Origin of the sequence: Pseudooceanicola nanhaiensis DSM 18065, from assembly GCF_000688295.1 — a bacterium.
Taxonomy (GTDB): domain Bacteria; phylum Pseudomonadota; class Alphaproteobacteria; order Rhodobacterales; family Rhodobacteraceae; genus Pseudooceanicola; species Pseudooceanicola nanhaiensis.
Window position 1 is genome coordinate 950,482 of sequence record NZ_JHZF01000011.1, and the last position, 56,587, is coordinate 1,007,068.

Annotated in this window: 49 protein-coding genes (2 of these 49 running past the window's edge); 13 read left to right on the plus strand and 36 right to left on the minus strand. The window is 68.6% G+C overall.

The window, feature by feature from the left end:
* From purQ to argC, 3 genes are all read right to left on the minus strand, one after another.
* A protein-coding gene (purQ, locus tag Q344_RS0105555; protein WP_028285815.1) for a phosphoribosylformylglycinamidine synthase subunit PurQ crosses the window boundary here: on the minus strand, positions 1 to 500 show its 5' portion. It extends 169 nt beyond the left edge of the window; 500 of the gene's 669 nt are visible here — the first part of the coding sequence; the start codon lies at positions 498 to 500; its stop codon lies beyond the left edge, outside the window.
* 16 nt (positions 501 to 516) lie between these two features.
* Complete coding sequence (locus tag Q344_RS0105560; RefSeq protein ID WP_028285816.1) at positions 517 to 1,554, minus strand: zinc-binding dehydrogenase; 1,038 nt, start codon at positions 1,552 to 1,554, stop codon at positions 517 to 519.
* A gap of 300 nt (positions 1,555 to 1,854) precedes the next feature.
* Complete coding sequence (argC, locus tag Q344_RS0105565; RefSeq protein WP_028285817.1) at positions 1,855 to 2,775, minus strand: N-acetyl-gamma-glutamyl-phosphate reductase; 921 nt, start codon at positions 2,773 to 2,775, stop codon at positions 1,855 to 1,857.
* 149 nt (positions 2,776 to 2,924) lie between these two features.
* On the opposite strand from argC, the gene Q344_RS0105570 reads away from it, so the two are divergent.
* A complete protein-coding gene (locus Q344_RS0105570; RefSeq protein WP_051630298.1) occupies positions 2,925 to 3,551 on the plus strand; it encodes a YitT family protein in 627 nt (208 codons plus the stop codon).
* A gap of 66 nt (positions 3,552 to 3,617) precedes the next feature.
* On the opposite strand, the gene Q344_RS0105575 is transcribed toward Q344_RS0105570, so the two are convergent.
* Positions 3,618 to 4,490 carry an NAD(P)-dependent oxidoreductase gene (locus Q344_RS0105575; protein ID WP_028285819.1) on the minus strand — a complete coding sequence of 291 codons (873 nt, stop codon included), beginning with the start codon at positions 4,488 to 4,490 and terminating at the stop codon, positions 3,618 to 3,620.
* Between the two features lie 86 nt (positions 4,491 to 4,576).
* Here Q344_RS0105575 and Q344_RS0105580 point away from each other — a divergent pair, with 86 nt between their 5' ends.
* A complete protein-coding gene (locus Q344_RS0105580; RefSeq protein ID WP_028285820.1) occupies positions 4,577 to 7,045 on the plus strand; it encodes a penicillin acylase family protein in 2,469 nt (822 codons plus the stop codon).
* Positions 7,046 to 7,103: 58 nt separating this feature from the next.
* Positions 7,104 to 8,051, plus strand: coding sequence for an aldo/keto reductase (locus tag Q344_RS0105585; protein WP_028285821.1), 948 nt, complete (start codon positions 7,104 to 7,106; stop codon positions 8,049 to 8,051).
* 33 nt (positions 8,052 to 8,084) lie between these two features.
* Here the strand turns inward: Q344_RS0105585 and hflX are convergent, their stop codons facing one another.
* The 4 genes from hflX to trkA all read right to left on the minus strand — a co-directional run bounded on the left by hflX (position 8,085) and on the right by trkA (position 12,628).
* Complete coding sequence (gene hflX / locus Q344_RS0105590; protein ID WP_028285822.1) at positions 8,085 to 9,359, minus strand: GTPase HflX; 1,275 nt, start codon at positions 9,357 to 9,359, stop codon at positions 8,085 to 8,087.
* Positions 9,356 to 9,595 (minus strand): RNA chaperone Hfq, encoded by a 240-nt coding sequence (gene hfq / locus Q344_RS0105595; protein ID WP_028285823.1) that lies wholly within the window; start codon positions 9,593 to 9,595, stop codon positions 9,356 to 9,358. Before hfq ends, hflX begins: the two co-directional genes overlap by 4 nt.
* A gap of 131 nt (positions 9,596 to 9,726) precedes the next feature.
* Positions 9,727 to 11,247, minus strand: a complete 1,521-nt coding sequence (locus Q344_RS0105600; protein ID WP_028285824.1) for a TrkH family potassium uptake protein — start codon at positions 11,245 to 11,247, stop codon at positions 9,727 to 9,729.
* Positions 11,248 to 11,251: 4 nt separating this feature from the next.
* On the minus strand, positions 11,252 to 12,628 hold the full coding sequence (gene trkA, locus Q344_RS0105605) for a Trk system potassium transporter TrkA (RefSeq protein ID WP_028285825.1): 1,377 nt from the start codon (positions 12,626 to 12,628) through the stop codon (positions 11,252 to 11,254).
* A gap of 146 nt (positions 12,629 to 12,774) precedes the next feature.
* Here trkA and Q344_RS25000 point away from each other — a divergent pair, with 146 nt between their 5' ends.
* Positions 12,775 to 13,254: a hypothetical protein gene (locus Q344_RS25000; protein ID WP_051630300.1), complete on the plus strand. Its 480-nt coding sequence runs from the start codon at positions 12,775 to 12,777 to the stop codon at positions 13,252 to 13,254.
* An 888-nt stretch (positions 13,255 to 14,142) separates the two neighbouring features.
* On the opposite strand, the gene Q344_RS0105625 is transcribed toward Q344_RS25000, so the two are convergent.
* Positions 14,143 to 15,360, minus strand: a complete 1,218-nt coding sequence (locus tag Q344_RS0105625; protein ID WP_028285828.1) for a DUF2254 domain-containing protein — start codon at positions 15,358 to 15,360, stop codon at positions 14,143 to 14,145.
* A gap of 161 nt (positions 15,361 to 15,521) precedes the next feature.
* On the opposite strand from Q344_RS0105625, the gene Q344_RS0105630 reads away from it, so the two are divergent.
* Entirely contained in the window at positions 15,522 to 17,930 is a 2,409-nt protein-coding gene (locus tag Q344_RS0105630) for a GcvT family protein (RefSeq protein ID WP_028285829.1), read from the plus strand.
* 137 nt (positions 17,931 to 18,067) lie between these two features.
* Here the strand turns inward: Q344_RS0105630 and Q344_RS0105635 are convergent, their stop codons facing one another.
* From Q344_RS0105635 to recA, 3 genes are all read right to left on the minus strand, one after another.
* Positions 18,068 to 18,355, minus strand: a complete 288-nt coding sequence (locus Q344_RS0105635) for a DUF1330 domain-containing protein (protein ID WP_028285830.1) — start codon at positions 18,353 to 18,355, stop codon at positions 18,068 to 18,070.
* Between the two features lies 1 nt (position 18,356).
* Complete coding sequence (gene alaS / locus Q344_RS0105640) at positions 18,357 to 21,017, minus strand: alanine--tRNA ligase (RefSeq protein ID WP_028285831.1); 2,661 nt, start codon at positions 21,015 to 21,017, stop codon at positions 18,357 to 18,359.
* 146 nt (positions 21,018 to 21,163) lie between these two features.
* Positions 21,164 to 22,231 (minus strand): recombinase RecA, encoded by a 1,068-nt coding sequence (gene recA, locus Q344_RS0105645; protein ID WP_028285832.1) that lies wholly within the window; start codon positions 22,229 to 22,231, stop codon positions 21,164 to 21,166.
* Between the two features lie 201 nt (positions 22,232 to 22,432).
* Here recA and Q344_RS0105650 point away from each other — a divergent pair, with 201 nt between their 5' ends.
* Positions 22,433 to 23,026, plus strand: coding sequence for a hypothetical protein (locus Q344_RS0105650; RefSeq protein ID WP_028285833.1), 594 nt, complete (start codon positions 22,433 to 22,435; stop codon positions 23,024 to 23,026).
* Between the two features lie 2 nt (positions 23,027 to 23,028).
* Here the strand turns inward: Q344_RS0105650 and Q344_RS0105655 are convergent, their stop codons facing one another.
* The 3 genes from Q344_RS0105655 to Q344_RS0105665 form a co-directional block, all read right to left on the minus strand.
* Entirely contained in the window at positions 23,029 to 25,341 is a 2,313-nt protein-coding gene (locus Q344_RS0105655; protein WP_229669137.1) for a hybrid sensor histidine kinase/response regulator, read from the minus strand.
* Between the two features lie 121 nt (positions 25,342 to 25,462).
* Positions 25,463 to 26,626: an RsmB/NOP family class I SAM-dependent RNA methyltransferase gene (locus Q344_RS0105660; protein ID WP_028285835.1), complete on the minus strand. Its 1,164-nt coding sequence runs from the start codon at positions 26,624 to 26,626 to the stop codon at positions 25,463 to 25,465.
* Between the two features lie 17 nt (positions 26,627 to 26,643).
* Positions 26,644 to 27,246 (minus strand): helix-turn-helix domain-containing protein, encoded by a 603-nt coding sequence (locus Q344_RS0105665; protein WP_028285836.1) that lies wholly within the window; start codon positions 27,244 to 27,246, stop codon positions 26,644 to 26,646.
* 105 nt (positions 27,247 to 27,351) lie between these two features.
* On the opposite strand from Q344_RS0105665, the gene Q344_RS0105670 reads away from it, so the two are divergent.
* The 6 genes from Q344_RS0105670 to Q344_RS0105695 all read left to right on the plus strand — a co-directional run bounded on the left by Q344_RS0105670 (position 27,352) and on the right by Q344_RS0105695 (position 33,024).
* On the plus strand, positions 27,352 to 28,554 hold the full coding sequence (locus tag Q344_RS0105670) for a substrate-binding domain-containing protein (protein ID WP_028285837.1): 1,203 nt from the start codon (positions 27,352 to 27,354) through the stop codon (positions 28,552 to 28,554).
* A gap of 74 nt (positions 28,555 to 28,628) precedes the next feature.
* Positions 28,629 to 29,393: an ABC transporter ATP-binding protein gene (locus Q344_RS0105675; protein WP_028285838.1), complete on the plus strand. Its 765-nt coding sequence runs from the start codon at positions 28,629 to 28,631 to the stop codon at positions 29,391 to 29,393.
* The gene (locus tag Q344_RS0105680; protein ID WP_028285839.1) at positions 29,390 to 30,094 is read left to right on the plus strand and encodes an ABC transporter ATP-binding protein; all 705 of its coding nucleotides are present in this window, start codon (positions 29,390 to 29,392) and stop codon (positions 30,092 to 30,094) included. Before Q344_RS0105675 ends, Q344_RS0105680 begins: the two co-directional genes overlap by 4 nt.
* Before the next feature lie 10 nt (positions 30,095 to 30,104).
* The gene (locus Q344_RS0105685) at positions 30,105 to 31,097 is read left to right on the plus strand and encodes a branched-chain amino acid ABC transporter permease (RefSeq protein WP_028285840.1); all 993 of its coding nucleotides are present in this window, start codon (positions 30,105 to 30,107) and stop codon (positions 31,095 to 31,097) included.
* 11 nt (positions 31,098 to 31,108) lie between these two features.
* The gene (locus Q344_RS0105690; RefSeq protein WP_028285841.1) at positions 31,109 to 32,182 is read left to right on the plus strand and encodes a branched-chain amino acid ABC transporter permease; all 1,074 of its coding nucleotides are present in this window, start codon (positions 31,109 to 31,111) and stop codon (positions 32,180 to 32,182) included.
* On the plus strand, positions 32,179 to 33,024 hold the full coding sequence (locus tag Q344_RS0105695) for an alpha/beta fold hydrolase (protein ID WP_028285842.1): 846 nt from the start codon (positions 32,179 to 32,181) through the stop codon (positions 33,022 to 33,024). Before Q344_RS0105690 ends, Q344_RS0105695 begins: the two co-directional genes overlap by 4 nt.
* Here Q344_RS0105695 and Q344_RS0105700 read toward each other — a convergent pair.
* The 15 genes from Q344_RS0105700 to chvE all read right to left on the minus strand — a co-directional run bounded on the left by Q344_RS0105700 (position 33,012) and on the right by chvE (position 50,090).
* The gene (locus Q344_RS0105700) at positions 33,012 to 34,010 is read right to left on the minus strand and encodes an aldose epimerase family protein (RefSeq protein ID WP_028285843.1); all 999 of its coding nucleotides are present in this window, start codon (positions 34,008 to 34,010) and stop codon (positions 33,012 to 33,014) included. The genes Q344_RS0105695 and Q344_RS0105700 overlap by 13 nt on opposite strands.
* Positions 34,007 to 34,855: an SMP-30/gluconolactonase/LRE family protein gene (locus Q344_RS0105705; RefSeq protein WP_028285844.1), complete on the minus strand. Its 849-nt coding sequence runs from the start codon at positions 34,853 to 34,855 to the stop codon at positions 34,007 to 34,009. Before Q344_RS0105705 ends, Q344_RS0105700 begins: the two co-directional genes overlap by 4 nt.
* Positions 34,852 to 35,460, minus strand: a complete 609-nt coding sequence (locus Q344_RS0105710) for a 2-dehydro-3-deoxy-6-phosphogalactonate aldolase (RefSeq protein WP_028285845.1) — start codon at positions 35,458 to 35,460, stop codon at positions 34,852 to 34,854. The genes Q344_RS0105705 and Q344_RS0105710 overlap by 4 nt, the downstream gene beginning before the upstream one ends.
* A complete protein-coding gene (locus Q344_RS0105715; protein ID WP_028285846.1) occupies positions 35,457 to 36,356 on the minus strand; it encodes a 2-dehydro-3-deoxygalactonokinase in 900 nt (299 codons plus the stop codon). Before Q344_RS0105715 ends, Q344_RS0105710 begins: the two co-directional genes overlap by 4 nt.
* On the minus strand, positions 36,353 to 37,327 hold the full coding sequence (yjfF, locus tag Q344_RS0105720; RefSeq protein ID WP_028285847.1) for a galactofuranose ABC transporter, permease protein YjfF: 975 nt from the start codon (positions 37,325 to 37,327) through the stop codon (positions 36,353 to 36,355). The genes Q344_RS0105715 and yjfF overlap by 4 nt, the downstream gene beginning before the upstream one ends.
* Positions 37,324 to 38,343 (minus strand): ABC transporter permease, encoded by a 1,020-nt coding sequence (locus Q344_RS23170; protein WP_051630302.1) that lies wholly within the window; start codon positions 38,341 to 38,343, stop codon positions 37,324 to 37,326. The genes yjfF and Q344_RS23170 overlap by 4 nt, the downstream gene beginning before the upstream one ends.
* Positions 38,343 to 39,854, minus strand: coding sequence for a sugar ABC transporter ATP-binding protein (locus Q344_RS0105730; protein WP_028285848.1), 1,512 nt, complete (start codon positions 39,852 to 39,854; stop codon positions 38,343 to 38,345). The genes Q344_RS23170 and Q344_RS0105730 overlap by 1 nt, the downstream gene beginning before the upstream one ends.
* A gap of 63 nt (positions 39,855 to 39,917) precedes the next feature.
* Complete coding sequence (ytfQ, locus tag Q344_RS0105735) at positions 39,918 to 40,871, minus strand: galactofuranose ABC transporter, galactofuranose-binding protein YtfQ (RefSeq protein ID WP_028285849.1); 954 nt, start codon at positions 40,869 to 40,871, stop codon at positions 39,918 to 39,920.
* 96 nt (positions 40,872 to 40,967) lie between these two features.
* Entirely contained in the window at positions 40,968 to 42,485 is a 1,518-nt protein-coding gene (locus Q344_RS0105740) for an aldehyde dehydrogenase (NADP(+)) (protein ID WP_211249903.1), read from the minus strand.
* On the minus strand, positions 42,485 to 43,447 hold the full coding sequence (locus tag Q344_RS0105745) for a Gfo/Idh/MocA family protein (RefSeq protein ID WP_028285851.1): 963 nt from the start codon (positions 43,445 to 43,447) through the stop codon (positions 42,485 to 42,487). The genes Q344_RS0105740 and Q344_RS0105745 overlap by 1 nt, the downstream gene beginning before the upstream one ends.
* Entirely contained in the window at positions 43,434 to 45,176 is a 1,743-nt protein-coding gene (araD, locus tag Q344_RS0105750) for an L-arabinonate dehydratase (protein ID WP_028285852.1), read from the minus strand. The genes Q344_RS0105745 and araD overlap by 14 nt, the downstream gene beginning before the upstream one ends.
* Before the next feature lie 9 nt (positions 45,177 to 45,185).
* A complete protein-coding gene (gene araD1, locus Q344_RS23175) occupies positions 45,186 to 46,181 on the minus strand; it encodes an AraD1 family protein (RefSeq protein ID WP_036538365.1) in 996 nt (331 codons plus the stop codon).
* 4 nt (positions 46,182 to 46,185) lie between these two features.
* The gene (mmsB, locus tag Q344_RS0105760; protein ID WP_280513593.1) at positions 46,186 to 47,346 is read right to left on the minus strand and encodes a multiple monosaccharide ABC transporter permease; all 1,161 of its coding nucleotides are present in this window, start codon (positions 47,344 to 47,346) and stop codon (positions 46,186 to 46,188) included.
* A 41-nt stretch (positions 47,347 to 47,387) separates the two neighbouring features.
* Positions 47,388 to 48,914 (minus strand): multiple monosaccharide ABC transporter ATP-binding protein, encoded by a 1,527-nt coding sequence (mmsA, locus tag Q344_RS0105765; protein ID WP_036538367.1) that lies wholly within the window; start codon positions 48,912 to 48,914, stop codon positions 47,388 to 47,390.
* A gap of 105 nt (positions 48,915 to 49,019) precedes the next feature.
* Positions 49,020 to 50,090, minus strand: coding sequence for a multiple monosaccharide ABC transporter substrate-binding protein (gene chvE / locus Q344_RS0105770; RefSeq protein WP_188781488.1), 1,071 nt, complete (start codon positions 50,088 to 50,090; stop codon positions 49,020 to 49,022).
* 182 nt (positions 50,091 to 50,272) lie between these two features.
* Between chvE and Q344_RS0105775 the strand changes: the two genes are divergently transcribed.
* Positions 50,273 to 51,262 (plus strand): LysR family transcriptional regulator, encoded by a 990-nt coding sequence (locus tag Q344_RS0105775; protein ID WP_028285856.1) that lies wholly within the window; start codon positions 50,273 to 50,275, stop codon positions 51,260 to 51,262.
* A 15-nt stretch (positions 51,263 to 51,277) separates the two neighbouring features.
* Here the strand turns inward: Q344_RS0105775 and Q344_RS0105780 are convergent, their stop codons facing one another.
* The 6 genes from Q344_RS0105780 to Q344_RS0105805 form a co-directional block, all read right to left on the minus strand.
* Positions 51,278 to 51,709 carry a universal stress protein gene (locus Q344_RS0105780; protein ID WP_028285857.1) on the minus strand — a complete coding sequence of 144 codons (432 nt, stop codon included), beginning with the start codon at positions 51,707 to 51,709 and terminating at the stop codon, positions 51,278 to 51,280.
* On the minus strand, positions 51,706 to 54,318 hold the full coding sequence (locus tag Q344_RS0105785; RefSeq protein ID WP_028285858.1) for a TRAP transporter permease: 2,613 nt from the start codon (positions 54,316 to 54,318) through the stop codon (positions 51,706 to 51,708). The genes Q344_RS0105780 and Q344_RS0105785 overlap by 4 nt, the downstream gene beginning before the upstream one ends.
* A 113-nt stretch (positions 54,319 to 54,431) precedes the next feature.
* The gene (locus Q344_RS0105790) at positions 54,432 to 55,397 is read right to left on the minus strand and encodes a TAXI family TRAP transporter solute-binding subunit (protein ID WP_028285859.1); all 966 of its coding nucleotides are present in this window, start codon (positions 55,395 to 55,397) and stop codon (positions 54,432 to 54,434) included.
* 288 nt (positions 55,398 to 55,685) lie between these two features.
* On the minus strand, positions 55,686 to 56,066 hold the full coding sequence (locus Q344_RS0105795; protein ID WP_028285860.1) for a Na+/H+ antiporter subunit G: 381 nt from the start codon (positions 56,064 to 56,066) through the stop codon (positions 55,686 to 55,688).
* Positions 56,067 to 56,081: 15 nt separating this feature from the next.
* Positions 56,082 to 56,351 carry a K+/H+ antiporter subunit F gene (locus Q344_RS0105800; RefSeq protein WP_028285861.1) on the minus strand — a complete coding sequence of 90 codons (270 nt, stop codon included), beginning with the start codon at positions 56,349 to 56,351 and terminating at the stop codon, positions 56,082 to 56,084.
* Positions 56,348 to 56,587: the 3' end of a Na+/H+ antiporter subunit E gene (locus Q344_RS0105805; protein ID WP_028285862.1), read on the minus strand. It continues 252 nt past the right edge of the window; 240 of the gene's 492 nt are visible here — the last part of the coding sequence; the start codon falls outside the window, past its right edge; its stop codon occupies positions 56,348 to 56,350. The genes Q344_RS0105800 and Q344_RS0105805 overlap by 4 nt, the downstream gene beginning before the upstream one ends.

Here is a 56,587-nt window from a genome sequence, read left to right on the forward strand (position 1 = left end):
TATGTGAAGGCGATGCGGTCCTCGGCCTCGAGCTGCCTCAGCAGTTCGTCGTCCGCCCGGTAGTTGCCGTCGTGATGCGCAATCGGAATCGCCAGTTCGGTCCCCGCGTTCCAGCCCTGCGTGAAGACGCTGTCCGAGGTCCGGACGGTCAGCGGCACGGTGCGGCAGATGTACTTGAGGTTCGCGTTGCGCAGCAGCGCGCCCGGCAGCAGCCGCGTCTCGGTCAGGATCTGGAAGCCGTTGCAGACGCCGAGCGCGTAGCCGCCGCGCTCGACATGTTTCTTCAGCTCGGCGCAGATCGGCGAATTCGCCGCGATCGCCCCGCAGCGCAGGTAATCGCCGTAGGAGAAGCCGCCCGGCACGCCGACGATGTCGATGCCCTCGGGCAGCGCCGTGTCCTTGTGCCAGACCATGGAGACCTCGGCCCCCGCGTTCTCGAAGGCGACCTTGAGGTCGCGGTCGCAATTCGATCCGGGGAAGACGAGGACGGCGGCTTTCATGGGGCGGCTCCTGTGCCTAGCGCGTGAAGTCCGTGATGACCGCCACACCCGGGGGTGTCGGGCCGTTGAAGGCCGCGAGCTCCTTGCCGGTGTCGGACAGCGGAATCTCGCGGGCGATGAGCGGGCTCATATCCACCTTTCCCGACGTGATCAATCCGAGCAGCGACGGATAGCGCCACGCGGGCATCCCGCGGGTGCCGTAGAGCGCGATGTTGCCCTGATAGACGGCGGACATGTTCACGTTCATATGAGCGGTGTGTCCGACCGGCATGCCGACCTGCACGTGGCGGCCCAGCGGACGGAGGCACTCGATCGAGGCGTTCACCGTCTGCTCGATCCCGAGCGCCTCGACGCTGACATGGGCGCCGCCGCCGGTGATCTCCTTGATCTGCGCCGCGACGTCGCCGTCCTTCGCATTGACCGCGGCGTCGATGCCGAGGCCCTTCGCATGCTCGAGCTTCTCCTGCACCACGTCGACGACCACGACATGCGCCCCGAGCGCCCGGCCCAGGAGCGCCGCGGAGAGGCCGATGCCGCCGGTGCCGTGGACAGCCAGCCATTCGCCGCCCTGCAGGGCCGCCCGCCCCGTCAGCGCGTGCCACGAGGTCGTGACCCGGCAGCCGAGGCCCGCGGCGAGCGTGGGCGACATGCCCTCGGGCAGGCGTGCGAGGTTGTGGTCGCGCGGGACGGCCACGTATTCGGCGAAGGCGCCGGGCTGGATGAAGCCGGGCAGCTTCTGGTCGAGGCAGGTGTTCTGCGCGCCCATCTGGCATTGCGGGCAGGACCCGCAGGCGAGGATGAAGGGCGCGACCAGCACGTCGCCGACCTTCCACGTGGCCGAGGGCCCGGCCTCGACCACCTCGCCGCAATATTCGTGGCCCCCGATCTGGCCCGGCTTCACGCGGGGATGCTCGCCGGTCCAGCCGTGCCAGTCCGAGCGGCAGACGCCGCAGGCCAGCACCTTCAGGACGACGCCGTCCTCGGGGCATGCGGGATGGGCCACGTCCTCGATGGACAGGTCCTCGTTATAGGCACGCAGAACGGCGGCTCTCATGTGGGTACTCCTCCGATAGTTCGGGGACAGGGAGGCAGAGCGCGGCGCGGAATGCAAGCGGGATGAACAGAGGCGCGCTTCCCGAGGACGGAACAGGCCCGAAGGGCGCCGGACAAGCGCCGGCCGCTCCGTGTCGTGCGGAGCGCGGCCATGTCACGATGGATCGAGAGGCTCCCGGGCCGGCGGGCGCCATCCCACGGCCCGGCGCCGGCCCGGCCCGGGCCCATCGGCGAGGTCGAACGGCGCGAGCAACCCGCCCCGCAGGTGCAGGCCGGTCACACGCCCGGCCCGCACCGCCGATCATTCCAGCCCGGCGCCCTCGTCGGCCCCGAGCATCAGGTTCATGTTCTGCACCGCCGCGCCCGAGGCCCCCTTGCCGAGGTTGTCGAGCACCGCCATCAGCACCACGGCCCCGGTCTCCGGATTGCCATGGACCGACAGCTCCATCCGGTTCGTGCCGTTCAGCCGCTGCGGCATCACGCGCGGCTCGTTCTCCGAGGCCGCCACGACCGAGACGAAGCGCTCGCCCGCGTAGGCCGCGCGCAGCGCCGCCTCGGCCTTCGCCATGCCTTCGGCCCCGAGGCCCGGAAGATGGACCGCCACCGCCATGCCCTGGGCATACTGGCCGACCGACGGCACGAAGACCGGCGCCTTCGTCAGCAGGCCGTATTCGGTCATCTCCGGCAGGTGCTTGTGGCCCTGCGCCGCGCCATAGAGGAACGAGCCTGCGGCCTCGCCGCTCTCGAATTCGGCGATCATCGCCTTGCCACCGCCGGAATAGCCCGACACGCCCGAGATCGCGGGCCCCGAGGCCGGGTCGATCAGCCCTGCCCCGACCAGCGGCCGGACCAGCGCGATCGCGCAGGTCGACCAGCAGCCGGGGTTCGAGACATAGGCGGCCGAGGCCACCTTCTCGCGCTGGCCCTCGGCCATCTCGGGGAAGCCGAAGACCCATTCCGGGTTCACCCGGTGCGCGGTCGAGGCGTCGATCAGCCTTGCCTCGCCGGGCGCGAGCGCCGCCACCAGCTCCTTCGCCGCCGCATCCGGCAGGCAGAGGATCGAGACATCGGCCTCGCGCGCGGCATCGGCCCGGGCGGAGACCTCCTTGCGTCGGCTTTCATCGAGGCTCACGAGCGTGATGTCCGGACGGGCCTCGAGCCGCTCCCGAATCTGGAGACCGGTGGTCCCCACTTCGCCGTCGATGAAAACTTTCCAGGTCATTCCCTTGATCCTCGCTTGGTCAGCCGTGACAAACACCGATCCGTCCGGCGCGTCAACCTGCCCAAGCCGTGGGCAGCGCGCATCGGCGCCGCCGCGTCACCCGGTCTGCCCCCTTGCCGTGCCCGGCCGCCGCGCGGATGCTCCGGCCCATGCCAGCGCTCATGCCCATTCCCGAGGACCTCAAGGTCCCGCACACCGCGATCGAGGACGTCCAGGGACTCTCGATCGGTCTTCTCACCGCCTCGGTCGGCCTGACCTTCCTGACCCACCTCGGATTCCTCACCGGCCAGACGGCGGGGCTCGCGCTGATCATCTCCTACCTCAGCGGCTGGTCCTTCGGCATCGTCTTCACGCTGGTGAACCTGCCGTTCTATGCCTTCGCGTGGAAACGGCTGGGCGCGGAGTTCACGCTGAAATCCGTCTTCTGCGTGATCGCCCTGTCGCTGCTGGTCGACTGGATGCCCTCGGCCATGGCCTTCTCCTACCTCGATCCGCTGCTCGGAACGGCGATCTTCGGGGTGCTGACCGGGTTCGGGCTGCTCGGGGTGTTCCGGCACAAGGGCTCGCTCGGCGGGCTGGGCGTGATCGCGCTGATGATCCAGGACCGGACCGGGTTCCGGGCGGGATACGTGCAGCTGATCGTGGACGCCATGCTGTTTGCCGTGGCCTATGTCCTGTTCGACGGGCGGGTGGTGCTCTATTCGCTCTTCGGCGCGGTGATCCTGAACGGCGTGATCGCCTTCAACCACCGCCGGGACCGCTACATCGCGGATTGAGGCCATGTCGCGCGTGCGGCCGGCGGGCCCGAGCCCGCCCTGCCGCGAGGCGCGCGCGGATGCGCCCTAGCCCAGTTCGGTCAGCCGCTTGATCAGCGCAGAGGTGTCCCAGCGTCCGCCGCCCAGTTTCTGTACGTCCTTGTAGAACTGGTCGACAAGGGCGGTCACCGGCAGGCTCGCCCCGATCTCGTCCCCCGTGTCGAGGCAGATGCCGAGATCCTTGCGCATCCAGTCCACCGCGAAGCCGTGATCGAAGTCGTCCGCCAGCATGGTCTTGTAGCGGTTCTGCATCTGCCAGGACCCGGCGGCCCCCTGCGAGATCACCTCGACCACCTTCTCGCCGTCGAGCCCGGCCTTCTGCGCGAAATGCAGGGCCTCGGACAGCCCCTGCACCAGCCCCGCGATGGCGATCTGGTTGCACATCTTGGTCATCTGGCCCGCGCCGCTGTCGCCCAGGCGGCGGCAGATCTTGGCATAGGCGTCGATCACCGGGGCGGCCGCGTCGAAATCGGCCGCGTCGCCGCCGCACATCACCGAGAGCGCGCCGTTCTCGGCTCCCGCCTGCCCGCCCGAGATCGGCGCGTCGACATAGCCGAACCCGGCCTCCCTGGCGGCAGCGTAGAGCTCGGCCGTGACCCGGGCCGAAACGGTCGTGTGATCGACGAGAATCGCGCCCGGCTTCATCCCGGCGAAGGCGCCGTCCGCGCCGAGGCAGACGCTGCGCAGATCGTCGTCGTTGCCGACGCAGGTCATCACGAAATCGGCACCTTCCGCGGCCTCCCGCGGGGTCGGTCTCGCGGCGCCGCCGTGTTCCTTCGTCCAGGCCTCGGCCTTGGCGGCGGTGCGATTATAGACGGTTACGTCGTGGCCCGCGGCGGCCAGATGGCCCGCCATCGGATACCCCATGACGCCCAAACCTATGAATGCGACCTTTGCCATGACTTTTCCCCTCTTCCTTCATGTCCTAGAAGGCATGGCGGCCAGAGGCCGGAATGGCAAGGGTCGAGACGGACGAGGGGCACCGGATGGGAACGGTATTTCGCTGGCTGATGCGGATCGCGGGCGGCATGGTCTTGCTGATCGTGCTGGCGGTCGTGGGGGTCTATTACCTCGCCTCGCGCTCGCTGCCCGAATACGACAAGACGCGCGCGGTCGAGGGGCTCTCGGCCGGGGTCGAGATCGTCCGCGACAACGCGAACGTGCCGCATATCTTCGGCGAGACCGACGAGGACGTCTTCTTCGCGCTCGGCTATGCCCATGCCCAGGACCGGATGTGGCAGATGATCACCCTGCGCCGCACCGCGCAGGGGCGCCTGTCCGAGGTCTTCGGCCTGCGCACCGTCGGCATCGACAAGCTGATGCGGCGGCTCGACATCTACACGCTCGCCCGCCGGTCGGCAGAGGCGCAGGACGCGCAGACCACCGCCGCGCTCAAGGCCTATTCGGCCGGCGTGAACGCACGGCTGGCCGAGGTGAACGAGGGCGCGCTCGGGCGCGGGGCGCCCGAGATGTTCCTGTTCGAAAGCGCGGTCGCGCCCTGGCAGCCGGCGGATTCGCTTGCGGTGGTGAAGCTGATGGCGCTCCAGCTCTCGGGTCACCTGGGCACCGAGGTGGAGCGCGCGCGCGTCTCGCTCGCCCTGCCGGACGAGAATATGATCGAGGACATCCTGCCCGACACCCCCGGCAAGGGCATCGCCGCCCTGCCCGCCTATGCCGCGCTCTTCCCCGAGGCCGCGCTGAACTACGCCGCGGCCGCGCCCGAGCGTGACCCGCTGTCGCCCGTCATGCCGGTCGACCTCGCCGGCGCCTCCAACGCCTTCGCCGCGGCCGCGACCCGCTCCGCCTCGGGCGGCACGCTGCTGGCCAACGATCCGCACCTCGGGCTGTCCGCGCCCTCGATCTGGTATCTCGCCCGGCTCGAGCTTTCGACCGGCGGCGTCATCGGGGGCACGATCCCGGGGATGCCCGTCGTGCTCGTCGGGCGCAGCGCGAACCTCGGCTGGGGGCTGACCTCGTCCTACATGGACGATCAGGACGTGCATATCGAGCAGCTGAACCCCGACAACCCCGAGGAATACAAGACCGCCGACGGCTGGAAGACCTTCGAGACCCGGGATTCCATCGTCACCGTGAAGGACGAACGCTCCGTCACCCTGCGCCTGCGCTGGACCGACAACGGCCCGGTCCTGTCGGGCAGCGACTACAGGCTCGCCGACATCACGCCGCCGGGCCATGTCGCCTCGGTTTCCTGGACCGCGCTCTCGGACACGGACACCTCGCTTCAGGCGGGGCTCAAGCTGATGCGCGCGCCCGACCGGGCGGCGGCGGTGGCGGCGATGGAGGACTACGTCGCGCCATCGCAGAATCTGATGCTCGTGGATGCGGACGGCATCGCGATGAAGACCATCGGCGCGATGCCGCGCCGCGCGGCGGAGCACGAGACGCAGGGCCGGATGCCCTCGCGCGGGTGGATGCCGCAGAACCAGTGGCAGGGCATGCTGCCCTATTCCGCCAACCCCGAGTTCATCGACCCGACGGGCGGGCTGCTGGCGAACACCAACAACAAGCTGCTCGACCGCCCCTTCCCGCTGCATGTCTCCTTCGACTGGGGCGACACCCAGCGGATCCACCGCCTGCAACGGCTGATGAACACCCGGCAGGTGCACACCCGCGACAGCTTCATCGAGGCGCAGCTCGACACGGTGTCCTACACCGCCCGCTCGCTCCTGCCGCTGATCGGGGCGGACCTGTGGTTCACCGGAGAGGCAGCGCCCGAGGGCACGCCCGAACGGCTGCGCCAGCGGGCGCTGCAGCTGCTGGCCGAATGGAACGGCGAGATGAACGAGCACCTGCCCGAGCCGCTGATCTACGACGCCTGGCTGAGAGCGCTCCAGACGCGGCTGATCCAGGACGACCTCGGCCCGCTGACGCGCGATTTCCCGCATGTGGACCCGATCTTCATCGAACGCGTCTACCGCGACATCGACGGCGCGTCCGAATGGTGCGACATCCGACAGTCCGGCCCGATCGAGACCTGCACCGACATCGCGCGCATGGCACTCGACGACGCGCTGATCTGGATCTCGGAAACCTACGGCACCGCGCTGGAATCCCTCCGCTGGGGCGACGCGCACCAGGCGGCGCAGGACCATCAGGCGCTCGGCCAGGTGCCGATCCTGCGGTATTTCGTCAACATCCGCCAATCGACCAGCGGCGGGGACAACACGCTGATGCGGGGGGCCACGAAGGGCGGGCTCGGGGGGGATGCCTTCCTGAACGTGCACGCGGCGGGCTACCGCGGCGTCTACGATTTCGCCGATCCGGATTCGTCCGTGTTCATCATCTCGACCGGCCAGTCGGGCCATCCGCTCTCGCGCCATTACGACGATCTCGCCCAGCTCTGGCGGCGGGGCGAGTATATCCCGATGTCGCTCGATGCCGATCTGGCGCGGGCCGCGGCGGTCGGTGTCACGCATCTGGTCCCGAAACCCTGAGGCTTGGGTTTTCCGATCCAGGCGTTAGGGTCGGCGCGAAACCAGAAAGGGTGCGCGCATGACCACGAAACGCCTGGGCCGGACCGGCCTCTCGATCTCGCCCGTCGTCTTCGGCTGCAACGTCTTCGGCTGGACCGTGGACGAGGCCGCCTCCCACGACCTGCTCGACCGGATGGTCGAGCGCGGGATCACCACGCTCGACACCGCGGATGTCTATTCCCGCTGGGTGCCCGGCCACACGGGCGGCGAGAGCGAGACGATCATCGGCTCATGGCTCGCGAAGGACCCCGCACGGCGCGAGAAGGTGCAGATCATCACCAAGGTCGGCGCGCCGATGCCCGATGCGGGCGAAGGGCTCTCCGCGGCATGGATCGCCGAAGAGGTCGAGAACTCGCTGCGGCGGCTCCGGACCGACCGGATCGACCTCTATTTCTCGCACCGGCCCGATCCGAAGACCCCGCACGAAGAGACGCTGGGCGCCTATGCGAAGCTCATGGAGGCCGGGAAGGTCGGGGCCATCGGCGCGTCCAACTTCGACGCGGCGCTGATGGAGGCGGCCGAGAAGGCGGCCTCGGGCGGTCTGCCCGCCTACGGCGCGCAGCAGCCGGAATACAACCTCTACAACCGCGACAGCTTCGAGGGGCCGCTGGCGGAATTCTGCATCACGCACGACGTGGGCGTGATCCCCTATTTCTCGCTGGCCGCCGGGTTCCTGACCGGCAAGTACCGCGACGAGAGCGACCTGAAGGGTCCGCGCGGGGAGCGCAGCATCGCGAAATACATGGATGACAGGGGCCGCGCGATCCTGGCCGCGATGGATGAGGTCGCGGAGGAGACCGGCGCCGCCCATGCCGAGATCGCGCTGGCATGGATGATGCGGAAGCCGGGGATCACCGCGCCGATCGCCTCGGCCACCTCGGAAAGGCAGCTCGACAGTCTGGTGAACGCGATGGCGCTCGACCTGTCGGAGGCGCAGATGGCCAGGCTGGACGCTGCCGGACGCTGAGCGCGGCGGGCGGGGTCGCCCCCGCCCCACGCCTCACAACCGCCGGAACCGCGCTTCCTGCACCGGGGTCCAGAGCACGCGGAGGTGCTGGCCGGTCTCGGTCTGCGCCTCCTCCTGCACCACGTTCTGCTCGTAGAGCCACGCCCGCTTGCGCCCGTCGGCGAAGCCCAGGTCGAGCTCGGCCTCGAAGCGCATGCCGGAGAGGCGGTCGGTGATCAGCGCCAGAAGCCGGTCCAGCCCCTCCCCCGTGACGGCCGAGATCGCGAGCGTGTCCTCCTCGCGCTCGGCGCGGCCTTCGAGCACGGCGCGTTTCTCGGGGTCCACCAGGTCGATCTTGTTCCAGATCTCCAGCACCGGGACCTCTTCGTCCAGACCGAGGTCCTGGAGGATGTCGTTGACGTCCTGCGCCTGTTCCTCGGTCTCGGGGTGCGCGATGTCGCGGACGTGGAGGACCAGATCGGCCTCCAGCACCTCTTCGAGCGTCGCGCGGAAGGCGGCGACGAGCTGTGTCGGCAGGTCCGAGATGAAGCCCACCGTGTCCGACAGGATGATCTCGGGCCCCTCCTCGAGCTCCACCCGCCGCATCGTCGGGTCGAGCGTCGCGAAGAGCATGTCCTTGGCCAGCACCGAGGCACCCGTCAGCCGGTTGAAGAGCGTCGATTTCCCCGCGTTGGTATAGCCCACGAGCGCGACGATCGGGAACGGAACCTTGGCGCGCGCCGCGCGGTGCAGCTCGCGCGTCTTCACGACCCGTTCGAGCTGCCGGCGCAGGCGCACGAGCTGTTCGTCGATGGCGCGGCGGTCGGCCTCGATCTGGGTCTCGCCGGGGCCGCCGACGAAGCCGAGCCCGCCCCGCTGGCGTTCGAGGTGGGTCCAGGCGCGTACCAGCCGGGTCCGCTGGTAGGACAGCGCCGCCATCTCGACCTGCAGCACGCCTTCACGGGTGCGGGCGCGGTCCGAGAAGATCTCGAGGATCACCCCGGTCCGGTCGAGCAGCTTCACGCCCCACTTCTTTTCAAGGTTGCGCTGCTGGACCGGCGTGACGGGACCATCGACGAGGACCAGCTCGACCTCGGCGGCATCGAGGCGCGCCTTCACCTCCTCGATCTTGCCGGAGCCGAGCAGCGTTGCGGGAACGGGTTTGGCAAGGCGCACGATCTCCGAACCCACGACCTCGAGACCGGGCAGCGCGACGGCGAGCGATTCCGCTTCCGCCAGCGCGTATTCGGCCGCGTGACGCCGCTCTTCACGGGTCAGGTCGGGGTGGATGATCCAGGCGCGGGTGCTGGCCTGATCCTCGGAGCTCAAGACTCGCCTTCGCCCTCGTAGAGGCTGATCGGCTGCGACGGCATGATGGTCGAGATCGCATGCTTGTAGACAAGCTGCGACTGGCCATCGCGGCGCAGCAGAACGCAGAAGTTATCGAACCAGGTTATGACGCCTTGCAGCTTGACGCCGTTGATCAGGAAAATCGTAACCGGAACCTTGGTCTTGCGAACATGATTCAGGAACGCGTCCTGAAGATTCTGTCGGTCTGATGCCATAGGGTGAAATGCCTTTATTCTTGCTCTTGCCGTGTGACGGCGGTCCCTCGTACGGTCAAGTATGAATCGGCGCGCGGCGACTTTCCAGCAGAAATCCCGCCGCTTGATGAATGCGTCCTGCTTTTTTCGACTCAGTCCCGCCAGAGATCCGGGTTGAGCAGCGCGATGATCGCGACCAGTTCCAGACGCCCCAGCACCATCACCGCGCAGAACACCCCCTTCGAGGCCGCGCTGATCGAGGCGAGGTCGATCGGCGTCTCGGCCCCGATCCGCACCAGCGGCCCCGTGGTGGTGAGCGCCGAGATGCTCATGACCATGGAATTCTCGAAGCTCGATCCGAGCAGCGCGAAGAGCGCCGTCGCCGCGGCCAGCGTCATGGCGAAGAGCATGAAGAAGATCCACGCCTGAAACGCCCCGTGGCGCCGCATCCGCCGGTTGATCGACCCGGCCCCGCTGATCGAATGCGGGTGCACCAGCCGCTCGAGCTCGCGCACCCCGGCGAGATAGAGCGCGAAGACCCGGAGCAGCTTCACCCCGCCCGCCGTGGTCGCGACGCCGCCGCCCACCATGGCGAGGCCCAGCAGGATCAGCCCGGGCGTGCCGAGGCCCGACCAGTAGCGCGCGGTTTCCCATTCCGCGCTCTCGAACCCGGTGGTGGTGAGGAAGGACAGCACGGTAAAGAACCCGCCCCAGAGCGCCAGAAGCGCCAGCCTGAGACCCTCGGTCACGTCGCCCTCGAAGGCGGCGACCCAGTGGCGCACGAACATCAGCACCGGGACCGAGGCCACCAGCGCGAGGCCCATCCGGAACTCGGGGTCGCGCCAGATCGCCTGCCGGGCGACGGTCGTGTCGGTGGCGAAGGTCATCCGCGACAGCGCGAAGAAGAGGAACAGGAAGATCACCATCTCGCCGCCGATCCCCGAGGCCGCATTCTGCACCCCGCCGACCGGAGAGATGCCGCTCGTCGACATGGTGGACATCGCGTGGCAGAAGGCCGTCAGGGGGCGGTCGCCGCCGATCAGCAGGAACATCCAGAGCGCGCCCGTCAGGCCCACGTAGATCGGCGTCAGCCGGAAGGCGATCGCCATCGCCCTGCGCACCACGCCCGCCCGTTCGAACCGGTCGAGCCGGGTGCGGGCGTCGCGTTCGGAGACGGCCGAGGTCACCTCGAACCCGCCGAGCGACAGGGGCGCCAGCACCGCGGCTGCGGCGATCCAGATCACCAGACCGCCCATCCACGCGACCTGTGCCCGCCAGAGGTGCAGCGTGTCCGAGAGCTGTTCGGTCGGATAGAGCGTCGCGCCGGTGGTCGTGAAGCTCGAGACCATCTCGAAATAGGCGTCGAGGAAGCTGGTCTCGGGGATCGCCTCGTGGAACGGGATGGCAAGCGCCAGCGGCAGCAGCACGAAGGCCGCGAGCAGCGCCTGCAGCGCGCCCAGATCCTCCTTGTGGTGGCGCCGCTTGCGGTTGCCGCCACGGGCCACGGCCACCAGCACGGTCAGGAACAGCGCCAGCAGGCCGGTATAGAAGAAGGGCCGCGCCACCGCGTGGTTGTTCTGCGCGAGCGCATGGCCCGCGGGCAGCATCATCGACAGCGCCATCACGCCGGACAGCAGCAGGAAGATCGGCTGGTCTTTGAGACGCTGGCGCATGGGCTCAGAAATAGTCGATCGACACCTGCAGCAGGCGCTCGACCTCCGGTACATCGGCGGCAAGGGCGAAGATGACGATCACGTCGCCCTCCTCGATCCGGGTGGAGCCCGTGGGCTTGACCACCTTCTCGCCCTTCAGGATCGCGCCGATCAGCACGCCCTCGGGGAAATCGGTGTCGCGGATCGAGCGGCCCGAGATCGGCGAGGTCGACAGGACCTCGGCCTCGATCACCTCGGCCTCGGCGTCGCCGATGGAATAGACGCCGCGGACCCGGCCGTGGCGGATGTGGCGCAGGATCGAGCTGACCGTGGTCGAGCGCGGGTTGATGTAGGCGTCGATCCCGAGCGGACCGAGCAGCGGCGTCAGCGTTGGGTCGTTGATCAGCGCGATGGCCATCGGGCAGCCCTGGCTCTTGGCGCGCACGCTCGCCAGCAGGTTGGTCTTGTCGTCGTCGGTGACCGCGAGGATCGCGTCGGCCCGGCCGACCCCCGCCTCGGCCAGCAGCGCGGAATCGAGCCCGTCGCCGTTCAGCACGATGGTGCGTTCGAGCGCATCCGCGGCGCGTTCGGCGTTGCCGCGGTCCTTCTCGATCACCTTCGCGCGGATCCGGCGCGCCTTTTCCTCGAGCGCCTTGGCCACCGCCAGCCCGACGTTCCCGCCGCCCACGATCACCACCCGCTCCTGGCGCTTGGAGGACTTGCCGAAGACCTCGAGCGTGCGGGGCACGTCGCCGGTTTCGACGAAGACGTAGCAGGCATCGCCCGGAAAGAGCTGGTCGTCCGGCTCGGGCGCGAAGAGCCGGCCGTCGCGTCGGATGCCGACGACGACGGCGCGGAGCGTCGAGAAGAGATCGGTGAGCTGCCGCAGCGGCGTGTTCACCACCGGGCAATCCTCGTCGATCGTCAGGCCGAGAAGCTGGGCGCGCCCGTTCAGGAAGCTCTCGGTATCGAAGGCGGCGGGCGCGGAGAGGCGCTGGAGCGCCGCTTCGGCCACCTCGCGTTCCGGGCTGATCACCACGTCGATCGGCATGTGGTCGCGCCGGTAGAGGTCGGAATAGATCGCGTCGAGATAGGACTTGGCGCGCAGCCGCGCGATCTTGCGCGGGATCGAGAAGACCGAGTGGGCGACCTGGCAGGTCACCATGTTGACCTCGTCCGAATGGGTCGCCGCGATGATCATGTCGGCATCGCGCGCGCCCGCCCGCTCGAGGATGTCGGGATAGGAGGCGAAGCCCGCGATGCCCTGCACGTCGAGCGTGTCGGTCGCCCGCGCCACCAGATCGGGGTTGTTGTCGACGACGGTTACGTCGTTGTTTTCACCGGAAAGATGCCGGGCGATCTGCCAACCGACCTGGCCTGCGCCGCAGATGATGACTTTCATCAGCCGTCCTGTGGATGCCTCGCGAGCCGGGCCGCCGCATTGGGGACGCGGCCCATGAGACACCGTGCATGACAGATGGTCCGGTGGCGGTCAATTCATTTGTCACGCGGCGCCGGCGTGCCATATCTGGGGGGATGGAGGGACCAATGCACATGCGACTCAAGGCGGCTGCCGCCCTCGCCCTGCTCATCGCGGGCTGTTCGGAAACGATCTATTATCAGGCCGGCGCGACCACCGCCTCCGCCCGCGCCGACGAGGTCGCCTGCGGCCGCATCGCCCTCGCCCAGGCCCCGGTGGCGCGCGAGCGCGAGATCATCCCGGGCGAATACGTCCCCGGACCCGTGATCTGCGACGCGAACAACAATTGCCGCAGGACCCCGGGCCGGCGTCTGCCGCCGCGGGTGATCGTGCGCGACGTGAACGAGGAGCTGCGGCGGCTGATCGGGCGCCAGTGCATGGCCGAACGCGGCTATGAGCGGGTGAGCCTGCCCTATTGCTCGGAGGCGGTCGCGGCGCAGGTGACGCCCGCGGTGACCCGCAGGATGCCCGCGCTCACGACCGGGCGGGCCTGCATCATCAAGCGCGGCGTGGACAGCTACCAGATCGTGCAGCTGAGCGGGGGCTGATCCAGCGGCGCGCCGCTCCGCGGCGCAAGCGATTTTCGGTGTCGGAGGGGGGCTTTGCCCCCCCCTTCCGCGGCCCTGGGCCGCGGAATTCACCCCCCAGGATATTTTCGGCAAGAGGAAGACCGCAAGCGGGTCAGGCCCGGAGATGGGTCGAAGGGCGGCGCGTGGGGGATGCGGGCCGCCTGCGTGCGGCCGGGGATCATGACCTCCACCCTGTCACCGCGGGCGGCGGTCTTCACGAAGGCCAGGGCGAGGGGTGTTTCGACCTGTCAGACATGGGTGCCGGAGGTGACGCGGCCGCTGCCCTTTCCGTCCCGGAAGATCGGCGCGCCTCGGGTGGCGTCGGCCGTGTCGGGCGCGACCGGGAGGAGGACGCGGCGTTCCCGGGGGGGCGTTCCGCATGACAGGGGCGGCGTCGCGGTCGAGGAAGAGCTTGTCGAGCCTCACGAGACGGGCGAGCCCGCCCTCCTGTGGGCGGTATTCCGGCGCATAGTCGCGGGACCGGGAGCCGGCGCGCGTCTCGGGGCGGAGCGACATGAGGGTGTGGCTGCCGCCTTCGGGTTCGTACATGGCGGTCGGCCTCGTCCCGGGTGATTTCGTCGAAGTTCATGCCGTGGAGCTTCGCCTTCGCGGCCTGGAGCCTGAGATGGGGCGCGCGGGTCCCGGTTTGCGCGAGGGAGAGCGCGCCCGGCTGGAACACCCCGCGGCCCTGCCCCGTCCCGGCCTCGCGCGCGCGGCAGAGCTGCATTGTCCGATGCGGGATCCGGCCCGATGACCTCGCCGCCGATCGTGACCGCCTGGCGCTCGGAGGTCAGGGCCACCCTCGCGCGGAACGGCCCCGGACGGATGGCCCGGGGCCGACACGCAGCGGTCAATGAGCGCCCGGTCTCAGTCGTGCAGCACACGCTTGATGTCGTTCACGTCCATGCCCTCCTGGGCGATCGCCTCGGCCTCGGCGCGGATGCGGAGCGCCGCGGCGGAGAGCGCCGGATCCGGATGCCCGGCGATCGCGGCCAGGGAGCGGCGCAGCGCCCGGTGCACCTCGTAGAACCCCGCGCTGTCGCGGGCCAACGGCACGAAGGTGCGCTCGAGGCATTCGCCCACGTCGAACGGTTCGACGAAGATCCGGTCGTAGCGCAGCTCCTCCCCGCCATGGACCTCTCCGAAGGACAGGATGATCCGCGACATCCGGCCGATCACGTCGATGCAGGTGCCGGGGTCGTTGATCCCGGGAGACATCGCGCGGCTGCCGATCTCGGAGAGACAGAGCAGCCCGAATTCCGGATCCTGCGCGTAATTCCTGAGCGACCCGATGGAGATGTTGTTGCGGATCCTGCCCGCCAGGTCCTCGTCGTCGCTGTCGGTCACGGCAAGAACCTCGCCCCGGTGGATGAAGTCGCCGACATGCTGCGTGATCCAGATGCGGGCATCGGCCTCTTCCGCCGCCTTCTGCAGCCGGTCCTGGTAGATCTGCTGAAGATAGCCGCTGTCATCGGCCACGACCCGGGTCCCGCCGCGCGGCACATCCGCCAGCGGCTCCGCCCCGAGAGTGGGCCAGCCGGCGCGCAGCCGCCAGGCCTCGGTCGTGCGCTGCTCGATCCGCCCGCCGGTCTCGATCAGCGAGCCGAACATCTCCAGGTGGCTGATCCAGCGGATGATCGCGGCGACGACCAGCAGCGCGACGAGGATCGTCATGCCGAAGAGGACCAGCAGCTCCTCGCCGGCGAAGACCTCGGTCTCGCGCAGGATGATGGCGACGAGGGCATAGACATAGGCCCCCATGAAGGTCGCGAGAACGTTGTGCGTCGTGGTGTCCTGCAGCAGGATCTGATGCGCGCGCGGCGTCCAGAGGCTCGAGACCGAGCGGTGCGTCGCGGCCATGACGGTCAGCGAGAAGGTCGTCACCGTCAGCATCGAGGTCGCGAGGATCTGCAGGATGCTGTCCACCGCCTCGGCGCCGACCTTGTAGCTGATCCCGTCCGGGATGAACGCGCTGAAGACCTTGGCGAGCGCGATCGCCAGCACCGCCAGCATGGCGATGAGAAGCACCCGCACCACGAGGATGCGGGAGAAATCGTGAAGCTTGCGGAGCAGCGTCGGGATCATGAGCGGTCCATTCCTTGCGGGTCATCAACCACATAGCAGATTGCCTCTCCCGGTCCACTGCGGCGCGGCGCGTTCCATCGGCGACATCTCCTGTCGCATTCCGGCTGGCATCCGCGCCCCGCAGACGACAGGCTGACGGCGATGACATGAGGGAGCGCGCCATGAAAACCACCACCCGCGTCGCGGTCATCGGCGGCGGCGTCGTCGGCTGTTCGGTTCTCTACCACCTGACCAGGCTCGGCTGGTCGGACGTGATGCTGCTGGAGCGCTCCGAGCTGACGAGCGGCTCCACCTGGCACGCGGCGGGCGGGTTTCACACGCTCAACGGCGACACCAACATGGCGGCGCTGCAGGGCTACACGATCCGGCTCTACAAGGAGCTGGAGGAGATCACCGGCATGTCCTGCGGGCTGCACCACGTGGGCGGCGTGACGCTCGCGGACACGCAGGACCGCTTCGACATGATGCTGGCGGAGCGGGCGAAGCACCGGCACATGGGGCTCGACACCCGGATCGTCACCCCCGAGGAGATCCGCGAGATCGCGCCCGTGACCAACATCGCGGGCCTCATCGGCGGGCTCTACGACCCTCTCGACGGCCATCTCGACCCGTCGGGGACCACCCATGCCTACGCGAAGGCCGCCCGGATGCAGGGCGCCACGATCGAGACGCAGTGCATGGTGCGGGAGACGAACCCGCGCCCCGACGGCACCTGGGACGTCGTCACCGACAAGGGCACGATCCATGCCGAGCACGTGGTGAACGCGGCCGGTCTCTGGGCCCGGGAGGTGGCGGCGATGGCGGGCGTCTACCTGCCGCTCCACCCGATGGAGCACCATTACATCGTCACCGACGACATCCCGGCGATCCACGAGCGCGCGACCGAGCATCCCCACGTGATGGACCCCGCCGGCGAAAGCTACCTGAGGCAGGAGGGCCGCGGCCTCTGCATCGGCTTCTACGAGCAGCGGGCGAAGCCCTGGGCCGTCGACGGCACGCCCTGGGATTTCGGGCACGAGCTGCTGCCCGACGACCTCGACAAGATCTCCGACTCGATCGAATTCGCCTACCGCCGCTTCCCCGTGCTCGCCGAGGCGGGCGTGAAGACCGTCATCCACGGCCCCTTCACCTTCGCCCCCGACGGCAATCCGCTGGTCGGCCCGGTCCCGGGGCTCCGGAACTACTGGTCCGCCTGCGCCGTCATGGCAGGCTTCTCCCAGGGCGGCGGCGTCGGCTTGATGCTGGCGCAGTGGATGACGCAGGGCGAATGCGAGCGCGACACGGCGAGTTTCGACGTCGCCCGCTTCGGCACCTGGACCACGCCGGGCTACACGAGGCCCAAGGTCATCGAAAATTACCAGACCCGCTTCTCGGTCGCCTATCCGAACGAGGAGAAGCCCGCCGCGCGGCCCTTCCGCACCACGCCGATGTACGACATCCTCGATGCCCTGGGCGCGGTCTGGGGCCAGCAATACGGGCTCGAGGTGCCGAATTACTTCGCGACCGGCGACGAGCCGCGCTACGAGACGCCCTCGTTCCGGCGCTCGAACGCGCATCAAGCCACCGCGCGCGAGGTTCGCGCCGTCCGCGAGGCCGTCGGCATCAACGAGATCCAGAACTTCGGGAAATACCTCGTGACCGGCCCCCGGGCGCGGGACTGGCTCGACCGCATCATGGCGGGACGAATCCCGAAACCGGGCCGCATCTCCCTCACCCCGATGCTGTCGGAGGCGGGCCGCATCATCGGCGATTTCACCGTGACCTGCCTCGGCGACGAGCTCTTCCGCCTCACCGCCAGCTACGCCGCCCAAGCCTACCACATGCGCTGGTTCGAAGAGCACCTCGAGGACGGCGTCACGCTCACCAACATCTCGGATCTCTCGACCGGCTTCCAGATCGCGGGCCCCAGGGCGCGCGAGGTCCTCGCCGCCTGCACCCGCGACGAGGTCGCCGCGATGCGCTTCCTCGACGCCCGCCGCATGACCATCGGCATGGCGGAGTGCATCGTCCAGCGCGTCAGCTACACCGGCGATCTCGGCTACGAGATCTACTGCGACGCGATGAGCCAGCGCAGCCTCTGGAACACGCTCTGGCAGGCCGGGCAGCCGCACGGCATGAAACCCTTCGGCATGCGCGCGATGATGTCGCTCCGGCTCGACCGGCTCTTCGGCTCCTGGCTCCGGGAATATTCCCCCGATTACACCCCGGCCGAGACCGGGCTCGACCGCTTCATCCACTGGCACAAGCCCGCCCCCTTCATCGGCCGCGCCGCCGCCGAGGCCGCACGCGACCAGGGCCCCGCCCGCCGCCTTGCCGCCTTCGAGGTCGCGGCGACCGACACCGACGTGCACGGCTACGAACCGATCTGGCGCGATGGCGCGGTCGTCGGCTTCTGCACTTCCGGCGGCTATTCCCACCACCTCGGCACATCCATCGCCTTCGGCTTCGTCCCGACGGCGGCCGACATCCCTGGCCTCGAGGTCGAGATCGAGATCCTCGGCGAGCGCCGCCCCGCCCGCCGCATCGACACCCCGCCCTGGGACCCGGACGGCATCCGCCTCCGCGGCTGACGCAGGGCCCGCTTTCCTCTGGTCACGTATCCTGGGGGGTGAATTTCGCGTCCGCCCGGACGCGAAAGAGGGGGGCAAAGCCCCCCTCGAACCGGATCAGATCGCGTGCGCGGGCCAGGGGCCCGCGCTCCGCCGGATCACTCGGTCGTCTCGACGATCACCAGCTCCCGCTCGGAGGCACCCTTCGCATGGCTGAGCGCCTCCTGGTACTCGGGCGAATGGTAGCAGGCCTCGGCCGCCTCGACGCTCGGGAACTTCGCGACGACATTCCGCGGCCGGTCCTTCCCCTCGAGCTGCACGTAACGCGCTGCGCGGGCGATGAAATACCCGCCGTGCTTGTCGATCGCGGGACCGGCGAGCCTGGCGTAACGGCCATAGGCCTCCTCGTCGGTCACGCTGACATGGGCAATCCAGAGTGCGGGCATCTCAACCTCCGATCACGGCCTTGGCCGCGTTGATGGCCGCATCGGCATTGGCGGCGTCGCGCCCCCCGCCCTGCGCCATGTCCGGGCGGCCGCCGCCGCCCTTGCCGCCGAGCTCGGGCACCGCCGCGCGGACCAGATCCACCGCCGAGAGCGTCGCCGTCAGGTCGGGCGTCACGCCCGCGGCCACCGCCGCCTTGCCGTCCGTATCCGCGATCAGCAGCACCGCGCCCGAGCCGATCCGCGCCTTCATCTCGTCGATGAGCGCGGGCAGGTCCTTGCCCGAGACCCCGGAGAGAACCTGCGCGAGGAACTTCACGCCGTTCACCTCCTCGGCCTCGGGCGCCTTGGCACCCTGCCCGCTGCCGCCCGCCATCGCCAGTTCGCGGCGAAGTTGCGCGACCTCGTTCGCGAGCGCCCGGCGTTCGTCGACCAGCGCCTTCACCCGGTCCACGACACCCGCGCCGCCGACCTTCAAAAGCCCCTCGATCTCCGCCAGCGCCACGTCGCGCCCCCTGAGTTCCGAGAGCGCCGCCTGGCCCGTCAGCGCCTCGATCCGGCGGACGCCGGCCGACGACGCCGTCTCTGAGGTCAGGGCGAAGGCCCCGATATCCCCGGTCCGGGCGACGTGCGTGCCGCCGCAAAGCTCGATCGAATAGGTGTCGCCGCCCTGCCCCTTGCCGGTCTGGGCCTTGCCCATCGACACGACACGGACCTCGTCGCCGTATTTCTCGCCGAAGAGCGCCTGCGCGCCCAACCCTCGGGCGTCGTCGGGGGTCATGATCCGGGTCTCGACGGCGGTGTTCTGGCGGATGAAGCGGTTCACGTCCTCTTCGATCCGCGCGATTTCCTCCCGGCTCAGCGCCTTGCCGTGGCTGAAATCGAACCGCAGCCGGTCCGGCGCGTTCAGCGAGCCGCGCTGCGCCACGTGATCGCCGAGCGCCTCGCGCAGCGCCTCGTGCAGCAGGTGCGTGGCCGAGTGGTTGGCCCGGATCAGCGAGCGGCGGTCGTGATCGACCGTCAGCCGTGCGGCCTGCCCGCGGGAGAGCGTGCCCTCCTCGACCTCGGCGAAGTGGATGAACACGCCTGCGGCCTTCTTCGTGTCGGTGACGCGCGCGCGCCCCGTCTCGGTCTCGATCACGCCGGTATCGCCGACCTGGCCGCCGGCCTCGCCGTAGAACGGCGTCTGGTTCACCACGATCTGGAACGCCTCGCCCGGGCCCTGGCTGTCGGCCTCGGACCCGTCCTTCACCAGCGCGAGGATCTGCCCCTCGGCGGCTTCGGTGTCGTAGCCCAGGAACTCCGTCGCGCCGTGCTTCTCGGCCAGGTCGTACCAGATGGTGCTGTCGGCGGCCTCGCCCGACCCTGCCCAGGCAGCGCGCGCCTTGGCCTTCTGCTCGGCCATGGCGGCGTCGAAGCCCTCGGTGTCGACCGCCCGGCCCTGTTCGCGCAGCGCATCCTGCGTCAGGTCCAGCGGGAAGCCGTAGGTGTCATAGAGCTTGAAGGCCGCAGCCCCCGGCAGGTCGCCCCCCTCGGGGAGCTTGCCCAGTTCCTCGTCGAGCAGCTTCAGCCCGCGGTCGAGGGTCTGGCGGAAGCGGGTCTCCTCCAGCTTCAGCGTCTCCTCGATCATCGGCTGCGCCTGGCGCAGCTCCGGGTAGGCCTCGCCCATCTGGCGGACCAGCTCCGGCACCAGCCGGTGCATCAGCGGATCCTGCGCGCCCAGAAGATGCGCGTGGCGCATCGCGCGGCGCATGATCCGGCGCAGCACGTAGCCGCGCCCGTCGTTCGAGGGCATCACCCCGTCGGCGATCAGGAACGACGTCGAGCGCAGGTGATCCGCGATCACCCGGTGGTGGGTCTTGCCCGGCCCGTCCGGATCGGACGAGGTCGCATGGGCCGAGGCCTCGATCAGCGCCCGCATCAGGTCGGTCGCGTAATTGTCGTTGGTGCCCTGCAGCAGCGCCGCGACCCGTTCGATCCCCATGCCGGTGTCGATCGACTGCATGTCGAGCGCCCGCATCGAGCCGTCCTCGAACTGCTCGTTCTGCATGAAGACGACGTTCCAGATCTCGATGAACCGGTCCCCGTCCTCCTCGGGGCTTCCCGGAGGGCCGCCCCAGAACTTCTCGCCATGGTCGAAGAAGATCTCGGTGCAGGGGCCGCAGGGGCCGGTCGGACCCATCTGCCAGAAGTTGTCCGAGGTCGCGATGCGGATGATCCGGTCCTCGGGCACGCCGATCTTGCGCCAGATCTCGAAGGCCTCGTCATCCGTGTGATAGACCGTGGTGTAGAGCCGGTCCTTCGGGATGCCGAACTCCTTCGTCACCAGCTCCCATGCAAAGGGGATCGCTTCGGATTTGAAGTAATCGCCGAAGCTGAAATTCCCCAGCATTTCGAAGAAGGTATGGTGCCGCGCGGTGTAGCCGACATTGTCGAGGTCATTGTGCTTGCCGCCCGCCCGCACGCATTTCTGCGCCGAGGTCGCCCGGACGTAATCGCGCTTCTCCACCCCGGTGAAGCAGTTCTTGAACTGCACCATGCCGGAATTGGTGAACATCAGCGTCGGGTCGTTCCGGGGGACCAGCGGGCTGGATGGCACGACCGTGTGGCCCTGCTTTTCGAAGTAGCTCAGGAAGGTCGAACGGATGTCGTTCAGCGTCTGCATATCGGGCCCCTGCACTCGCGGCGTAGCTTTGGCCCGATGTAGCGACGCGGGGGCGCGGTGTCCACAGCCAGTGGCGGCCCGCCGAAATGCGAAAAAGGCGGCCCCGGGGCCGCCCTTTCCTGTCCGTCACGGCCCGGGCGGAGGCGTCACTCGTCGACGACGGCGCCGTCCTCTTCGGAGCCGTTGAAGTCGAGCCCGTGGCTGGCGCGGATCTTGTCCTCGATCTCCATCGCCATGGCGGAATTCTCGCGCAGGAAGGTCTTCGCGTTCTCGCGCCCCTGCCCGATCCGCTCGTCGCCGTAGGAGAACCACGACCCCGACTTGTCGACCACGCCGGCCTTGACCCCGAGATCGAGCAACTCGCCCATCTTGGAGATCCCCTCGCCGTACATGATGTCGAACTCGACCTGCTTGAAGGGCGGTGCGACCTTGTTCTTCACCACCTTCACGCGGGTCGTGTTGCCGACCACCTCGTCGCGGTCCTTGATCGACCCGATGCGGCGGATGTCGAGCCGGACGGAGGAGTAGAACTTCAGCGCGTTGCCGCCCGTCGTGGTCTCGGGCGAGCCGAACATGACGCCGATCTTCATCCGGATCTGGTTGATGAAGATGACCATGCAGTTCGACCGCGCGATCGAGCCGGTCAGCTTGCGCATCGCCTGGGACATCAGGCGGGCATGCACGCCGACCGAGCTGTCGCCCATGTCGCCCTCGAGCTCGCTCTTCGGCGTCAGCGCCGCGACCGAGTCGACCACGACCATCGAGACCGCACCCGAGCGCACCAGCGTGTCGGTGATCTCGAGCGCCTGCTCGCCGGTGTCGGGCTGGGAGATCAGCAGCTCGTCCAGATCGACGCCCAGCTTGCGGGCATAGAGCGGGTCGAGCGCGTGTTCCGCGTCGACGAAGGCGCAGACGCCACCCTTCTTCTGCTCCTCGGCCACGCAATGCAGCGTCAGCGTCGTCTTGCCCGAGCTTTCCGGGCCGTAGATCTCGATGATGCGGCCCTTCGGGAGCCCGCCGATGCCGAGAGCGATATCAAGGCCCAGCGAGCCGGTCGAGGTCGACTCGATATCCTTGATCGGGTTGTCCCCGCCCAGCTTCATGATCGAGCCCTTGCCGAACTGCCGCTCGATCTGGGCCAGCGCCGAATCCAGCGCCTTCTGCTTGTTGGGGTCGCGTTTGCTGTCCATAGAAAGAAGGTCTGCCGTTGCCATGTTTGACTTCCTTGTTTCACACCCGATGCCGACAGGCAATCGCACGGGCTTTCTGCCGATGTTCGCCTCTTGTTCCGGAACATTTAGGACCAAAAAGAGAACATTACAATAATTTTCTTCCCAAGCGCAGTGTTGACGAACAGGGTTAAGGAGTAGTTTACGTATCCCTGCAACGCGCCTGCGACGGGGGATGCAGCGAAAATGCTCGTGTTTTCAAAGGCCCGGCTGGTCATTCTCTCGGTGCCCAAGACCGGGACGACGGCGATCGAATCCGCCCTCGGGCCGCGCGCCGATATCTGGGTGCAGAATCCGCCCGAGCTGAAACATGCGCCCGTCTTCCGCTACAACCGGTTCTTTCGGCCGATGCTCGAGAAATTCGTGGCCCCCGATCTCGAGGTGATTGCCGTCATGCGCGAACCGGTCTCGTGGCTGGGCTCGTGGTGGCGGTATCGCCAGCGGGCCGAGCTGGACGGGCGCGCGAATTCCACCGCGGGGATCGGGTTCGACGCCTTCGTCGACGCCTATTGCCGGGGCGAGCGGCCCGCCTTCGCCGATGTCGGCAGCCAGTCGAAGTTCCTCGAGCCGGCAGGCAACGGCACCCGCGTCACGCGCCTCTTCCGCTACGAGGACCAGGGGGCGCTGCTGGACTTTCTCGAACAGCGCCTCGGGACCGGCATCGCGCTCGGGCGCGAGAACGTCTCGCCGGCGATGGAGGTTCGTCTCTCTCCGGAGGTCGAAGAGAAATACCGCCGGAAATGCGCGGCGGAGTTCGACCTCTACGCCTCGATTCCCTGAGCTCAGTGCATCTGGCGCCGGACCGTGTCGGTGAGCTCGGTCAGCGAGAAGGGTTTGGGCAGGAAGACGGAGTTCGGGATGCCCGCCTGGCCCTCCGCAAATGCCTCCTCGGCATAGCCTGAGACGAAGACGACGCCCGTATCGGGGCGGGTCTCGAGCGCCTTGCGCACCCAGCTCGGCCCGTCCATGCCGGGCATGATCACGTCGGTGACGAAGATGTCGACCTTGAGCTCTGCGTCCTCCAGCGTCTGCAGCGCGGCCTCGGCGCTCTCGGCCTCTAGCACCGTGTAGCCGCGCATGCGCAGCGCCTGGCTGGCGAAGGCGCGGACCGGCGCCTCGTCCTCCACCAGCAGCACGACGCCCTGCGCGAAATGGCCCTTCGCGCGGTCCGACGGGGCGGGCGCGGGCGCCGGGGCGGCAGGGCGCGGCAGTTCGAGCACCGGGAAGAGCAGCGTGAAGCAGCTGCCCTTGTCGACCTCGCTGTCGACGAAGATGTAGCCGCCGGTCTGCTTGACGATGCCGTAGGCGGTGGACAGGCCGAGGCCTGTCCCCTCCCCGACCCGCTTGGTGGTGAAGAAGGGCTCGAAGACCTTCGGCAGCTTGTCGGCCGAGATCCCCTTGCCGGTGTCGATCACCTTGACCGAGACATATTCGCCGGCCGGCACCTCGGCCCGGTCGCGGCGGAGCGCCTCGCTCAGGCGCAGGGTCTCGGTCTCGACCCGGATCTCGCCGCCCTCGGGCATCGCGTCGCGGGCGTTGACGACGAGGTTCATGATCACCTGTTCCAGCTGCCGCTTGTCGGCCCGGATCGGGCGCAGCAGCGGGTCGTGACTGACGCTGAGCGTGGTCTTCTCGCCCACGAGGCGGTTCAGCAGATGGGTGAGATCGCTCAGCGTGTCGCGCAGGTCGAGCTCCTCGGGGCGCAGGGTCTGCTTGCGCGAGAAGGCCAGAAGCTGCCCCACGAGCGAGGCGGCGCGGTTGGCGTTCTGGTTGATCTGGATGAGTTCGGAATAATCCGGATCGCCGGGATCGTGCCGCAGCAAAAGCAGGTCGCAATGACCCGAGATCGCCGTGAGCAGGTTGTTGAAATCATGCGCCACGCCCCCCGCGAGCTGGCCGATGGCCTGCATCTTCTGGCTCTGGACGAACTGCGCCTCGAGCGTCTTGAGCTCGGTCGCGTCGCTGAGCACCGCGAGCAGCCGCGGCGCGCCGTCGAGCATCGCCGTCTTCAGCGTCACCTGCACGAAGACCTCGCGGTCCGGCACGCCGAGGCGGAGGAATTCCGAATGCACCGGCTCCCGCCCGCTTGCGGCCTCGGCCAGCCAGTCGGCGACGGAGCGGCCGAGCCCCTCCAGCAGGGCCGAGAGCGGCGTGCCGGGATGGCATTCGGGCCCAAGCAGGTCCTGCGCGGGGGCGTTGGCCGAGTCGATCAGGCCGTCCTTGCCGAGAAGCAGCAGCGGCACCGGGAGCGTCTCGAGCAGCTGCGGGGCGTCCCTCGGCGCCTCGACCGCGGGCGCCGGGCTCTGTTCCGGCAGCAGCATCAGTTCGCGGCGGCCGCCGCGGTCCCCGATCTCGACCACGCGGACGGGCCTCCGCCCCTCGGCGGTGACCATCTCGTGAATCTCGCCGGGGCGCAGCGGGAGCGTGTCGAAGAGCGCGGCCAGCGCCTTGGGACGGTCCCCGACAAGCTGGCGCGCGGCCTGGTTCATGAAGAGGATCGAGTTCGACCGCCCGACGGTCAGCAGGGCGAAGTCGGTGCCCGGCGGGACGCCGCCCGGCGTGACGATCTCGACGAAGCGCCAGAGCAGCAGGTCGCCCTCGGTCCGGTGCGCGCTCAGCCGCGAGGGGCCGCGCGGGGTGACGATGTCCTCGTGCGCGGTGCCGGACACCTGCGCCCGGCTGGCCATGCGGCGGAAGACCCCGGCGGGATTCGCCATCAGCCCTTCGAACAGCGGCGTCAGCCCGCCCGGACCGCAAGGACCGAACCGGTCGACGGCGGCGGGGTTGCCATGCAGGACCTCCCCGTCGGTCGCGGTCACGAAACAGGGGGCCGGATCGTTGGCGACGACCGAGGCGACCGAGGCGACGGACATCCCGCTGAGAAGCCGGTGGCGGGCGAGCAGGATCCGCAGCGCGGCATAGGCGATCAGCACCGCAAGCGCCGCGGTGGCGAGCACCTGAACGGGCACCTCCCGGCGGAGGAGGACCGCCGCGGCCAGCAGCGTCACGGACACCACGGGCAGCACGGCGAGCGCCGGCGCAAGCGACAGCGAGAGCCGCGTCAGAGACTTGTCAGACCCCGTTGTCCCGGTCACGTCCATCGCCCCCCAGAATCCCTCTCCCCGAACCATCGCGACGCGCGCATTGGGCCGGAAAAGAATTAAGCGCCGATTAATCGGCCTTTCCGATGCCCGCCGAAGTATCGGCGGCGGCCGTTCAGCCGGTCAAGTGGGCGATGAAGAAGCCATCGCCGCCATCCTGCGGCCCGAAGCGGCGCTGGAAGGTGCAGCGCCAGTCGGGATGCGCGGCGAGAAAGGCCGCGACCCGGTCCTCGTTCTCCGCCCGCAGGAAGGAACAGGTGGCATAGGCCAGCGTGCCGCCCGGGGCCACGAGCGCGGCCGCCGCGTCGAGGATCCCGGTCTGCACATCCCCGAGCGCGGCGAGGCGGCCCGGCGTCAGCGCCCACTTGCCCTCGGGATCGCGCCGCCACGACCCGCTGCCGGAACAGGGCGCGTCGCACAGGACGAGGTCGTAGGGCGCGTGACGGGCGAGGCTGCCGGTGCCGAGCAGCTCGACCCTTACACCCGCGCGCCTCGCCCGCGCGGGCAGATCGGCCATCCGCCCCGGGTCGGCATCGTGGCAGTGGAAGGTGGCCTCTGCCCGGCCCGCCATCGCCAGCGTCTTGCCGCCGCCGCCACAGCAGTAATCGAGCACTTTCATCCCCTTGGAGATCGGAAGTGATGCGGTGACAGCCTGGCTGGCGCCGTCCTGCAGCTCCACGAGCCCGTCGCGATAGGCAGCGCTCTGGGCGACCTTCCGGGCACCCTCGGTGACGATCAGCGCGCCGTCCGCGATGGCGTGCGGCACTGCGGATATGCCATCCGAGGACAGCGCCGCAAGCGCCTGATCCTGCGTGGTTTTCCGGAAGTTCACCCGCAGGAACACGGGCGCGCGGTCGCGGAGCGCCAGCGCTGTCTCTTCCCATGCGGGGCCGAGCGCCTCCCCGAACGGCGCGACCAGCCAGTCCGGCAGGTCGCAGCGCTCACCGTCGCCGTCGGGCTCTCGCCACGCGGCGCGTTCGTCATCGCTCGGCGGCGCGGGCGCATGGCCCTGCCCGGTGAAGACCGCCTCCGGCGCCGTGCCCGCCTCGCGCAGCAGGCCGATCATCAGAGCGCGCCCGGTCTCGCCCCCGCCCCGGGCCGCGGCCGAGCGCTTCCGGCGCAGCGCGCCGTAGACGAGGTCGCGCACGGCGTTGCGGTCGCCGGATCCGGCGAAGCGGCTGGCGCGGGACCAGTTGAGGAGCGCGCGGGTGGCGGGCTGCCCGTCGAGGCAGGCGTCGAGCACCTCCGCGGCGGCGGCGATTCGGGCTTCGGGTGTCATGCGGCCTCCCTACCCCGTCAGCCGCGCCCGCGCGAGACCACGTGGTCGCTGCCGATGCCGCCGAGCGAATGGAACAGCCCGCCGGTGTTGCTGACCCCGAACTTCTTCAGGAGCTTGGCGCGGTAGACCTCCACCGTCCGGTAGGAGATGTCGAGCTTCTGGGCGATCTCCTTCGAGGTCAGCCCGTCCGAGAGGTGCGAGATGATCTCGCGCTCGCGCCGGGTGAGGGGCACATAGGGACGCGTCTCGGACAGGTCGGCGAAGCTCCAGACGGCGCGCATCAGCGGGTCCTCAGGGGTGAAGGAATGGCCCCGGACGCGGCACCAGAAGAGCGTGCCGTCCTTGCGCGCCATGATCCTTTCGTCCCAGTAGGTGTTCGTCTCGCGCAGCTGTTTCACCCCGCGGTCGCGGATGTTCGAGAACTCCTCGTCCGAGGGGTAGAGCATCGAGAAGACCTGATCCTTGAGCTCGCCCTCCGCATAGCCGAACATCTCGGCGAAGGCGCGGTTGCAATCGCGGATCACCCGGTTCTCGGTGATGACCAGGCCGACGGGCGCGAAGGCATAGGCGAGCTCTGAGAACTCCCCTCTTCGATACGCCTCGTCGATACGTGTTTCCACTATCTTGCTCCGAAATCCCTAAACCGCGACGCTTCGATCAGAAGTCAAGCAGCGGAGTTTTCCAAGCGCAACGTCGCGAAAACCCCGCGGAAATGGGAGGACACCATGAATACCCTCAAGCGATTCGTCGCGCCCCTCGTGCTCGGTCTCGGCCTGGCGACGGGGGCCGCGGCGCAGGACCCGATCAAGATCGCGCTCATCCACGGGCTGAGCGGCTCCAGCTTCGAGGCCTTCTCGAAACAGGCGCAGACCGGCTTCGAGATGGGCATCGAATACGCCACCGACGGCACGAACGAGATCAACGGCCGCCCGGTCGAGCTGATCATCAAGGACACGCAGTTCAAGCCCGACGTGGCACGCGCCGTGCTGGCCGAGGCCTATGGCGACGACGAGGTGCTGCTGGCCGTAGGCGCGACCTCCTCGGGTGTGACGGTGGGGATGCTGCCGATCGCCGAGGAATACGAGAAGATCCTGATCGTCGAACCCGCGGTCGCCGACAGCCTGACCGGCCCGGACAGCAACCGCTACGTGTTCAAGACCTCGCGCAACTCCTCGATGGACATGCAGGCGCAGGCGCTCGCGCTCCAGCCCGACGAGACGCTGCACGTGGCGACCCTGGCCGAGGATTACGCCTTCGGCCGCGACGGGATCACCGCGTTCAAGTCGGCGCTCGAGGGCACCGGCGCCGAGGTCGTGACCGAGGAATACGTGCCCCAGGGCACCACCGACTTCACCGCCTATGCCGAGCGCATGTTCAACGCGCTGAAGGACCTCGACGGGCGCAAGGTCATCCTGATCTACATCGCGGGCGGCGGCGACGCGCCCGGCAAGATCCAGGCGATGGACCCCTCGCGCTACGGGATCGAGATCTCGATGGGCGGGCACATCCTGCCGGTGCTGCCGACCTACAAGCGGTTCCCGGGCATGGAAGGCGCGGTCTATTACTACTACGAGGCCTTCGACAACGACATCAACAAGTGGCTGGTGGACGAGCACATGAAGCGCTTCGACACCCCGCCGGACTTCTTCACCGCCGGTGGCATGTCGGCCGCGCTCGCCGTGGCCAAGGCGCTGAAGGAAGCGCCCGACTACGAGACCGAGACGCTGATCTCGACCATGGAGGGCATGTCCTGGGAGACGCCCAAGGGCACCATGACCTTCCGCCCCGAGGATCACCAGGCGCTGCAGGACATGCTGCACTTCAAGATCCGCGTGGATGAAGGCGTCGACTGGGCGATCCCCGAGAAGGTCCGCATCATCCCCGCCGACGAGATGGACATCCCGCTCGGCCGCAACAACCAGGAATGATCCTGTCCTCCCGGGCCCGCTGCGGTCGGCCCGGGAGCCCCCTTCCCCTCAGACGTCCAGAGTATCCGAACGCCATGAGCGAGCCTTCCCTCGTCACGCGCGACCTGACGATCCGCTTCGGCGGGCATGTCGCGGTGAACAATGTCTCCTGCGCCTTCCGTCCCGGAGAGCTGACCGTGATCGTCGGCCCGAACGGCGCCGGCAAGACGACCTATTTCAACCTGATGTCCGGCCAGCTGCCCGCCAGCTCGGGCCAGGTGCTGAAGGACGGGGTCGACATCACGCGGATGTCCCCCTCGGCCCGCGCCCAGCGGGGCATCGGGCGGGCCTTCCAGCTGACCAACCTCTTCCCGCAGCTCTCGGTGCTGGAGAACATCCGCCTCGCCGTGCAGGCCCGCTCGGGCGACGGCTGGCGGATGCTGCGGCCCGTGGGTCATTTCCGGCGGCTGACCGAGAAGGCCGAGCGATACCTCGAGGAGACGCGTCTCACGAAGGTCGCGCACCAGCCCGCCGCCAACCTGCCGCATGGCGACCAGCGCAAGCTCGAGGTCGCGCTGCTGATGGCGATGGAGCCCGACATCTACATGTTCGACGAACCGACGGCCGGCATGAGCCTCGACCATGCCCCCGACGTGCTGGAGCTGATCGCCGGGATCAAGGCGGACACGTCGAAGACCGTGCTGCTGGTCGAGCACAAGATGGACGTGGTCCGCGCGCTCGCCGACCGGATCATCGTGCTGCACAACGGCGAGCTTCTGGCCGATGGCGAGCCGGCCGAGGTCATGGGCAGCCGGATCGTCCGCGACGTCTATCTCGGCACTTCGGAGGGCGTGGCATGAGCCTTCTCTCCGTTCAGGACATGAAGACCGACATCGGACAATATGCCGTCCTGCACGGCGTCAGCTTCGAGGTCCCCGAGGGCGGCGTCTTCGTCCTGCTGGGCCGCAACGGGGCGGGCAAGACGACGACGCTGCGCTCGATCATGGGGCTCTGGACCCCCTCGCCCGGATCCGTGGTGTTCAACGGGCAGGACATCACCCGGATGCACACCGCCGACATCGCGCGGAAGGGCATCGCCTATGTCCCCGAGAACATGGGCATCTTCGGCACGCTGACGGTGGACGAGAACCTGATCCTCGCCACGGAATCGGGCAGGTTCGACAAGGCCCGCCTCGCCCGGATCCACGAGCTGTTCCCGGCGCTCGAACGCTTCCGCGACAAGCAGGCGTGGTCGCTCTCGGGCGGGCAGAAGCAGATGCTCTCGGTCGCCCGCGCGATCATCGAACCGCGCGCGCTGATCCTGATCGACGAACCGACCAAGGGGCTCGCCCCCTCGATCGTGGGCGCCATGGCCGAGGCCTTCCGCGAGATCGCCCAGACCACCACGATCCTGCTGGTCGAACAGAACTTCAATTTCGCCCGGAGCCTCGGGCGCGACATGGCCGTGATCGACGACGGCCGGGTCGTGCACGCGGGCTCGATGGAGGCATTCGCCGCCGACACCGCGCTTCAGGACAAGCACCTGGGCCTGTCGGCGTGAGGAGAGACGCATGAGCACCCTTACCACCACACTGGGCCGCATCGGGGGCGTGAACCTGCTGCCCTTCGCGGTCGCCGCCGTGGCCTTCCTGCTGATCGGCGCGCCCTCGTCCTGGGTGACGCTGACCATCGCGGGGCTCGCCATGGGGATGATGCTGTTCCTGATGGCCTCGGGGCTCAGCCTCGTCTTCGGGCTGATGGACGTCCTGAACTTCGGCCATTCCGCCTTCGTCAGCTTCGGGGCCTTCGTCTCGGCCACCGTGCTTGCCGGCCTCGGCGGCTGGCTGGCGGCGGACAGCTGGGCGCTGAACGCGCTGGCGCTGGCGGCGGCCTACCTCGCCGCGATCTCCTTCGGCCTCGTCGCGGGCTGGTTCTTCGAGACGGTCATCATCCGGCCCGTCTACCGCGACCACCTGCGCCAGATCCTGATCACCATCGGCGCGATGATCGTGGCCGAGCAGACGATCCTCGCCTTCTGGGGCGGCACGCCCTTCTCGGTCGGCCGCCCGCATTTCCTCGAAGGCTCGTGGATCATCGGCGACGTCTCGATCGAGATCTACCGCGCCTTCGCCTTCGCGCTCGGCGCGGCGGTCTTCGTGATGCTCTACCTCGTGCTCAACCGCACCCGGATCGGGCTGCTGATCCGCGCCGGCGTCGAGAACCGCGAGATGGTCGAGGCGCTCGGTTTCCGGGTCGACCGGCTGTTCATCGGCGTCTTCATGCTGGGCTCGGCGCTGGCGGCCCTGGGAGGCGCCATGTGGGCGGGCTACGAGACCCTCATCACACCCCATCTCGGCAGCGAGTTGATGATCGTCGTCTTCATCGTGGTCATCATCGGCGGCCTCGGCTCCATCGAGGGCACGCTTCTTGGTGCGATCCTCGTCGGCCTGATGGCGAATTACGTGGGCTTCCTCGCCCCGAAACTGGCGCTCGCGTCGAACATGATCCTGATGGTCGCGATCCTGCTCTGGCGGCCGAACGGCCTGCGCCCGGCGGTGAAGTGATGGAGAGCACGATGTCCAACAAGTCCACCACCGGCGCCCTCGCCATCAAGGGGATCGTGGCGCTGATCGGCGCGCTCCTGCTCTTCGCGCCGTTCCTCTTCCAGGACGTCCGCTCGCTCGAGGTCGCGGCCCGCATCTGCATCTTCATCGTGCTGGTGGCGAGTTTCGACCTCCTGATCGGCTACACCGGGATCGTCTCCTTCGCGCACACGATGTTCTTCGGTTTCGGCGCCTACGGGGCGGCGATCCTGCTCAAGGAGATGGGTCCCGGCTGGACGCCGGTGATCCTCGGCGGTCTGGCGGGCGTCGCGGTCTCCCTCGTCTTCGCGGTGGCGATCGGGCTCCTGTCGCTCAGGGTGAAGGCGATCTTCTTCGCCATGATCACGCTGGCGGCGGCATCGGTCGTGCTCGTCCTCGCCTCGCAGCTGTCGCAGTTCACCGGCGGCGAGGACGGGATCACCTATCGCGCGCCGGACCTCTTCAAGCCGGCGACGAAGATCTTCACCGATGCCGACGGCAAGGTCCTGTCGCTCTGGGGCGTGAAGTTCAACGGCAAGCTCGCGGCCTATTACTTCGTCTTCGCCTGCTCGCTCGTGCTCTTCCTGCTGATGCTCCGCTTCGTCGCCTCGCCGCTTGGTACCGTGCTGAAGGCCATCCGCGAGAACGAGGCGCGGGCCGAGGCCATCGGCTACAAGGTCGTCGCCTACCGGACCTTCATCTTCTGCCTTTCGGCCACCATCGCCTCGCTCGCGGGCACGGTCTACGCGGTCTGGCTGAAATACACCGGGCCCGACACGTCCCTGTCGTTTGCCATCATGATCGACATCCTGCTGATGGTCGTGATCGGCGGCATGGGCACGATGTGGGGCGCTGTGATCGGCGCGGTGCTGATGGTCGTCGCGCAATACTACCTGCGCGACCTGATGGGCGTCGCCTCGGAGGCGCTGACCGGCGTGCCGCTCCTGCCCGAACTGCTGGCGCCGGACCGCTGGCTCTTCTGGCTGGGGCTGATCTTCATCCTGCTGGTCTATTTCTTCCCCAAGGGGATCGCGGGCACCGCGATGGAGAAAGGAGCCCGCGCATGACCGCGCCGCGCTTCTCCCTCGTGCCCGTCATGGACCACGAACTGCACGTCACCGAATGGGGCGAGCGGACCGGCAGACCGCTTGTGATGTGGCACGGGCTGGCCCGCACCGGGCGCGATTTCGACGAGCTGGCGGCGGCGCTTTCGGACGAATATTTCGTGATCTGCCCCGACACCATCGGGCGGGGGCTCTCCAGCTGGTCGATGAACCCCGAAGCCGAATATTCGGTCGAATACTACGCCGGGATCGCCGCGGACCTGCTGGACCATTACGGCTTCGGAAGCGTCGGCTGGCTTGGCACCTCGATGGGCGGAATGATCGGGATGCGCCTCGCCTCCGGCCCGCATGCGGACCGGCTCGCCTGCCTGCTGATCAACGACATCGGCCCCGAGATCCCCGACGAGGCGATCCGCCGGATCGTCACCTACGTGAGCGAGCTGCCCGATTTCACCACGCTCAGCGAGGCCGAGAGCTGGCTCCGCGCCGTCTACCGCCCCTTCGGCGAGGCCGGCGAGGCGTTCTGGCGGCGCATGGCGCGGACCTCGGTCCGGCGGCGGGCGGACGGGAGGCTGACGCTGCATTACGACCCGCGGATCACCGTGCAGTTCACCGCCTCGCGCGACGAGCTGACCACCTGGGACCGCTTCGCCCGGATCACCACGCCGACGCATGTCTTCCGCGGGACGGACAGCGACGTGCTGCCGGCCGAAACCGCGCAGCTGATGGCGACCCGCGGGCCGCGGCCCGAGATCACCGAATTCCCCTTCGGCCATGCGCCCACCCTGTCACGGCCGCAGGACATCGCGCTGGTGCGAAAGCTCCTGGCCCGCTACTGGCCCTGAGCCGCACCGAAGCGATAGGCCACCCGGTGCCGGTAGGTCTGGCCGGGCTTCAGCAGCCAGTCCGGGAAGCGCGAATGATTGGGCGCGTCGGGCCAGACCTGCGTCTCGAGCGCGAGCCCCGCGTGCGGACCGTATTGCCGGCCCTCCAGCCCCTCGATCCGCGGAATGAGCGCGCCGTCATAGACCTGCAGCCCGGGCTCGGTCGTGTCGACCTCCATGCCCAGGCCCCCGGTCCCGCGCAGCAGCGCCACGGGCCGAAGCTCGGTCCGGCTGCGCCAGAGGCAGAAATTGTGGTCATAGCCGTGCCGGCCGATCTCGCGCGGGTCGCGGAAATCGAAGGGCGTGCCCTTCACCAGCGCCTCCTCGCCCGTCGGGATCTGTGCGTCGTCGACCGGAAGGTAATGATCCGCCGCGATCTGGAGGCTGTGCCCCCGCACGTCATCCGACCCGTCGAGGTTGAAATACCCGTGATGCGCGAAGCTGCAGGGCGTGGGCTTGTCCGTCGTGGCGGTGATGTCGAAGCTCAGCGCCCCGTCGCCGGGCAAGGCACAGACGACCTGAACCTGGAGGTTGCCCGGAAAGCCCATGTGCCCGTCGGGCATCTCGAGCGTCAGCGTGGCGCTCGTGTCCGAGAAGGCGGCGATCGTCCAGATCATCCGGCCGCTGCCCTCGGTGCCGCCGTGAAGCGTCGTGCGGCCCGCCTCGTTCAGGTCGGCCTGTCCGTCGCGCCCGTCGATCCGGAACCGGCCGCCCGCGATGCGGTTGGCGAAACGCCCCACGATGGCGCCGAAATGGATCAGCGGGCCTTCGTAATCCGCGATCCGGTCCGAACCCAGCACCAGCGGGTGTGCCACACCCTCCATCCGCAGGTCCTGCAGGATGGCGCCGTAGGTCAGCAGGCGCGCGGTCAGCCCGCCGCCCCGGAGCGTCACGCATTCGACCTTGCGACCGTCCGACAGCGTGCCGAACGGCTCGATCCGGCTCATGCGATGACCCTGTGCTCGGCCTGCCCGGTGACGCCCGGATCGACCGCGTAGGTGATGCCCTGCGCCGTGTCGGGCGCCTCGATCCCCTGGCAGGCGGTGGTGACGATCATCTCGTCCAGCCCGGCACCGCCGAAACAGGGGCAGGAGGCATGGCGTCCGCCCACCTCGATCGCGCGGTCGAAACGGCCGTCGGGCAGGTAGCGCGCGACGCGGGCGGCCCCCCATTGCGCGCTCCAGAGCCCGCCCTCGCTGTCGACGACCGACCCGTCCGGGTTCAGCCCCTTCTCGCGCAGATCGACGAAGACCTCGGCCGGGCCCTCGGGCCAGCCTTCGGAATCGAGCGGCAGGACCCAGATCCGCTGCCGCCGCGTGTCGGCGTAGTAGCCGCTGCGCCCGTCGGGCGAGAAGCAGATCGAATTGGGGATCGTCACCTCGGGCACCAGCCGCTCGACCGAGCCCTTGTGGAAGCGGTAGATCGCCCCCGCGCGGCTCTCGGCCGACTTGCCCATGGTGCCGATCCAGAAGCCGCCCATCGGATCGGCGCGGCCATCGTTCGAGCGGGTGACGTCGTTCTCGGCCTCGAGCGCCACGATCGGCTCGTGCCCGCCCGAGCCGATGTCGAATCGGCGCAGCCCGGTCTCGGTCGCGATCATCAAGGTGTCGCGGTCGATCCAGCCCGCGGCCGAGGCCATTTCGGGCAGGTCCCACTCCAGCGCCTCGTCCTGCGTCCGCGACAGAAGGCGCCGGCCGGTGATGTCGAACCAGAAATACTGCTGACGGTCCGGGTGCCACAGCGGCCCCTCGCCCAGCTGGCAGACCCTTGCATCGAAAGTGACGTAGCTCATCCGCGGCAGACCTCGTCATAATGCGCCACGATCGCGGCGGCGCGCGTGGCCACCGTAGCGGCATCGTCGCCCGGGCGGTAGAGGGCGGATCCGATGCCCAGCCCCGTCGCGCCTGCGGCATGCCAGGCGGCAAAGGTTTCGGGCCCCGTCCCGCCGACCGCGAAGCACCGCGTCTCCGGCGGCAGCACCGCCCGGATCGCGCGCAGCCCTTCGGGGCCGATCACCGCGCCGGGGAAGATCTTGAGCCCGTCCGCCCCCGCGCGCAGGGCCGTGAAGCATTCGGTCGGCGTCATCACCCCGGGAAAGGACATGAGGCCGCGCGCCCTGGTCTCGGCGATCACCGACGGGTTGCAATCGGGCGAGACGATCAGCGTGGCGCCGGTCTCCGCCACCTGCCGGACCTCCTCGGGGCTGAGCACGGTGCCCGCGCCGATCTGCGCGCGGTCTCCGAAACGGCGGACCATGGCCCCGATGCTGCGCAGCGGGTCGGGCGAATTCAGCGGCACCTCGATCCGGTCGATCCCGGCCCCGATCAGCGCCTCTGCCACCGCGAGCGCGTCCCCGGGCGGCAGCCCGCGGAGGATGGCGATGATCGGCCGGCTCATGCCGCCGCCTCCAGTGCCGCCCGCGCGGCGCGGAGGCCGCGGAGCGTGATCTCTCCGGCCGGGACCATGCCGACCACTGCGCCCTGCCCGCGGAGCGCGCCCGCATAGAGCGCGGCCAGCGGGTCGTCTCCGATCACCGCGAGCCGTCTCTCGCCCCAGAGCGTCCGGGTCGCGGCCAGCTCGGCCCCGATCAGCAGGCCCGAGAGCCGCGCCCAGGCGACATCGCCCGGCAGATCGGAGAGCAGCGCCTCGGCCCGGAGCGGGAAGAGCGCGAGCGGCAGCGCCTCGGGATGGGCGATCGCCTCGGCCAGACCGCGGGCGAACGCCGCCTCGTTCCAGCCCGCGCTGATCGAATGGCGCAGCAGCGAGCGTTCGGTGAGCAGCGCGAAGATCTCGCCGGTCATGGTGGTGCGGAAATGCGCGACCCGGCCCTCCGTCACGCGGACCCATTTGCAATGGGTGCCCGGCAGGCAGAGCACGCCGTCGAAGCCCGGATCGGTGGCGAGGAAGCCCGCGATCTGGGTCTCCTCCCCGCGCATCACGTCGGCGGGGGCGGATTGGCAGAGGCCGGGCAGGATGTGGACCTGCAGGCGCCGGTCCGCGGTCTCGACCGCGACCGCATGCGTGCCCGCGGGCGCGCAGGGGATCGGAAGATACGCCGCCTCGCGCCAGCCGGTCCGGGCGCCGGCCATGCCGCAGACCAGCACCGGCAGGCGCGCCGTCCCCGGCAGCAGGTCGCCCAGCAGGTCGAGCAGGACGCCCTCGTACTCCGTGCTCTCGAGCGCGCCCATGCCGCGGGGCGATCGCCGCTCGGCCAGCACCGCGCCGTTCCCGTCGAGCGCCCAGAGCCGCATGTTGGACGTGCCCCAGTCGACCGCGATCCAGGCAGGCCTCACGCGAGCCCCCCGGAGAACCGCGCCGAGGTCAGCCGCAGGAGGCCCTTCTGGAGCACGATGAACAGAAGCAGCAGCCCGCCGATGACGATCTTGGTCCACCAGCTCGACAGCGTGCCGTCGAAGACGATGTAGGTCTGGATCAGCCCCATGGTCATAACGCCGATGAAGGTGCCGAAGACGAAGCCCGAGCCGCCCGTCAGCAGCGTCCCCCCGATGACCACCGCGGCGATGGCCGTCAGCTCCGTCCCCACGGTGGCGAGCGGGTAGCCCGAGCCGGTGTAGACCGAGAAGACGATGCCCGAGAGCCCGGCCATGAAGCCCGAGAAGGCGTAGATGCCGACCGTGGTCCGCCCGACCTGCACGCCCATCAGACGCGCCGTGTTCTCTCCGCCGCCGAGCGCGTAGACACTGGCGCCGAAGCGGGTCCGGTGGGCGATGACCATGCCGACGGCGAAGCTCAGCAGCATGACCATCCCGATCAGCGTCAGCCGCCCCTTGCCGGGCATCAGGTAATAGGCCTTGCGCAGCATCTCGTAGAACGGATCGTCGATCGGCACCGAGTCGATCGTCAGCATGTAGGCCGCGCCGCGCGCGAGGAACATGCCGGCCAGCGTCACGATGAAGGGCGGCATGGCGAGGCCGTGGATCAGCCCGCCCATGGCCGCGCCGAAGGCGGTGGTGACGATCAGCAGCAGCACGAAGACAACCGGCGCGGGCAGCCCGGTGTCACGCAGCATCACCGCGATGAAGACCCCCGAGAAGGCGATGACGGAGCCCACCGACAGGTCGATCCCGCCGGACAGGATCACGACGGTCATCCCGACCGCGACGATCCCGAGATAGGCGTTGTCGGTCAGCAGGTTCCCCAGAACCCGGGTCGAGAGCATGTAGGGGAACTGGATGTAGCAGATCACGCAGGCCACGAGAAAGATCGCGATGGTCGCGTAGAGCGGCAGCAGCCGGGGGTTCATCGGGCGTGCTCCTTGGTCGTGGCGGGCGGCGGACCCTCGCGGACGGAGCGGCGCCAGAAATACCACTCGGTCGCGAGCCGGGGCGATTGCAGGACGAGGATGATCACCACGAGCCCCGCCTTGATCACGAGGTTGTATTCCGAGGGGAAGCCCGCCAGCAGGATCCCCGTGTCGATGGTCTGGATGATGAGCGCGCCCAGAAGCGCCGCGGCGATGGAGAAGCGCCCCCCGAGCAGGGAGTTCCCCCCGATCACCACCGCGAGGATCGCGTCGAGCTCGAGCCAGAGGCCCGCGTTGTTCGCATCTGCCCCCCGGATGTCGGCCGCCGTGATGATCCCCGCGAGCGCGGCGCAGAGGCCCGAGGCCATGTAGACCGCGATCAGGAGAACCAGCGCGTTGACCCCGGCGAGCGCCGAGGCGCGGCGATTGATCCCGATGGCCTCGACCAGCAGCCCGAGCGCGGTGCGGCGCATGAGCTGGGCCATGACGACGCCGGTGACGATCCAGATGACGGCCGGCACCGGCATCCCGAACAGCGTGCCCGAGCCGAACCAGGCGAAGCCCGGGTCGGTGAAGGTCAGGATGCGGCCCTCGGTGATGAGCTGCGCGATGCCGCGCCCGGCGGTCATCAGGATCAGCGTCGCGACGATCGGCTGGATGCCGATCACCGCCACCAGCACCCCGTTCCAGAGCCCGGCGAGCAGTCCCGCGCCGATGGCGAGCGCCACCGCCGCCCAGAGGCCCATGCCCCCCGCGATGGCCCAGGCCGCGACAGCCCCGCAGATCGCGATCACCGTGCCGACCGAGAGGTCGATCCCCCGTGTCGCGATCACCAGCGTCATGCCGATGGCGAGCAGCGCGACCGGGGCGGAGCGTTTCAGGATGTCGATCACGGGGCCCACGAGGCGGCCCCCGGACATCGAGATGTCGAGGAAGCCCGGGAAGAACAGCGTCACCAGCAGGCAGACGGCCAGCAGCGTCACGATCTGCGGCGCGAGGCGGCGGAGGGTCTGCATCAGGCGGCCTCCCCGTCCTTGCGCGCGTGCTGCGCGATGGCGTGCACGATGGTCTCGGTGGAGATCCCCGCCCCGGTCAGCTCGGCCACGTGGCGCCGGTCGCGGACCACGATGACCCGGTCGGAGACGGCGATCAGCTCGTCGAGCTCGGACGAGATCAGCAGGACCGACATGCCCTCGTCGGTGAGCTGGTGGATCAGCCGCAGGATCTCGGCATGCGCGCCGACGTCGATCCCGCGCGTGGGTTCGTCGAGGATCAGGAAGCGCGGGTTCATCGCCAGCCAGCGCGCCAGCACCACCTTCTGCTGGTTGCCGCCCGACAGGTCGCCGACCGCCTTCTCCGCGTCGGACGTCCGGATATCCAGCCGCTCGATATACATCTCGGCCAGCCGCTGCTGCTCGGCCCGCGGGATGGGCCGCGCCCAGCCCCGGCGCGCCTGAAGCGCCAGCGCGATGTTCTCCCGGACCGAGAGGTCGGCGACGATCCCGTCCGTCTTCCGGTCCTCAGGCGCGAAGCCGAAGCCCGCCCGGATCGCGGCCCGGGGGCTGTCGAGCGTCAAGGGGCCCTCCTGGTCCCGCGCCGTCCCGGCGGTCGCGGCGCGCAGGCCGAAGAGCAGCTCCGCGCTTTCCGTCCGGCCCGAGCCGAGCAGCCCCGCGAGGCCCACGACCTCACCCTGTCCGACCTCCAGATCGAAGCCCTCGATCACGCCGCGCCGCGCCATGCCCTCGAAGTGCAGCATCGGGGGGCGCCGGGCCTCCACGTGGCCCGCGTTCCGCGCCTCCACCTCGTCCTCGAGCGCATGGCCCAGCATGTGCTCGATCAGCCGCACGCGGTCGAGCGCGGCGATATCCTCGGTCACGATGTGGCGTCCGTTGCGCAGCACCGTCACCCGGTCGGACAGGTCGAACACCTGGTCGAGGAAATGCGACACGAAGACGATCCCCAGCCCCTGCGCCCTGAGCCCGCGCACCACGTCGAAGAGCATCTCGACCTCGCGGGCATCGAGGCTCGCGGTCGGCTCGTCGAGGATCAGCACCTTGCCCGACAGCGCGACCGCGCGGGCAATCGCCACGATCTGCTGGATCGCGACGGAATAGGTCCCGAGGTCGCGGCTGACGTCGATGTCGAGCCCGTAGCCGTCGAGCATCCCCTCGGCCATCGCCTTCATCCCGCGCGAGGACACGAGGCCGAAGCGCCGGGGCTCGCGCCCGAAGCAGAGGTTCTGCGCGACCGTCAGGTTCGGCAGGAGGTTCACCTCCTGGTAGACGGTCCCGATCCCGAGCTCCTGCGCCTCGCCGGTCGAACGGGGCGCGACAACCGCGCCGTCCAGCGTGATCTCTCCCGCATCCGGGCGATAGGCGCCTGTCAGGCACTTGATGAGGGTGGATTTGCCAGCGCCGTTCTCGCCCAAGAGCGCGTGGACCTCGCCCGCGGCGAGATCGAAGCGCACGTCGTCGAGCGCCAGCGTGCCGGGGAAGGTCTTGGTCAGGGACCGGATGGTCAGAAGCATCGCATCGCCTCGGAAAGGATCAGGCCGGGAAGGGGCACGCCCCTCCCCGGCCCTGTCACGGCCTCAGTAGCCGAGGTCCTTGCGGCTCTCGTACTCGCCCGCCGGATCGTCCTCCGGCGTGTAGAGCTTCGATTCCGTCTGGATGAACTTCTCGGGCATCGTGCCGTCCTTCCAGTAGGCGTCGAGCGCGTCGAAGGCCGGGCCCGCCATGTTGGGCGTCAGCTCCACCGTCGCGTTGGCCTCGCCGTCCGCCATCGCCTTGAAGATGTCCGGCACCGCGTCGATCGACACGATGAGGATGTCCTCGCCCGGCTTCAGCCCCGCTTCCTTGATCGCCTGGATCGCGCCGACGGCCATGTCGTCGTTATGGGCGTAGAGCGCGCAGATGTCCTTGCCGCCGTTCTCGGCCTGCAGGAAGCTCTCCATCACCTCCTTGCCCTGCGCCCGGGTGAAGTCCCCGGTCTGCGAGCGCACGATCTCGATGTTGTCGTGGCCCGCGATGCCCTCCTCGAAGCCGGTCTTGCGGTCGATGGCGGGGGACGACCCGGTGGTGCCCTGAAGCTCGACCACGCGGCATTCCGCGTCGCCCACCTCGTTCACCAGCCATTCGCCGGCGACCTTGCCCTCGTGCACGAGGTCGGAGCCGACCGCGGTGAGGTAGAGGTCATCGGAGGAATCCACCCGCCGGTCGAGCAGGACGACGGGGATCTCCGCCTCCTTCGCCTCTTCCAGCACGCTGTCCCAGCCGGTCGCCACGACCGGCGCCAGCAGGATCGCATCCACACCCTGCGCGATGAAGGACCGGATCGCGGCGATCTGGTTCTCCTGCTTCTGCTGCGCGTCCGAGAACTTGAGGTCGATGCCCCGTTCCTCGGCCTGCTGCTTGGTGAGCGTCGTCTCCGCCGCACGCCAGCCCGATTCCGAGCCGATCTGCGAGAAGCCCACCGTCTGGGCCTGGGCCGCGAGGCCGATGAAGGTCATGGCCACGGTCGAGGCCAGCAATGTCTTGAGTTTCACGGTCTTTCCTCCCTTGGGGTTGATCGGCCCGCTCTCCTTTCGGGCCTCCCGCCCCGGCCTCTGCCGGGGACGGGTCTTCTGCTCGGCCTTTCCCGCCTACTCCCTCAGATCCTCCGGCAGGAGCGCGGGGTCGATGTTCTGGAAGCTCACCGGCCGCAGGAAGCGGCGGATCGCGAGGGTTCCGACGCTGGTCGCGCCGAAATTCGTCGTGGCCGGGAACGGGCCGCCATGGACCATCGCGTCGGCCACCTCCACGCCCGTGGGGAAGCCGTTGGCGAGGATGCGCCCCGCCTTCCGTTCCAGCACCGGCATCAGCGCCTGCGCGGCCGGGATGTCGCCCTTGTCCATCTGGAGCGTCGCCGTCAGCTGCCCCTCCAGCGCCTCGGCGATGGCGAGGCGTTCGTCCTCGTCCTTCGCGCGGATCAGGATGCCCGCCGGGCCGAAGACCTCGTCCGCCAGTTCCCGGTGGCCGAGCCAGGCCTCGGCGGTGGTCTCGAAGACCGCCGGAGAGCCGTGGCGCGCCTGCGCCTCGGGGCCGCGCATGACCTCCTTCAGCGCGTTGCTCTTCGCGAGTTTCTCGACCCCCGCGTTGTAGCCCTTGGCCACGCCCTCGTTCAGCATGACCTCGGCCTTCGCGGCCGAGAGCGCCTCGGCCGCCGTCTTCGCGAAGGCATCGGCGCCCGCGCCGTCCGGCAGGACGACGATCCCGGGATTGGTGCAGAACTGGCCCACGCCCATGGTGAGCGACCCCGCCCAGCCCTTGGCGATCTCCTCGCCGCGGGCCGCCATCGCCTCGGGCAGCACGAAGACCGGGTTGATCGCGCCGAGCTCGCCGAAGAACGGGATCGGCTCGGGCCGTGCGCAGGCGAGGTCGAAGAGCGCCTTGCCGCCCCGGAACGACCCGGTGAAGCCGACCGCGCGGATCAGCGGGTGCCGGACCAGCGCCTCGCCCGCCGCGTTGGTGTTCGACTGGATCAGGGCGAAGGTGCCGGCGGGCATCCCGCAGGCCGCGATGGCCGCGCGGATGGCGTCGGCGACGATCTCCCCGGTGCCGGGGTGGCCCGGGTGGCCCTTGACGACGACCGGGCAGCCCGCCGCGAGCGCCGAGGCGGTGTCGCCCCCGGCGGTCGAGAAGGCGAGCGGGAAGTTCGAGGCGCCGAAGACGCCCACGGGGCCGATCGGGCGCTGGATCATCCGGAGGTCGGGCCGTGGCAGAGGCTCGCGGTCCGGCAGCGCCCTGTCATGGCGCCGGTCGAGGTAGTCGCCCTTGCGGATGTGCTCCGCGAAGAGCCGGAGCTGGCCGGTCGTCCGCCCCCGCTCGCCCTCGAGCCGCGCGGCCGGCAGGCCGGTCTCGGCGGAGCCGATCTCGGTCAGCTGCGCGCCGCGGGCCTCGATCTCGTCGGCGATGGTCTCGAGGAACCGCGCGCGCTCTTCGCGGGAGGTCCAGCCATAGGTCCGGAACGCCGCTTCCGCGGCCTTCGCGGCACGGTCGATCTCGGCCGCGCCGCCGGAGCAGACCGTGAAGCCCTCGCCGGTGGTTGGATCGGAGGTGAAGCTCCCGCCGCCCGGGGTCCATTGGCCGTCGATCAGGTGCTGTCCGGTAAGCTCGGTCATCATGTCTCCTTCAGTGTCGGGTCGGTGAAGGGCGCCACGTCCACGCGGCGGCCCAGCATGAAGGCGTCGGCGACGAGGGTCAGGGGCCGGGTATCCACCTCGGATTGCCCTGCCGCGAGGAGCCGCGCCATCTCGCTGTAAAGTCTCGGGTATTCGCCGTGGATGCCGGGCTGGTCGCCCCAGCCCTCGCCCTGCCGGTCGCCGGGCACCTCGAGCACGGCGCCGCCCTGGGTCAGGGTCAGCATGCCGCCGTCCGTCTCGATGGCCATGGTCCAGAACGGATCGCCCTCGTAGAGGAAATCGAGATCGGCCGTGGCGGTCAGGCCGTGCGGCCCGGCGAAGGACACATCGGCGGCAATCGGGGTCTCGCAGTTCGACGGAAAGCGCAGTTCGGCGCCCGTGACGTGGATCGGCACGGGCAGGATCTCGGTCAGGATCGAGAAGGCGTTGATCGCCGGGTCGAAGACGCCGAGGCCGCCCGCCTCCCAGATCCAGACCTGTCCCGGATGCCAGACGCGGACGTCCTCCTTCCAGTCGATCCGGACGCTCTGAACGCGCTTGTCGGCAAGCCAGGCCCTGGCGCCCGCCACCCCGTCCGCATGCCGGGAGTGCCATGTGGCGTAGAGGGTCAGGCCCTTCTCCCCGGCCAGCGCGCGCAGATCCTCGACCTCCGACAGGGACGCCCCCGGGGGTTTTTCCAGCATCACGTGCCGTCCCGCCTCGAGCGCCGCGCGGGCCCCCTCATAGCGGACCTGCGGCGGGGTGCAGAACGAGATCACGCCGATCCCGGGCCGCGCCTCCAGCAGCGCGTCGAGCGTGTCGAAATTCTCCACCCTCTCGACCCCGCCGGAACGGGAGACGGTGGCGGCCAGGCGGAACTGCCCGCCCTCGGCGATGGCCGGGAGGTGCTGGTCGCGGGCGATCTTGCCGACGCCGACGATGGCGATGTCAGTGAGAGTCACGTCCGACCTCCGATCCGCGGCAGCCCTTGAGGAAATCGAAATCCGCCCCCGTATGGGCGCCCTCGACATGGTCGAAGAACATCCGGGCATAGCCGTTCAGCGGGCGCTCCACCTGGGGCTTCCAGGCGGCGAGCCGCTCCTTCAGCTCGGCCTCGGAAATGTCGAGATGCAGCCTCCGCGCCGCCACGTCGACCTCGATCATGTCGCCGTTCCGGACGACCGCCAGGGGCCCCCCCGCGGCGGCTTCGGGCGAGGTGTGCAGGATCACGGTGCCATAGGCGGTGCCCGACATGCGGGCATCCGAGATGCGGATCATGTCGGTGATGCCCTTCTTCAGCACCTTGGGAGGCAGCCCCATGTTCCCGACCTCGGCCATCCCGGGATAGCCCTTCGGCCCGCAGTTCTTCAGCACCATCACGCAGGTCTCGTCGATGTCGAGCGCGTCGTCGTTGATCTTCGCCTTGTAGTCGTCGATGTCCTCGAAGACGACCGCACGGCCCCTGTGCTTCATCAGGTGCGGGCTCGCGGCAGAGGGTTTCAGCACGGCCCCGTCAGGCGCGAGGTTGCCCTTCAGCACCGCGATGCCGCCCGATTGCGTCAGGGCCTTCCCGACGGGCAGGATGACATCCTCGTTCCAGTTGCGGGCGTCGCGGACCTCTTCCCAGATGCCCTGGCCGGAGACGGTCAGAGCCTCGCGGTGGAGCATCCCCGCTTCACCCAGACGTTTAAGAACGACAGGCAAGCCACCGGCATAGAAGAATTCCTCCATCAGGTACTGGCCCGAGGGCATCAGGTTCACGATGGTCGGCACCTCGCGGCCGAGCCGATCCCAATCGTCGAGCGTCAGGTCGATCCCGACCCGGCCCGCAAGCGCGAGGATATGGATCACCGCGTTGGTCGATCCGCCGATGGCGCCGTTGCAGCGGATGGCGTTCTCGAAAGCCTCTTTCGTAAGGATATCAGAGGGTTTCAGATCGTCCTTCACCATCTGCACGATGCGCCGACCCGAGAGCTGTGCCATCACCCGCCGCCGCGCGTCGACCGCCGGGATCGCCGCGTTGCCCGACAGGGCCATGCCCAGGGCCTCCGCCATCGACGCCATGGTCGAGGCGGTGCCCATCGTGTTGCAGGTGCCGGAGGAGCGGCTCATCGCCTGCTCGGCCTCCAGGAAATCCTCCTGCGTCATCTTCCCGGCCTTGATGTCCTCGGACATCTGCCAGAGCGCGGTGCCGGATCCGACCCGCTCGCCGCGGAACCAGCCGTTCAGCATCGGCCCGCCGGTGACCACGATCGAGGGGATGTCGGTCGAGGCCGCGCCCATCATCAGCGACGGCGTGGTCTTGTCGCAGCCGACGAGCAGCACCGCGCCGTCGATCGGCTGGCCGCGCATCTGCTCCTCGACCGCGAGGGCGGCGAGGTTGCGGAACATCATCGCCGAGGGGCGGAAGGTGTTCTCGGACGCCGAGAAGACCGGCACCTCGACCGGGAAGCCGCCGGCCTCCCATATGCCCGCCTTCACCTTCTCGGCCAGGTCGCGCAGGTGGCCGTTGCAGGGCGTCAGCTCGGACCAGGTGTTCATGATCCCGATCACGGGGCGCCCGTCGAACAGATCGTGCGGGTAGCCCTGGTTCTTCAGCCAGCCCCGGTGGTAGATGTTGTCGCGCGAGGTGCCGCCGTACCATTCCTGGGAGCGGAGCCTTCTCGGCCAGTCTGCCTTCTTGAACGTCATGTCTGCCTCTCAGAGCGCCCGGATCTCGGTCCGCGCCAGCGCCGCGGGCGGCGCGGCCCGGCTGAGCGGGTTGCGCAGCGGGAGGCCGAAGTCGGACGCCTCGATTTCGAAGATGTCCCCGTCCGCGCAGGACAGCCCCTCGGCGAAGGAGAGCGTCGCGGTGCCGAACATGTGGACATGCACGTCGCCGGGCTGGCGGAAGAGCGGGTACTTGAAGTGGTGGTGTTCGAGGTTGGCGATGGAATGGCTCATGTTTGCCTCGCCCGAAAGGAACGGCTTCTCGAAGAGCACCTCGTTGCCGCGCCGCACGCGGGAGGTGCCCCGGATGTCCTGCGGAAGGTCGCCGACCAGCATCTCGGGGCCGACCGACGCAGGCCGCAGCTTGGAATGGGCGAGGTAGAGGTAGTTCTTCTTCTCCATCACGTGGTCGGAGAATTCGTTGGCCAGCGCGAAGCCCAGCCGGAAGGGCGTGCCGTCCGGGCCGATCACGTAGAGACCCGCGATCTCGGGCTCCTCGCCGCCGTCATCCGCGAATTCGGGCGACGCGAGGGCCGAGCCGGGCGCCACCAGCGCCGTGCCGTTGCCCTTGTAGAACCATTCGGGCTGCACGCCCGGCGCCCCGTTCGCGGGCTTGCCGCCCTCGACGCCCATGCGGAACATCTTCATCGAATCCGTCTCGTTCTCGGCCTTGGCCCCCGCATGCATCGAGGCGCGGGTGGCGGCGGAGCCGAGATGCGTGAGCCCGGTGCCGGTCAGATGCAGATGCGCCGGGTCCGGGTGCAGGACGGGCGGCAGGAGGCTGCCCTCCGCATAGAGCCGCTCCATGTCGACCGCGCCGTTCAGCCCCAGACGGGCGATCCGGTCGCGGAGCCCCTGCCCCTCGGACGCGCAGTCCATGGCGAGGTCGTAGAGCGTCTTGTCGGTGCGGACCTCGAAGGCCTCGGTCCCGTCGCGGGCGACCACCTGGATCCGGCCGTCGGGCTTTCGGTATTGCGAGAGAAGCATGATCTCAGCCCTTCTTCTTGTTCATCACGTCGAAGATCACCGCGGCCAGCAGCACCAGCCCCTTGATGACCTGCTGCCAGTCGATCCCGATCCCGAGGATCGACATCCCGTTGTTCATCACCCCCATGATGAAGGCGCCGATCACGGCCCCGACCACGGTGCCCACCCCGCCGGACATCGACGCGCCGCCGATGAAGACCGCCGCGATCACGTCGAGCTCGAAGGCGATCCCGGCCTTGGGGGTCGCGGTGTTGAGGCGGGCGGCGAAGACGAGGCCCGCGAGCGCCGCCAGCATCCCCATGTTGGCGAAGGTCAGGAAGGTCAGCCGCTGCGAGTTGATCCCCGAGAGCGACGCCGCCTTCTCGTTTCCGCCGATCGCGTAGATGCGGCGGCCGAAAGTGGTCCGGCTGGTGACGAAGGAATAGACCGCGATCAGCAGCGCCATGACGATGAAGACGTTGGGCAGCCCGCGGAAATCGGCCATCAGCCAGGACATGTAGACCAGCGCCGCGAAGATCAGCGCGTTCTTCACCGCGAAGAAGGCGAAGGGTTCGTCATTGATGCCGCGCGTCTGTTCCTGCCTGCGGGTGCGTATGGCGAGGCCGAGGATCAGGCTCGCGACGGCGATGCCGATCAGGAGGGAGAAGAGGTTCATCTCGGCCCCGCCGAGGAGGTCCGGCACGAAGCCCGAGGAGATCAGGCGGAACTGCGCGGGGAACGGGCCGACGGACTGGCCCTCGAGCAGCCAGAGGGTGAGGCCCTTGAAGACCAGCATCCCGGCCAGCGTCACGATGAAGGAGGGGATCCGGAAATAGGCGATCCAGAAGCCCTGCGCCGCCCCGATCACCGCGCCGACGCCAAGGCAGATCACGCCCGCGAGCAGCCACGGCACGCCCCAGTTGACGATCATGACGGCCGCGAGCGCGCCGACGAAGCCCAGCACCGAACCGACCGAGAGGTCGATGTGCCCGCAGACGATCACCATCAGCATCCCGATCGCCATGATCACGATGTAGGAGTTCTGCAGGATCAGGTTCGTCAGGTTCACCGGCTTCAGGAGGATCCCGCCCGTCGCCACCTGGAAGAACAGCATGATCGCGATGAGCGCGAAGAGGATGCCGTATTCCCGGAGGTGCGTCTTCAGGAAGGCGAAGCTCGCGCCCATGGTGGAGGGGCTGGTCTCGGCGTGGGGTGATGTCGTCTCGGTCATGCGGCCTGTCCGGTCTTGATGATGGTGGACATGATCCGTTCCTGGCTCGCCTCGGCCGTCGGCATCTCGCCCACGAAGCGGCCCTCGTTCATCACGTAGAGCCGGTCGGTGATGCCGAGGAGTTCCGGCATTTCCGACGAGATGACGATGATCGCCTTGCCGCTCGCGGCGAGGTCACGGATCACGGTGTAGATTTCGAATTTCGCGCCCACGTCGATGCCGCGGGTCGGCTCGTCGAGGATCAGGATGTCGGGATCGGCAAAGAGCCATTTCGACAGGACGACCTTCTGCTGGTTCCCGCCCGAGAGGTTCACGACCTCCTGCTCGATGGAGCTCGACTTGATGTTGAGCCGGTCGCGGTAGGTCTCGGCGACCTCGGCCTCGCGGTGGCTGTCCACGACGCCGTTCCGGGCCACCGCCTCGAGCTTGGCAAGCGGGATGTTCCGCCGGATCGTCTGGTCGAGGACGAGCCCGAAGGTCTTGCGGTCCTCGGTGGCGTAGGCGAGCCCTGCGTTCACCGCCCGACGCACGGTGGAGAGGTCGGCGGGCTGGCCGCCGATCAGCGCCTCGCCCGAGATGTCGCGGCCGTAGCTGCGGCCGAAGAGGCTCATGGCAAGCTCGGTGCGGCCGGCACCCATGAGGCCCGCGATGCCCAGCACCTCGCCCTTGCGGACGTGGAAGCTGACGTTGTCGACGACCTTGCGCTCGGGATGCAGGGGGTGGTGGACGGTCCAGTTGCGGACCTCCATCACCGTCTCGCCGATCCGGGGCGCGCGGGGCGGATAGCGGTCCTCCAGCGACCGGCCCACCATGTCGCGGATGATGTCGTCCTCGGAAATGCCGCCCTCGCAATCGAGCCGGGAGACCGTCGAGCCGTCGCGCAGAACCGTAATCGTGTCCGCCACGCGGCTGATTTCATTCAGTTTGTGCGAGATGAGGATCGAGGTGATCCCCTTCGCCTTGAACTCCAGGAGCAGGTCGAGGAGCTTCTGGCTGTCGGTTTCGTTCAGGGACGAGGTGGGCTCGTCCAGGATCAGCAGCCGCACGTTCTTGCTGAGCGCCTTGGCGATCTCCACCAGCTGCTGCTTGCCGAGGCCGAGGTCGTCCACGATGGTCTCGGGCCGTTCGTGCAGCCCGACCCGCTCCAGCAGGTCCTTCGCGCGGTGGTTCGTCTCGTGCCAGTCGATCACCCCGCCGCGGGCGCGTTCGTTGCCGAGGAAGATGTTCTCTCCGACCGAGAGCAGCGGCACGAGGGCCAGCTCCTGGTGGATGATGATGATCCCGTCGCGTTCGCTGTCGCGGATGGAATGAAAGGCCTTCACCGCGCCGTCGAACAGGATGTCGCCCTCGTAGCTTCCGTGCGGGTAGACCCCGGAGAGCACCTTCATCAGGGTCGATTTTCCGGCCCCGTTCTCTCCGACGAGGGCGTGTATCTCGCCTTCTTCGACCGAGAGGTTCACGTTGTCGAGCGCCTTCACCCCGGGAAATTCCTTGGTGATCCCGCGCATTTCGAGGATGGGCATGGCGGCCTTTCGGGTCTTCAGGGGCCCCCGTCCGGCCGAAGCCGGCCGGGGGCGGTCTGGGGCGCGCGGGAGGAGACCGCGCATCCCCGGGAGAAACGGTTGCCGTTACTCGATCTCGTCCTTGGTGTAGTAGCCGCTGTCGACCAGCACCTCTTCCCAGTTGGCCTCGGTCACGGGGACCGGCTCCAGCAGGTAGGAGGGCACGACCTTGACGCCGTTGTCGTAGGTCTCGGTGTCGTTGATCGGCGGCTCGCCACCTTCCAGCACGGCGTTGACCATGTCGACGGTCACGCGGGCCAGCTCGCGGGTGTCCTTGAAGATCGTCGAATACTGCTCGCCGCGCAGGATCGCCTTGACCGAGGGGATCTCGGCGTCCTGGCCCGAGACGATCGGCATCTTCATGTCGCCCGAGCCGTAGCCGACGCCCGTCAGCGAGGAGATGATCCCGATCGACAGCCCGTCATAGGGCGAGAGCACACCGTGCACCTGGTTGTCGCCGGTGTAGTTCGCGGACAGGAGGTTATCCATCCGCGCCTGCGCCACCGAGCCGTCCCAGCGGAGCGTGCCGACCGTGTCCATGCCTGTCTGGCCGGAGGGGATCTGGATGTCGCCGCTGTCGATCAGCGGCTGAAGCACCGACATCGCGCCATCGTAGAAGAAATAGGCGTTGTTGTCGTCCGGCGAGCCGCCGAAGAGCTCCACGTTCCAGGGCTTCTGGTCGGGGAAGCGTTCCTTCAGCCCGTCCACCAGCGTCGTCGCCTGCTGCACGCCCACCTTGAAGTTGTCGAAGGTCGCGTAGTAATCGACGTGCTCGCTGTCGCGGATCAGGCGGTCATAGGCCACCACCTCGATACCGGCGGCATCGGCATTGGCCAGCGCCGAGGTCAGCGTGGTGCCGTCGATGGCGGCGATCACCAGCACGTTGACGCCCTTGGTGATCATGTTCTCGATCTGGGCAAGCTGGTTCGGGATGTCGTCCTCGGCATATTGCAGGTCGGTGGCGTAGCCCGCCTCCTCGAACTGCTTCACCATGTTGTCGCCGTCCGCGATCCAGCGGGCGGAGCTCTTCGTCGGCATCGCGATGCCCACGGTCCCCTTGTCCTGGGCCGCGGCCATGCCGGCCGAAAGGGCAACGACCGCCGTCGTCGCCAGAGCGCGCTTGAATAGGTTCATCATGTCCTCCCTCGCGTCTTCCGGACCCGCGGGGCGGGCCACCGGACGCTGTTCCCTATGAAGCCGACCCGTCCAGACCGTATGGTCTCTCCCTTCGGGCGCGACTTTCGCTAGCGTTTTGCCCTGCCCTCGCATACCAATCAAATCAGTAATGAAGCGCGCAACATACCAATCGGAGCATATCAATGACCTCCAGCGTGTCCGGCGTCAGCCGGGATCACCTGATCCGGCAGGGCCTGCGCTTTTCGCAGCTCCGCCTCCTCGTGGCGCTGGAGGAAAGCGGCCAGATGTCGGGCGCGGCGGCGCAGCTCTCGATCACGCAGCCCGCGGCCTCGCGCCTGATGGCCGAGATGGAGCGTATGGTCGGCGCGCCCCTCTACACCCGCCACGCCCGCGGCGTGAGCCTGACCGAGACGGGCCAGCTTGTCGCGCGCAACGCCCGGTCGATCCTGCACCAGCTTGACCATACGCAGGCGTCGGTCATCGAGATGACGCGCGGCGCGCGCGGGCTGGTGCGGATCGGCGCGGTGACGGGGCCGGCGCTCGAGATCGTCCTGCCGGTGATCCGCGACCTGCGCGTGACCTATCCCGAGATCGAGATCACGGTGAACGTCGACACCTCGGACAAGCTGGCCGAGGAGCTTCTGGCGCAGGATCTCGACTTCTACATCGGCCGCCTGCCCGACGGGGTGGACGCCCGCGCCTTCCACATGCGCCGCATCGGGCCCGAACCCGTGGTGCTGATCGTCCGCCCGGATCATCCGCTGGCGCGGCGCGAGAGGATCGCGCTGGAGGATTGCCTGATCTACGACTGGGTGATGCAGCCGCCGGGCGGTCTGCAGCGGCGGACGGTCGAGACCTACCTGCTGGAAAACGGCTATGCCGTACCCAGGCGTATCCTCGGCACCTCGTCGCTGCTGCTGACGCTGGCGATCATCTCGGACACCAATGCGGTGGCCCCGATGGCGCGCTCGGTCGGAGAGTTCTACGCGGCGAAGGCCGCGCTCGGGGGCAACATCCGGCTGCTCGACGTGGCGCCCGACATGGCCGTCTCGCCCTATTCGCTGGTGCGGCGCGAGGCGGGCACGCTCTCGCCCCCTGCCGCGCGGGTCTTCGGTATGGTCGAACAGGCGATCCTGGACCGGGTGCCCGAAGGCGCGGCGCCGGCCGGATAGCTGCCGCCTGCCCGATCAGCGGACGACGTAGACGGAGGTCCGCGAATGGCGCACGACCCGCGCGGCGTTCGGGCCGAGCAGGTAGTCGCTGAGGTCGGGCCGGTGCGCGCCCAGCACGATCAGGTCGGCGCCGTCCTTGTCGGCCGCCATGAGGATCTCGTGATAGACCGCGCCCATGGCGACGACGTGCCGGACCTTCGCGTTCATCTCGGCCCCGAGAGCGGCTTCGCCGAAGAGGGTCAGCAGTTCCTTCGCCTTGGCGATCGACTTGGCCGAATGGCCCTCCTCGAAATAGCCGCCGACGACGCTCTTGCCGTAATCCGGCAGCACCGTGATCAGGTCGAGCTGGGCATCGTCCAGCCGGGCGAGCGCGGCGGCGCGTTCCAGGACATGGGTTTCCTCGTCCAGCCGGTTGACGTCGACCGCGCAGAGGATGGTCTCGATCATGCCGGTTCTCCTTCGGCTGAGGGCGTCTCCGCCCGGCGGTACTGAAGCAGCGCGATCAGCCCCAGAAGCAGGAGCGCCGGGATGAAGATCAGCTCCTTCGGCATCTGGTCGGCGGGCGCGCGGACGGCGGTGATCTCGACCGGTTCGTCGCCGTAGAAGTCGAAGCTGGCCAGCCGCTCCGAGACCGGGCTGCCGAACATCGGTTCATCCAGGATCATCCGGTCGCCCTCGGGCATCAGCATCAGCCCGAGCGCGTCCAGACGCTCCGCCGCATCCGCGCCCTCGGGCACCGTCAGGGCGAGCGTCAGGTCCTTCTGCTCCAGCGTGTCGAAATCGGGCCCGGTGATGATGACGCGCAGGGTGCCGCCCGCCGGCGCCTCGGCCAGCGCCTCCTCGAACTGCGCCGGGGCGTAGTCGTTGTAGGGCGGCTCGATCATGTCCATGAAGAAGCCCGGCCGGAAGAGCGCGAAGGCCACCACCAGAAGCGCCACCGTCTCCCAGATGCGGGAGCGGGTCAGGAACCAGCCCATCGTCGCCGCGGTGAAGACGAGGATGCCGACGGTCGAGACGATGAAGACGAGGATCCCTTGGGTCCATGTCACGTCGATCAGCAGGAGGTCGGTGTTGAAGATGAAGACGAAGGGCAGCGCCACGGTGCGCAGGCTGTAGAAGAAGGCCACGATCCCGGTCCGGATCGCATCCCCGCCCGAGACGGCGGCGGCGGCGAAGCTCGCGAGCCCGACGGGTGGCGTCACGTCGGCCATGATCCCGAAGTAGAAGACGAAAAGATGCACCGCGATCAGCGGCACCACGAGGCCCGATTGCGCGCCCAGCTCGACCACCACGCCCACCATGAGCGAGGAGACGACGATGTAGTTCGCCGTGGTCGGCAGCCCCATCCCGAGGATCAGCGAGAGGATCGCGACGAAGATCAGCATCAGGATCAGGTTGCCGCCGGACAGGAACTCGACGAAATCGGCCATCACCTGCCCGATGCCGGTGAGCGAGACGGTGCCCACGATGATCCCCGCCGTCGCGGTTGCCAGCGCGATGCCGATCATGTTCCGCGCGCCGTCGATCATGCCGACGATCAGGTCGATGAACCCCTCGCGGACCCGCGCGCCTATGGCGCCCTCGCCCCGGAACATCGCCTTCAGCGCCTTCTGGGTCAGCAGGATGAAGAGCAGCAGGAAGGTCGCCCAGAAGGCCGAGAGGCCGGGCGACTTGCGCTCGATCATCAGGAAATAGACCAGCACGATGATCGGCAGCAGGTAGTAGAGGCCCGACTTGTAGATCCGCGGGATGGAGGGCAGCTCGACCACCTCGGCATTCGGGTCGTCGGGTTCCAGGTCGGGCACCTGCGCGGCGATCCAGACAAGGCCCACGTAGACCAGCCCGATCAGCACCGCCAGCACCCAGGAGGCGCCCTCGGGCACCAGTGCGACGACCCAGCTCACGGGATATTGCGTGGCATAGCAGAGCGCCGCGAAGCCCATGAAGAAGAGGAACATGCCGAGGATCGTCTTCCAGATCGACGCGACCCTGTTGCCGATCGTGGGCATGCGCGTCTTCACCGCCTCGAGATGGACGATGTAGACCAGCGCGATGTAGGAGATCACCGCCGGCAGGAAGGCATGGGTGATGACCTCGACGTAGGATATGCCGACATATTCCACCATCAGGAAGGCCGCCGCGCCCATCACCGGGGGCATGATCTGGCCGTTGACCGAGGACGCGACCTCGACCGCGCCGGCCTTCTCGGCCGAGAAGCCCACGCGTTTCATCAGCGGGATGGTGAAGGTGCCCGTGGTGACCACGTTGGCGATCGAGGAGCCGGAGATCAGCCCGGTCGCGGCGGACCCCACGACGGCGGCCTTGGCCGGCCCGCCGCGCAGGTGGCCGAGCGCCCCGAAGGCCATCTTGATGAAGTAGTTGCCCGCCCCCGCCTTGTCGAGGAGCGCGCCGAAGAGGACGAAGAGGAAGACGAACTTGGTGGAGACCCCGAGCGCGATCCCGAAGACCCCCTCCGAGGTGATCCACATGTGGCTCATCGCCTTGCGGAGCGAGGCTCCGGCCCAGCGGATCTGGTCGGGCACCAGCTCGGACGCGCCGAAGAACACGTAGCCGAGGAAGATCAGCGCCAGCACGACCATCACCGGGCCGAGCGTCCGGTAGGCGGCAATGAAGAGGAAGATCAGCCCCGCCAGCGCGAAGGCCGCGTCCATGTCGTCGGCCAGCCCGCCGTTCGAGACGATCTTTTCGTAGAAGAAATAGCCGTACATGGCGAGGAAGGCGCCGCCGACGGCGAGGATCCAGTCGTACCACGGCACCCGGTCGCGCGGCGCGGACCTGAACAGCGGATAGGCCATGGCCGAGAGGAAGATCGCAAAGGCCAGGTGGATCTGGCGCGCGTTGTTGATCATGTCGCTCGGCAGCACGTAGGGCGCGACCGGCGAGGCCAGCATGACCTGGAAGATCGACCAGGCCAGCGCGACCAGCGCGATGAAGGTGCCGATGGCGCCGGACACCTGCCGCGCGCCGCTGTCGCTGGCGGAGACGAGCTCCTGAAGCTCCTGTTCGCTCAGCCCGCGTTTCTCGGTCTCGGCCATGTGTCCTCCGTCGCGGCGCTGATGGCCGGATTGATTGCTTCGGCTTTCAAAGGGTCACACCCTGTGGCGGGGGCCGGCTGGCCGCCCCCCGCCGGAGCATCGGACGGAGCGGCTTACTGGAGCCAGCCCTGCTCCTCGTAATACTTCTGCGCGCCCGGATGCAGCGGCGCCGAGAGACCGGCCGAGACCATCTCTTCCGGCTTCAGGTTGGCGAAGGCGGGGTGCAGGCCCTTGAAGTCCTCGAAATTCTCGAAGACCGAGGAGACCACCGCGTAGACCGCCTCGTCCGAGACATTCGCCGAGGTCACGAAGGTCGCGCCCACGCCGAAGGTCTGCACGTCCTCGTCATTGCCGCGGTACATGCCGCCCGGGACCGTGGCGGTCCGGTAGAACGGGTTTTCCTCGACCAGCGCGGTCACCGCGTCGTTGTCGACCGAAACGAGCACGGAATCGCAGGCGGTGGTGGCCTCCTGGATGGAGCCCGAGGGATGGCCGACGGTGTAGACCATCGCGTCGATCTGGTTGTCGCAGAGCGCCGCCGATTGTTCCGCCGCCTTCAGCTCGGTGGCGAGCGCGAAATCGTCAGTGGTCCAGCCCATCTTCTCCATCAGCACTTCCATCGTGCCACGCTGGCCGGAGCCGGGGTTGCCGATGTTCACGCGCTTGCCCTTGAGGTCCTCGAAGCTCTCGATGCCGGCATCGGCCCGGGCCACGACGGTGAAGGGCTCGGGATGGACCGAGAAGACGGACCGCAGGTCCTCGAAGGGGCCGGCGCTCTCGAAGGAGGAGGTGCCGTTATAGGCATGGTACTGCCAGTCGGACTGGGCCACGCCGAATTCCAGTTCGCCCGCGCGGATCGTCTCGAGGTTGTAGACCGAGCCGCCGGTCGATTCGACCGAGCAGCGGATCCCGTGGTCCCGGCGCCCCTTGTTCACCAGGCGGCAGATCGCGCCGCCGGTCGGGTAGTAGACCCCGGTGACACCGCCGGTGCCGATGGTGATGAACTCCTCGGCGAATGCCGCCGGTGCCATCACGGCCGCCGCGGCAAGGCCGGCCAGTCCGAGTCTGAGGTGTTTCATGGTGTGTCTCCCTTGGTCTTCATGGGGTTGGTTGAGGGACAAGGAGGTGCGGCCGGTCCGGCCGTCGGTCACCTCCCCGAGGTCGCGACTGCGCGCTGCGATGCGCGCGGCCCGGTCGGGCGCCCTGGGCCCGGCCCGCCGCGCGACCGTCGTTGGCGGGTTTCGAAAAGGAACAGCTTCGCCACGCGGGTGAAGCGGCTCCGGGGGATCGGGTCACGTCCCCGTGATCGTTCCATCAACTTCCGGTCGTGTCAAGAAACGCGCCACGCGGCCCGTCCGGCCCGGCCCTCACTCCTTGGGCTGGTCCGAGATCTGCGGCGGATCGTCGTGGATCGACCAGCCGTATTCGCTGGCCGTCGCGGGCAGTTCCTCGTCCCGCCCGGACCGAGTCAGGTAGGTCTTGGCGATGAAGTTCGCCGAGATCGGCGCGGTCAGGAAGAGGAAGAGCGAGATCAGCAGCTCGTGGAAGGTGAAATCGCCCTTGATCGCGACGAAGTAGACCATCGAGGCGACGAGCACGCCACCCACGCCGAGCGTCGACGCCTTGGTCGGCGAATGCAGCCTCTGCATGGTGTCGCGCAGCTTCAGCAGTCCGAAGGATCCGACGAAGCCGAAGACCCCGCTGACGACGAGGCAGAAGGCGACGAGGAATTCGATCAGCAGGTCCATGTCCATGTCCTCACCTCACTCGATGATGTCGCCGCGCAGGATGAAGCGGCAATAGGCGACGGTGGACACGAAGCCCACCATCGCGATCAGCATGGAGGCCTCGTAGTAGATCACCGTCTCGTTCTCGATCCCGTAGAGCACCAGCAGGGCGATCACGTTGATGACCATCGTGTCGAGCGCGAGGATGCGGTCCGCGTTGGTCGGCCCCCGCACGATACGCCAGAGATTGCAGAGCAGGCCCGCGCCGTAGCAGGCAAAGGCGAAAAGGATGGCCCATGCGATCATTGGAAGATCTCCTTCAGCCGCCGTTCGTACCGCGCCTTGATGTCGTCGCGCACGCCGTCCGGATCGTCGGTGTGCAGGCAGTGCACGAGGATGCAGCTGCCATCGGCCGAGAGCATGGCCGAGACGGTGCCGGGCGTCATGGTGATCGTGCCGGCGAGCACGGTGATCGCCTCGGGCGAGGTCAGCTCGAGCGGCACGGTCACCCAGCGGGAGCGGATGTCGGCGTTGCGCTTGAA

What these genes read in the sequence shown, in the direction of transcription:
- Q344_RS0105560 (WP_028285816.1), bottom strand. Translation starts at nt 1,554, where the DNA reads ATGAGAGCCGCCGTTCTGCGTGCCTATAACGAGGACCTGTCCATCGAG.
- argC (WP_028285817.1), bottom strand. Translation starts at nt 2,775, where the DNA reads ATGACCTGGAAAGTTTTCATCGACGGCGAAGTGGGGACCACCGGTCTC.
- Q344_RS0105570 (WP_051630298.1), top strand. Translation starts at nt 2,925, where the DNA reads ATGCCAGCGCTCATGCCCATTCCCGAGGACCTCAAGGTCCCGCACACC.
- Q344_RS0105575 (WP_028285819.1), bottom strand. Translation starts at nt 4,490, where the DNA reads ATGGCAAAGGTCGCATTCATAGGTTTGGGCGTCATGGGGTATCCGATG.
- Q344_RS0105580 (WP_028285820.1), top strand. Translation starts at nt 4,577, where the DNA reads ATGGGAACGGTATTTCGCTGGCTGATGCGGATCGCGGGCGGCATGGTC.
- Q344_RS0105585 (WP_028285821.1), top strand. Translation starts at nt 7,104, where the DNA reads ATGACCACGAAACGCCTGGGCCGGACCGGCCTCTCGATCTCGCCCGTC.
- hfq (WP_028285823.1), bottom strand. Translation starts at nt 9,595, where the DNA reads ATGGCATCAGACCGACAGAATCTTCAGGACGCGTTCCTGAATCATGTT.
- Q344_RS0105600 (WP_028285824.1), bottom strand. Translation starts at nt 11,247, where the DNA reads ATGCGCCAGCGTCTCAAAGACCAGCCGATCTTCCTGCTGCTGTCCGGC.
- trkA (WP_028285825.1), bottom strand. Translation starts at nt 12,628, where the DNA reads ATGAAAGTCATCATCTGCGGCGCAGGCCAGGTCGGTTGGCAGATCGCC.
- Q344_RS25000 (WP_051630300.1), top strand. Translation starts at nt 12,775, where the DNA reads ATGCACATGCGACTCAAGGCGGCTGCCGCCCTCGCCCTGCTCATCGCG.
- Q344_RS0105625 (WP_028285828.1), bottom strand. Translation starts at nt 15,360, where the DNA reads ATGATCCCGACGCTGCTCCGCAAGCTTCACGATTTCTCCCGCATCCTC.
- Q344_RS0105630 (WP_028285829.1), top strand. Translation starts at nt 15,522, where the DNA reads ATGAAAACCACCACCCGCGTCGCGGTCATCGGCGGCGGCGTCGTCGGC.
- Q344_RS0105635 (WP_028285830.1), bottom strand. Translation starts at nt 18,355, where the DNA reads ATGCCCGCACTCTGGATTGCCCATGTCAGCGTGACCGACGAGGAGGCC.
- alaS (WP_028285831.1), bottom strand. Translation starts at nt 21,017, where the DNA reads ATGCAGACGCTGAACGACATCCGTTCGACCTTCCTGAGCTACTTCGAA.
- recA (WP_028285832.1), bottom strand. Translation starts at nt 22,231, where the DNA reads ATGGCAACGGCAGACCTTCTTTCTATGGACAGCAAACGCGACCCCAAC.
- Q344_RS0105650 (WP_028285833.1), top strand. Translation starts at nt 22,433, where the DNA reads ATGCTCGTGTTTTCAAAGGCCCGGCTGGTCATTCTCTCGGTGCCCAAG.
- Q344_RS0105660 (WP_028285835.1), bottom strand. Translation starts at nt 26,626, where the DNA reads ATGACACCCGAAGCCCGAATCGCCGCCGCCGCGGAGGTGCTCGACGCC.
- Q344_RS0105670 (WP_028285837.1), top strand. Translation starts at nt 27,352, where the DNA reads ATGAATACCCTCAAGCGATTCGTCGCGCCCCTCGTGCTCGGTCTCGGC.
- Q344_RS0105675 (WP_028285838.1), top strand. Translation starts at nt 28,629, where the DNA reads ATGAGCGAGCCTTCCCTCGTCACGCGCGACCTGACGATCCGCTTCGGC.
- Q344_RS0105680 (WP_028285839.1), top strand. Translation starts at nt 29,390, where the DNA reads ATGAGCCTTCTCTCCGTTCAGGACATGAAGACCGACATCGGACAATAT.
- Q344_RS0105685 (WP_028285840.1), top strand. Translation starts at nt 30,105, where the DNA reads ATGAGCACCCTTACCACCACACTGGGCCGCATCGGGGGCGTGAACCTG.
- Q344_RS0105690 (WP_028285841.1), top strand. Translation starts at nt 31,109, where the DNA reads ATGTCCAACAAGTCCACCACCGGCGCCCTCGCCATCAAGGGGATCGTG.
- Q344_RS0105695 (WP_028285842.1), top strand. Translation starts at nt 32,179, where the DNA reads ATGACCGCGCCGCGCTTCTCCCTCGTGCCCGTCATGGACCACGAACTG.
- Q344_RS0105700 (WP_028285843.1), bottom strand. Translation starts at nt 34,010, where the DNA reads ATGAGCCGGATCGAGCCGTTCGGCACGCTGTCGGACGGTCGCAAGGTC.
- Q344_RS0105705 (WP_028285844.1), bottom strand. Translation starts at nt 34,855, where the DNA reads ATGAGCTACGTCACTTTCGATGCAAGGGTCTGCCAGCTGGGCGAGGGG.
- Q344_RS0105710 (WP_028285845.1), bottom strand. Translation starts at nt 35,460, where the DNA reads ATGAGCCGGCCGATCATCGCCATCCTCCGCGGGCTGCCGCCCGGGGAC.
- yjfF (WP_028285847.1), bottom strand. Translation starts at nt 37,327, where the DNA reads ATGAACCCCCGGCTGCTGCCGCTCTACGCGACCATCGCGATCTTTCTC.
- Q344_RS23170 (WP_051630302.1), bottom strand. Translation starts at nt 38,343, where the DNA reads ATGCAGACCCTCCGCCGCCTCGCGCCGCAGATCGTGACGCTGCTGGCC.
- Q344_RS0105730 (WP_028285848.1), bottom strand. Translation starts at nt 39,854, where the DNA reads ATGCTTCTGACCATCCGGTCCCTGACCAAGACCTTCCCCGGCACGCTG.
- Q344_RS0105740 (WP_211249903.1), bottom strand. Translation starts at nt 42,485, where the DNA reads ATGACCGAGCTTACCGGACAGCACCTGATCGACGGCCAATGGACCCCG.
- araD (WP_028285852.1), bottom strand. Translation starts at nt 45,176, where the DNA reads ATGACGTTCAAGAAGGCAGACTGGCCGAGAAGGCTCCGCTCCCAGGAA.
- araD1 (WP_036538365.1), bottom strand. Translation starts at nt 46,181, where the DNA reads ATGCTTCTCTCGCAATACCGAAAGCCCGACGGCCGGATCCAGGTGGTC.
- mmsB (WP_280513593.1), bottom strand. Translation starts at nt 47,346, where the DNA reads ATGGGCGCGAGCTTCGCCTTCCTGAAGACGCACCTCCGGGAATACGGC.
- mmsA (WP_036538367.1), bottom strand. Translation starts at nt 48,914, where the DNA reads ATGCCCATCCTCGAAATGCGCGGGATCACCAAGGAATTTCCCGGGGTG.
- chvE (WP_188781488.1), bottom strand. Translation starts at nt 50,090, where the DNA reads ATGATGAACCTATTCAAGCGCGCTCTGGCGACGACGGCGGTCGTTGCC.
- Q344_RS0105775 (WP_028285856.1), top strand. Translation starts at nt 50,273, where the DNA reads ATGACCTCCAGCGTGTCCGGCGTCAGCCGGGATCACCTGATCCGGCAG.
- Q344_RS0105780 (WP_028285857.1), bottom strand. Translation starts at nt 51,709, where the DNA reads ATGATCGAGACCATCCTCTGCGCGGTCGACGTCAACCGGCTGGACGAG.
- Q344_RS0105785 (WP_028285858.1), bottom strand. Translation starts at nt 54,318, where the DNA reads ATGGCCGAGACCGAGAAACGCGGGCTGAGCGAACAGGAGCTTCAGGAG.
- Q344_RS0105790 (WP_028285859.1), bottom strand. Translation starts at nt 55,397, where the DNA reads ATGAAACACCTCAGACTCGGACTGGCCGGCCTTGCCGCGGCGGCCGTG.
- Q344_RS0105795 (WP_028285860.1), bottom strand. Translation starts at nt 56,066, where the DNA reads ATGGACCTGCTGATCGAATTCCTCGTCGCCTTCTGCCTCGTCGTCAGC.
- Q344_RS0105800 (WP_028285861.1), bottom strand. Translation starts at nt 56,351, where the DNA reads ATGATCGCATGGGCCATCCTTTTCGCCTTTGCCTGCTACGGCGCGGGC.